41 protein-coding genes, 1 tRNA gene, 2 rRNA genes and 1 riboswitch (1 of these 45 running past the window's edge) are annotated in these 57671 nt (G+C 62.0%); of the genes, 19 read left to right on the top strand and 25 right to left on the bottom strand.

Annotation, left to right across the window (positions count from 1 at the left end):
- The 3 genes from dinF to H7A77_RS18890 form a co-directional block, all read right to left on the bottom strand.
- Nucleotides 1-561, bottom strand: partial view of an MATE family efflux transporter DinF gene (dinF, locus tag H7A77_RS18900; protein WP_182074506.1) — the 5' portion only. It extends 777 nt beyond the left edge of the window; only the first 561 of its 1338 coding nucleotides appear in the window; it begins with the start codon at nucleotides 559-561; the stop codon falls past the left edge of the window.
- Nucleotides 562-664: 103 nt separating this feature from the next.
- Nucleotides 665-1273, bottom strand: coding sequence for a transcriptional repressor LexA (lexA, locus tag H7A77_RS18895; protein WP_025160136.1), 609 nt, complete (start codon nucleotides 1271-1273; stop codon nucleotides 665-667).
- 102 nt (nucleotides 1274-1375) lie between these two features.
- Complete coding sequence (locus H7A77_RS18890; protein ID WP_033651215.1) at nucleotides 1376-1744, bottom strand: diacylglycerol kinase; 369 nt, start codon at nucleotides 1742-1744, stop codon at nucleotides 1376-1378.
- Nucleotides 1745-1892: 148 nt separating this feature from the next.
- Here H7A77_RS18890 and plsB point away from each other — a divergent pair, with 148 nt between their 5' ends.
- Nucleotides 1893-4358: a glycerol-3-phosphate 1-O-acyltransferase PlsB gene (gene plsB / locus H7A77_RS18885; RefSeq protein WP_182074505.1), complete on the top strand. Its 2466-nt coding sequence runs from the start codon at nucleotides 1893-1895 to the stop codon at nucleotides 4356-4358.
- A gap of 66 nt (nucleotides 4359-4424) precedes the next feature.
- On the opposite strand, the gene ubiA is transcribed toward plsB, so the two are convergent.
- Nucleotides 4425-5297 carry a 4-hydroxybenzoate octaprenyltransferase gene (gene ubiA, locus H7A77_RS18880; RefSeq protein WP_025304455.1) on the bottom strand — a complete coding sequence of 291 codons (873 nt, stop codon included), beginning with the start codon at nucleotides 5295-5297 and terminating at the stop codon, nucleotides 4425-4427.
- A gap of 17 nt (nucleotides 5298-5314) precedes the next feature.
- Nucleotides 5315-5830: a chorismate lyase gene (ubiC, locus tag H7A77_RS18875; RefSeq protein WP_072626871.1), complete on the bottom strand. Its 516-nt coding sequence runs from the start codon at nucleotides 5828-5830 to the stop codon at nucleotides 5315-5317.
- 392 nt (nucleotides 5831-6222) lie between these two features.
- Here ubiC and H7A77_RS18870 point away from each other — a divergent pair, with 392 nt between their 5' ends.
- Genes H7A77_RS18870 through H7A77_RS18860 form a run of 3 tightly spaced genes read left to right on the top strand, consistent with a single transcriptional unit; the run spans nucleotide 6223 to nucleotide 9636 of the window.
- A complete protein-coding gene (locus H7A77_RS18870) occupies nucleotides 6223-7605 on the top strand; it encodes an MFS transporter (protein WP_033651213.1) in 1383 nt (460 codons plus the stop codon).
- A 24-nt stretch (nucleotides 7606-7629) separates the two neighbouring features.
- Nucleotides 7630-8631: a LacI family DNA-binding transcriptional regulator gene (locus H7A77_RS18865; protein ID WP_033644401.1), complete on the top strand. Its 1002-nt coding sequence runs from the start codon at nucleotides 7630-7632 to the stop codon at nucleotides 8629-8631.
- 21 nt (nucleotides 8632-8652) lie between these two features.
- Nucleotides 8653-9636, top strand: a complete 984-nt coding sequence (locus H7A77_RS18860) for a nucleoside hydrolase (RefSeq protein WP_042785468.1) — start codon at nucleotides 8653-8655, stop codon at nucleotides 9634-9636.
- Between the two features lie 55 nt (nucleotides 9637-9691).
- On the opposite strand, the gene malM is transcribed toward H7A77_RS18860, so the two are convergent.
- The 4 genes from malM to H7A77_RS25785 all read right to left on the bottom strand — a co-directional run bounded on the left by malM (nucleotide 9692) and on the right by H7A77_RS25785 (nucleotide 14090).
- Complete coding sequence (gene malM / locus H7A77_RS18855; protein ID WP_072626868.1) at nucleotides 9692-10597, bottom strand: maltose operon protein MalM; 906 nt, start codon at nucleotides 10595-10597, stop codon at nucleotides 9692-9694.
- A gap of 97 nt (nucleotides 10598-10694) precedes the next feature.
- On the bottom strand, nucleotides 10695-11984 hold the full coding sequence (locus tag H7A77_RS18850; protein WP_025304461.1) for a maltoporin: 1290 nt from the start codon (nucleotides 11982-11984) through the stop codon (nucleotides 10695-10697).
- Nucleotides 11985-12016: 32 nt separating this feature from the next.
- On the bottom strand, nucleotides 12017-13126 hold the full coding sequence (gene malK, locus H7A77_RS18845; RefSeq protein ID WP_016930284.1) for a maltose/maltodextrin ABC transporter ATP-binding protein MalK: 1110 nt from the start codon (nucleotides 13124-13126) through the stop codon (nucleotides 12017-12019).
- Nucleotides 13119-14090: an alpha-amylase family glycosyl hydrolase gene (locus tag H7A77_RS25785; RefSeq protein WP_182074504.1), complete on the bottom strand. Its 972-nt coding sequence runs from the start codon at nucleotides 14088-14090 to the stop codon at nucleotides 13119-13121. Before H7A77_RS25785 ends, malK begins: the two co-directional genes overlap by 8 nt.
- A gap of 358 nt (nucleotides 14091-14448) precedes the next feature.
- On the opposite strand from H7A77_RS25785, the gene malE reads away from it, so the two are divergent.
- Genes malE through malG form a run of 3 tightly spaced genes read left to right on the top strand, consistent with a single transcriptional unit; the run spans nucleotide 14449 to nucleotide 18200 of the window.
- On the top strand, nucleotides 14449-15642 hold the full coding sequence (gene malE / locus H7A77_RS18835) for a maltose/maltodextrin ABC transporter substrate-binding protein MalE (protein WP_182074503.1): 1194 nt from the start codon (nucleotides 14449-14451) through the stop codon (nucleotides 15640-15642).
- A 57-nt stretch (nucleotides 15643-15699) separates the two neighbouring features.
- Complete coding sequence (gene malF, locus H7A77_RS18830; protein WP_042785469.1) at nucleotides 15700-17277, top strand: maltose ABC transporter permease MalF; 1578 nt, start codon at nucleotides 15700-15702, stop codon at nucleotides 17275-17277.
- 11 nt (nucleotides 17278-17288) lie between these two features.
- The gene (malG, locus tag H7A77_RS18825) at nucleotides 17289-18200 is read left to right on the top strand and encodes a maltose ABC transporter permease MalG (RefSeq protein WP_182074502.1); all 912 of its coding nucleotides are present in this window, start codon (nucleotides 17289-17291) and stop codon (nucleotides 18198-18200) included.
- Between the two features lie 208 nt (nucleotides 18201-18408).
- Here malG and psiE read toward each other — a convergent pair whose 3' ends face one another.
- The gene (psiE, locus tag H7A77_RS18820) at nucleotides 18409-18816 is read right to left on the bottom strand and encodes a phosphate-starvation-inducible protein PsiE (protein WP_015379238.1); all 408 of its coding nucleotides are present in this window, start codon (nucleotides 18814-18816) and stop codon (nucleotides 18409-18411) included.
- Between the two features lie 225 nt (nucleotides 18817-19041).
- On the opposite strand from psiE, the gene H7A77_RS18815 reads away from it, so the two are divergent.
- Nucleotides 19042-20475 (top strand): capsule assembly Wzi family protein, encoded by a 1434-nt coding sequence (locus H7A77_RS18815; RefSeq protein WP_042785470.1) that lies wholly within the window; start codon nucleotides 19042-19044, stop codon nucleotides 20473-20475.
- Nucleotides 20476-20536: 61 nt separating this feature from the next.
- Here the strand turns inward: H7A77_RS18815 and pgi are convergent, their stop codons facing one another.
- Nucleotides 20537-22183, bottom strand: coding sequence for a glucose-6-phosphate isomerase (pgi, locus tag H7A77_RS18810; RefSeq protein WP_033651205.1), 1647 nt, complete (start codon nucleotides 22181-22183; stop codon nucleotides 20537-20539).
- Between the two features lie 229 nt (nucleotides 22184-22412).
- Between pgi and H7A77_RS18805 the strand changes: the two genes are divergently transcribed.
- The 5 genes from H7A77_RS18805 to H7A77_RS18785 all read left to right on the top strand — a co-directional run bounded on the left by H7A77_RS18805 (nucleotide 22413) and on the right by H7A77_RS18785 (nucleotide 33941).
- Nucleotides 22413-24221 carry a sodium:proton antiporter gene (locus tag H7A77_RS18805; protein WP_004936687.1) on the top strand — a complete coding sequence of 603 codons (1809 nt, stop codon included), beginning with the start codon at nucleotides 22413-22415 and terminating at the stop codon, nucleotides 24219-24221.
- A 52-nt stretch (nucleotides 24222-24273) separates the two neighbouring features.
- Nucleotides 24274-24468: riboswitch (Lysine riboswitch) on the top strand.
- A 107-nt stretch (nucleotides 24469-24575) separates the two neighbouring features.
- Complete coding sequence (lysC, locus tag H7A77_RS18800) at nucleotides 24576-25943, top strand: lysine-sensitive aspartokinase 3 (RefSeq protein ID WP_164106565.1); 1368 nt, start codon at nucleotides 24576-24578, stop codon at nucleotides 25941-25943.
- A gap of 143 nt (nucleotides 25944-26086) precedes the next feature.
- Nucleotides 26087-27004 carry a ketopantoate/pantoate/pantothenate transporter PanS gene (gene panS, locus H7A77_RS18795; protein WP_182074501.1) on the top strand — a complete coding sequence of 306 codons (918 nt, stop codon included), beginning with the start codon at nucleotides 26087-26089 and terminating at the stop codon, nucleotides 27002-27004.
- 385 nt (nucleotides 27005-27389) lie between these two features.
- Nucleotides 27390-29069 carry a ShlB/FhaC/HecB family hemolysin secretion/activation protein gene (locus tag H7A77_RS18790; RefSeq protein ID WP_033651202.1) on the top strand — a complete coding sequence of 560 codons (1680 nt, stop codon included), beginning with the start codon at nucleotides 27390-27392 and terminating at the stop codon, nucleotides 29067-29069.
- A gap of 45 nt (nucleotides 29070-29114) precedes the next feature.
- Nucleotides 29115-33941, top strand: coding sequence for a hemagglutinin repeat-containing protein (locus tag H7A77_RS18785; protein ID WP_182074500.1), 4827 nt, complete (start codon nucleotides 29115-29117; stop codon nucleotides 33939-33941).
- A gap of 48 nt (nucleotides 33942-33989) precedes the next feature.
- On the opposite strand, the gene H7A77_RS18780 is transcribed toward H7A77_RS18785, so the two are convergent.
- The 6 genes from H7A77_RS18780 to H7A77_RS18755 all read right to left on the bottom strand — a co-directional run bounded on the left by H7A77_RS18780 (nucleotide 33990) and on the right by H7A77_RS18755 (nucleotide 40371).
- Nucleotides 33990-35639: a Na/Pi cotransporter family protein gene (locus H7A77_RS18780; RefSeq protein ID WP_047573490.1), complete on the bottom strand. Its 1650-nt coding sequence runs from the start codon at nucleotides 35637-35639 to the stop codon at nucleotides 33990-33992.
- A gap of 207 nt (nucleotides 35640-35846) precedes the next feature.
- Complete coding sequence (locus H7A77_RS18775; RefSeq protein ID WP_042785475.1) at nucleotides 35847-36839, bottom strand: ABC transporter ATP-binding protein; 993 nt, start codon at nucleotides 36837-36839, stop codon at nucleotides 35847-35849.
- A gap of 4 nt (nucleotides 36840-36843) precedes the next feature.
- Entirely contained in the window at nucleotides 36844-37629 is a 786-nt protein-coding gene (locus tag H7A77_RS18770; RefSeq protein WP_033644383.1) for an ABC transporter permease, read from the bottom strand.
- A gap of 17 nt (nucleotides 37630-37646) precedes the next feature.
- A complete protein-coding gene (locus H7A77_RS18765; protein WP_033651199.1) occupies nucleotides 37647-38492 on the bottom strand; it encodes an ABC transporter permease subunit in 846 nt (281 codons plus the stop codon).
- Nucleotides 38489-39298, bottom strand: coding sequence for an alkaline phosphatase family protein (locus H7A77_RS18760; protein WP_016930299.1), 810 nt, complete (start codon nucleotides 39296-39298; stop codon nucleotides 38489-38491). Before H7A77_RS18760 ends, H7A77_RS18765 begins: the two co-directional genes overlap by 4 nt.
- A gap of 11 nt (nucleotides 39299-39309) precedes the next feature.
- Nucleotides 39310-40371, bottom strand: coding sequence for an ABC transporter substrate-binding protein (locus H7A77_RS18755; protein ID WP_033631954.1), 1062 nt, complete (start codon nucleotides 40369-40371; stop codon nucleotides 39310-39312).
- A 193-nt stretch (nucleotides 40372-40564) separates the two neighbouring features.
- Between H7A77_RS18755 and H7A77_RS18750 the strand changes: the two genes are divergently transcribed.
- Nucleotides 40565-41275: a UTRA domain-containing protein gene (locus H7A77_RS18750; RefSeq protein ID WP_042785476.1), complete on the top strand. Its 711-nt coding sequence runs from the start codon at nucleotides 40565-40567 to the stop codon at nucleotides 41273-41275.
- Nucleotides 41276-41313: 38 nt separating this feature from the next.
- On the opposite strand, the gene metH is transcribed toward H7A77_RS18750, so the two are convergent.
- Entirely contained in the window at nucleotides 41314-45009 is a 3696-nt protein-coding gene (gene metH / locus H7A77_RS18745) for a methionine synthase (RefSeq protein WP_182074499.1), read from the bottom strand.
- A 196-nt stretch (nucleotides 45010-45205) separates the two neighbouring features.
- Between metH and iclR the strand changes: the two genes are divergently transcribed.
- The 5 genes from iclR to H7A77_RS18720 all read left to right on the top strand — a co-directional run bounded on the left by iclR (nucleotide 45206) and on the right by H7A77_RS18720 (nucleotide 50771).
- Nucleotides 45206-46036: a glyoxylate bypass operon transcriptional repressor IclR gene (gene iclR, locus H7A77_RS18740; protein WP_004936648.1), complete on the top strand. Its 831-nt coding sequence runs from the start codon at nucleotides 45206-45208 to the stop codon at nucleotides 46034-46036.
- 252 nt (nucleotides 46037-46288) lie between these two features.
- Nucleotides 46289-46828: a gluconokinase gene (gene gntK, locus H7A77_RS18735; protein ID WP_004936645.1), complete on the top strand. Its 540-nt coding sequence runs from the start codon at nucleotides 46289-46291 to the stop codon at nucleotides 46826-46828.
- Nucleotides 46825-48162 (top strand): gluconate transporter, encoded by a 1338-nt coding sequence (gene gntU / locus H7A77_RS18730; protein ID WP_025304479.1) that lies wholly within the window; start codon nucleotides 46825-46827, stop codon nucleotides 48160-48162. The genes gntK and gntU overlap by 4 nt, the downstream gene beginning before the upstream one ends.
- Nucleotides 48163-48260: 98 nt before the next feature.
- Nucleotides 48261-50075, top strand: a complete 1815-nt coding sequence (gene edd / locus H7A77_RS18725) for a phosphogluconate dehydratase (protein ID WP_015379254.1) — start codon at nucleotides 48261-48263, stop codon at nucleotides 50073-50075.
- 54 nt (nucleotides 50076-50129) lie between these two features.
- On the top strand, nucleotides 50130-50771 hold the full coding sequence (locus H7A77_RS18720; RefSeq protein ID WP_025304481.1) for a bifunctional 4-hydroxy-2-oxoglutarate aldolase/2-dehydro-3-deoxy-phosphogluconate aldolase: 642 nt from the start codon (nucleotides 50130-50132) through the stop codon (nucleotides 50769-50771).
- Nucleotide 50772: 1 nt separating this feature from the next.
- Here H7A77_RS18720 and aceK read toward each other — a convergent pair whose 3' ends face one another.
- The 7 genes from aceK to rrf (H7A77_RS18685) form a co-directional block, all read right to left on the bottom strand.
- Nucleotides 50773-52527: a bifunctional isocitrate dehydrogenase kinase/phosphatase gene (gene aceK, locus H7A77_RS18715; protein WP_046687906.1), complete on the bottom strand. Its 1755-nt coding sequence runs from the start codon at nucleotides 52525-52527 to the stop codon at nucleotides 50773-50775.
- 69 nt (nucleotides 52528-52596) lie between these two features.
- Nucleotides 52597-53904 carry an isocitrate lyase gene (aceA, locus tag H7A77_RS18710; RefSeq protein ID WP_033639246.1) on the bottom strand — a complete coding sequence of 436 codons (1308 nt, stop codon included), beginning with the start codon at nucleotides 53902-53904 and terminating at the stop codon, nucleotides 52597-52599.
- Nucleotides 53905-53945: 41 nt separating this feature from the next.
- A complete protein-coding gene (gene aceB / locus H7A77_RS18705; RefSeq protein WP_182074498.1) occupies nucleotides 53946-55544 on the bottom strand; it encodes a malate synthase A in 1599 nt (532 codons plus the stop codon).
- Nucleotides 55545-55918: 374 nt separating this feature from the next.
- Entirely contained in the window at nucleotides 55919-56848 is a 930-nt protein-coding gene (gene metA / locus H7A77_RS18700; protein ID WP_033651194.1) for a homoserine O-succinyltransferase, read from the bottom strand.
- Nucleotides 56849-57302: 454 nt separating this feature from the next.
- A 5S ribosomal RNA gene (gene rrf / locus H7A77_RS18695) occupies nucleotides 57303-57418 on the bottom strand.
- A gap of 45 nt (nucleotides 57419-57463) precedes the next feature.
- Nucleotides 57464-57539, bottom strand: a tRNA-Thr gene (locus tag H7A77_RS18690).
- Nucleotides 57540-57553: 14 nt separating this feature from the next.
- Nucleotides 57554-57669: ribosomal RNA gene (gene rrf / locus H7A77_RS18685) — 5S ribosomal RNA — on the bottom strand.
- Between the last annotated feature and the right edge of the window lie 2 nt (nucleotides 57670-57671).

The following is a 57671-nucleotide window of genomic DNA, read 5'->3' as shown; positions in this document are numbered from 1 at the left end:
CAGGCCCATCACCAGCCAAATATCCAGCACGATGTTCAGCAGGTTGCCGACGATCAGCAGGATCACCGGCGCACGCACGTACTGCACGCCGAGCAGCCAGCCCAGCAGCACCAGGTTGGCCAGCGCCGCCGGCGCGCTCAACCAGCGGATCTCAAGAAAACGCCGCGCCTGCTCCAGCACCTCGCCATCGCCGCCGACGATCCGCAGCGCCAGTTCGATCAGCGGATAGCGCAACAGGACGATCGCCCCTCCGGCCAACAACGCCAGCAGCAGCGGTTGCATAAAGGCGCGCGCCAGCGCCTGCGGGTTCTTCGCTCCCAGCGCCTGCGCCGCGAGGCCGGTGGTGCTCATGCGCAGGAACAGCAGCAGCATGAACAGGAAGCTGGTCGCCACCGCGCCGATCGACACGCCTCCCAAATAGATCGGGCTGTCGAGGTGGCCGATCACCGCGGTGTCCACCAGCCCGAGCAGCGGCACGGTGATATTGGAGAAAATCATCGGCAGGGCGAGGCGCCACAGGGCTTTATCGGTGTCGCTGGTGAAGGCGGAAATCAGGCGCATGATGGGATGTTCCTGTGACAGAGTGACGAAGGGCGAAGTCAGAAACAAAAACGCCCCAAAACAGGGGCGATTGATACAGGGAGCGGCGGTAATGGCGCGGCGATTAAATCCAGTCGCCGTTGCGGATCACGCCGACCGCCAGCCCTTCGATCGTGAAATTCTGCTGGCGCAGATCGACCACGATCGGTTGGAATTCGTTGTTCTCCGGCAGCAGTTCAACCACGTTGCCGTGCTTTTTCAAGCGTTTGACCGTCACTTCGTCTTCGATGCGCGCGACCACGACCTGGCCGTTGCGCACGTCTTGCGTTTTGTGCACCGCCAGCAGATCGCCGTCCAGAATGCCGATGTCGCGCATCGACATGCCGTTCACCCGCAACAGGAAATCGGCGCTCGGTTTGAACAGGGATGGATCCACCTGGTAGTGCCCTTCGATGTGCTGCTGCGCCAGCAGCGGCTCGCCGGCGGCGACGCGGCCGATCAGCGGCAGCCCTTCTTCTTCTTCCATCAGCAGGCGGATACCGCGCGACGCGCCGGAGACGATTTCGATCACGCCTTTGCGTGCCAGCGCCTTCAGGTGCTCTTCGGCGGCGTTAGGCGAACGGAACCCCAGACGCATCGCGATCTCGGCACGCGTCGGCGGCATGCCCGTTTGCGAAATATGATCGCGAATCAGATCGTAGACCTCTTGCTGTCTGGTAGTTAGTGCTTTCATTCCGCCCCCTGTTTGTTTATACAGTCTTGCTGTGAGTATATACAGGTAAGCGCGGATTGGGAACCGAAGAATAAATAAAAATCAGTCAGTAGGCGCTTTGCGTCAGCCAAAATGCTGCCACAAGACCGTGCCCCAAACGAACAGCGCGAGTACGATCGCCAGCGACACCGCCGCCGATCCCATGTCCTTGGCCCGCCCGGACAGCTCATGGTGTTCGCTGCCGATGCGATCCACCACCGCCTCGATCGCGCTGTTCAGGATCTCGACGATCATCACCAGCGTCACCGATCCGATCAATAAAATGCGCGCTATCGCACCCACGTCCAGCCAGACAGCCAGTATGATAGCCAGGAGGGTCACCACCAGTTCCTGGCGGAACGCCGCCTCGTGTTGCCAGGCGGCGGAAAGCCCTTTATAAGAATAGCCGGCGGCCTTGATGATGCGGGTCAATCCGGTTGCTTGGTTTGCCATGTTTTCGTGCCTTTCTCAGAGGTCGGTCATAATAAAAAGAGTCTAGAACAGTCCGCGCTGACGGCTCTCGGTTTTCGAACACCACAGATCTGCTACCCGGTTTCTGGTATGCTTGCGGCGCATTGCTAACAAGAGGCTTCACGTTGTTATGTCAGGTTGGCGTAAAATTTATTATAAAATATTGAATTTACCACTTAAATTGTTGGTAAGAAGTAAGGTCATCCCTTCAGATCCGGTTACCGAGCTAGGGTTGGATCCCTCACGGCCGATTTTGTATGTTTTACCTTACAATTCCAAGGCGGATTTGCTGACGCTGCGCACCCAGTGCCTGGCGCAGGATCTGCCCGATCCGCTCAACGCGCTGGAGATCGACGGCACCGTGCTGCCGAGCTACGTGTTCATTCACGACGGCCCGCGCGTGTTCCGCTACTACACCCCGAAAGAAGAGTCGGTAAAGCTGTTCCACGACTACCTGGATCTGCATCGCAGCAATCCGGATCTCGACATTCAGATGCTGCCGGTTTCGGTCATGTTCGGCCGCTCGCCGGGCCGCGAAGGCCACGGCACGCCGCACTTGCGTCTGTTGAACGGCGTGCAAAAATTCTTCGCCGTGCTGTGGCTCGGCCGCGACAGCTTCGTGCGCTTCTCCAACACCGTTTCGCTGCGCCGCATGGCCACCGAACACGGCACGGATAAAACCATCGCGCAGAAACTGGCGCGCGTGGCGCGCATGCACTTCTCGCGTCAGCGCCTGGCCGCAGTAGGCCCAAGCCTGCCGGCCCGTCAGGATCTGTTCAACAAGCTGTTGGCGTCCAAAGCGATCGAAAAAGCGGTCGAGGACGAAGCGCGCAGCAAAAAGATCTCGCACGAGAAGGCCCAGCAGAACGCCATCGCGTTGATGGAAGAGATCGCCGCCGACTTCTCCTACGAAACCGTGCGCCTGTCCGATCGCGTGCTGAGCTGGACCTGGAACCGGCTGTATCAGGGCATCAACGTCACCAACGCCGAGCGCGTGCGCCAGCTGGCGCAGGACGGCCACGAGATCGTCTACGTGCCCTGCCACCGCAGCCACATGGACTATCTGCTGCTGTCCTACGTGCTGTATCACCAGGGCCTGGTGCCGCCGCACATCGCCGCGGGCATCAACCTCAACTTCTGGCCGGCCGGCCCGATCTTCCGTCGTCTGGGCGCGTTCTTCATCCGCCGCACCTTCAAGGGCAATAAGCTTTACTCGACGGTGTTCCGCGAATACCTCGGCGAGCTGTTCACCCGCGGTTACTCGGTGGAATACTTCGTGGAAGGCGGCCGTTCCCGCACCGGGCGTCTGCTGGAGCCGAAGACCGGCACCCTGTCGATGACCATCCAGGCGATGCTGCGCGGCGGCGCCCGTCCGATCACGCTGGTGCCGATCTACATCGGCTACGAGCATGTGATGGAAGTGGGCACCTACGCCAAAGAGCTGCGCGGCGCCACCAAGGAAAAAGAGAGCCTGTTGCAGATGCTGCGCGGCCTGCGCAAACTGCGCAATCTGGGCCAGGGTTACGTCAACTTCGGCGAACCACTGCCGTTGACCGCTTACCTCAACCAGCACGTGCCGCAGTGGCGCGAGTCGATCGATCCGATCGAAGCTCAGCGCCCAAGCTGGTTGACGCCGACGGTCAACGATCTCGCCGGCCAGATCATGGTGCGCATCAACAATGCCGCCGCGGCCAACGCCATGAACCTGTGTTCCACCGCGCTGCTGGCCTCGCGCCAGCGTTCGCTGACCCGCGAACAATTGCTCGAGCAGCTCGAGTGCTACCTGCAGCTGATGCGCAACGCGCCTTACGCGCATGACGTCACCGTACCGTCGCAGACGCCGGACGAGCTGCTGGATCACGCGCTGAACATGAACAAGTTCGAGGTGGAAAAGGACAACATCGGCGACATCATCATTCTGCCGCGCGAGCAGGCGGTGCTGATGACCTATTACCGCAACAACATCCACCACCTGCTGGTGTTGCCGTCGCTGATCGCCAGCATCGTCATGCATCATCGCCGGGTATCGCGCGCCGAACTGCTGCGCCAGATTGGCATGATTTACCCGATGCTGAAAGCCGAGCTGTTCCTGCATAACGACAAGGAGCAGCTGCCGGACGTGCTGCGGCCGATGATCGACGAGCTGATCCGCCAACAGCTTATCTGCGACAAAGGCGACGAGCTGGTGCTGAACCCGGCGCGCATTCGCCCGCTGCAGCTGCTGGCCGCCGGGGTGCGCGAAACCCTGCAACGCTACGCCATCACTATGTCGATCCTCAGCGCCAACCCGAGCATCAACCGCGGCGCGCTGGAGAAAGAGAGCCGCATCATGGCACAGCGTCTGTCGGTGCTGCACGGCATCAACGCGCCGGAGTTCTTCGACAAGGCGGTATTCTCTACCCTGGTAGCGACGCTGCGCGAAGAAGGCTACATCAACGACAGCGGCGATGCGATCCGCGAGCACACCCTCGAGGTGTACAACATGCTGAGCGATCTGATCACGCCGGAAATCAAGCTGACTATCGAAAGCGTCAACATGCCGGAAGAGACCAACGCTCTGCCGCAAACCGATGCGCACGAAGAGAAAGACGAGTGATTTCGCCCGGCGCGAAAACACAAAAGGCACCCCTTGGGGTGCCTTTTTTCTTGCTGCAGGAAACCGTTACGCCGGCAGATAGCTGAGCGCGATGCCGATAAACACCACCAGCCCAACATAATTGTTCTGCAGGAAGGCCTTGAAACAGGCCTCGCGCTCGCGCCCGGCGATCTGCTTCTGCTGGTGAATGAACAGCGCGCCCGCCAGCAACAGCGACCAGTAAAACGCGCCGCCGAGCTGCGCCAGATAACCGACCCACACCAGCAGCAGCAGCGTCGCGAACTGCAACAGCCCGACGATCAGCTTGTCATAACGCCCGAACAGGATGGCGGTGGACTTGATGCCTATTTTCAGATCATCGTCGCGATCGACCATCGCATATAGCGTATCGTAGGCCACCGTCCAGCAGATGTTCGCCAGCAGCAGCAGCCAGCAGCTGAGCGGCAGCGATTCGCTGACCGCCGCATAGCCCATCGGAATGCCCCAGCCGAACGCGGCGCCCAGCACGAACTGCGGCAGGTTGGTCACCCGCTTCATAAAAGGATACACCCAGGCCAGCGCCAGCGCCGCCAGCGACAGCCAGATGGTCATCGCATTCAGCGTCAACACCAGGCAGAACGAGATCAGCACCAGCACCACGAACAGCACCTTGGCCTCTTTCGCGCTCACCCGGCCGCTCGGCATCGGCCGCCCGGCGGTGCGCTTTACGTAGCCGTCCACCGCGCGATCGGCGTAATCATTCACCACGCAGCCGGCGGCGCGCATCAGGAACACGCCGAGCACGAACACCACCAGAATCGACAGCGGCGGCACGCCTTTCCCGGCCAGCCACAGCGCCCACAGCGTCGGCCACAACAGCAACAGCGTGCCGATCGGTTTATCAATGCGCATCAAATGGCTGTAAGCCCGCCATTTACTTTGAGTCACGCTTCCCTCCAACGTCTTGCTCTCCTCTCTTATGCGGGAACCGCTGAATACAGCGGCGAAGCCGGTAAAAACAGTTCGGTCAGCAGCAGCGGCTTGCCCGCCAGCCGCAGCCGTGAACGACGCGCCCACAGCGCGTCCTGCCGGCCGATATGGATATAGTCGCGGGTCAGATCGCCGCTGCTGAACAGATAGCGCCCGAGCGGCAGCGTGCCCAGATCCACCAACGCCTGATCGGGGCCGGTCAGCGTATGTTCCGGGATCACCGTGCGCCCCAGCAGCCAGGGCTGGTCGTCGCCCAGCAGCACCACTTCGCGCAGCCAGTAGCGCGGGCTGTCGGGCAGGTGGTTCACCTCGTCGCCCAGCGCCTCGCGCGTGACGAAGCATTCGCGCTGCGGTTCAACGCGCACCTGGGCGCAATGGCGTTCAAATCGGCGGGTCATGGAGCCTAACTCCATCAGCCAGTCGCTGACGGCGGCGGGCGCCGGAGGATCCTGTTCGGATAACCACTCCAGCGGCGGCAGGATGGAATCCCTGATGCCAGACATTGCTTTACTCCTCGCCTGAACCGCAGCCGGTACGGCGCGCCAGACGATACAAACTGTTAACAGGCCCCCATTGTAGCGCAGAAATGCGAAAGCGGCAGGCTGATTCGTGGCGAAAACGGCAGGCCTATCGGCCGGAAAAACCGGGGTTCTGTCATCTTTTTGCCATCCGCATTCTCTATCTTCATTTCCCGGCGCGCTGACGATTCTGTGATCGCCCGCAAAGTTTCAGCTTCCTCGCGTTGTGTTATCTACGCGCGTAGATACCCTGATACGGCAGCGTTGAATCGCCATGCGTCCGACATGATTTGTCGGCACACCTTTGTTGCCGGCACCAGGGAAACCATCTTTAACCGCGCCCCTCCAGGCGCAGAACAAAAGAGGATAGCACTGCCATGAGCGAAACAACGCTTGCCCCTTCACAGACCGCCGACGCCGCGCTGGCGGCCGATGAACGCCTGGCAACCAAAGAGGGGCGCAGCCAATTTTGGCGCGCCACCTTCTCCTGCTGGCTCGGCACCGCCATGGAATACGTCGACTTCGCGCTGTACGGCCTGGCGGCCGGCATGGTGTTCGGCGACGTGTTCTTCCCGGAAGCCACGCCGCTGGTGGCGCTGCTGGCCAGTTTCGCCACCTACTCCGTCGGCTTCGTCGCGCGGCCGATCGGCGCGCTGGTGTTCGGCTGGATCGGCGACCGCAAAGGCCGCCGCGTGGTGCTGATCACCACCGTGGCGCTGATGGGCCTCTCCACCACGCTGATCGGCCTGATCCCGTCCTATGCGCAAATCGGCGTCTGGGCGCCCGCCTGCCTGGTGATCCTGCGCTTCGCGCAGGGGTTCGGCGCCGGTGCGGAGCTGTCCGGCGGCGCGGTGATGCTGGCGGAATACGCGCCGGCCAAGCGGCGCGGGCTGGTGGCGTCGATCATCGCCATCGGCTCCAACAGCGGCACCCTGCTGGCGTCGCTGGTATGGCTGCTGGTGCTGCAGCTGGACAAGGAAGATCTGATGAGCTGGGGCTGGCGCATTCCGTTCCTCGCCAGCATTCTGATCGCCGGGGTGGCGCTGTACCTGCGCCGCCACGTGCGGGAAACGCCGGTGTTCGAACGCGAGCTGCAGCAAAACCACCAGCGCATGCTGGACGCCGCCCAGGCCGCGCCGGATACGCGCAGCTACCTGCAACGTACCAAAGCGTTCTGGGTGATGCTCGGCCTGCGCATCGGCGAAAACGGCCCCTCCTACCTGTGCCAGGGCTTTATCGTCGGCTATGTCGCCAAGGTGCTGATGGTCGATAAATCGGTGCCGGCGCTGGCGGTGTTGATCGCCTCGCTGTGCGGGTTCCTAGTGATCCCGCTGGCCGGCTGGCTGTCCGATCGCTTCGGCCGCCGCATTACCTACCGCTGGTTCTGCCTGCTGCTGGTGCTGTACGCCTTCCCGGCGTTCTGGCTGCTCGACAGCCGTGAACCGGCTATCGTCATCTCGGTGATCGTGGTCGGCATGTGCATCGCGTCGCTGGGGATCTTCGGCGTTCAGGCGGCCTACGGCGTCGAACTGTTCGGCGTGAAGAATCGCTACTCCAAGATGGCGTTCGCCAAAGAGCTCGGCTCGATCCTCTCGGGCGGCACCGCGCCGCTGATCGCCACCGCGCTGCTGTCCGGTTTCGGTCACTGGTGGCCTGTCGCCTGCTATTTTGTTGTAATGGCGGCCATCGGCTTAATCACCACCTTCTTTGCTCCCGAAACCCGCGGCCGCGATCTCAACCTGCCGCAGGACGCCGCGTAGCGAGAAGGCGAACAGGATCCCAATTTGGATAATCACTCCGCGCGACGCGTTACCCGCGCCGACGTGGCCCGCGTAGCGGGCACCTCCGTCGCCGTGGTCAGCTATGTGATCAACAACGGCCCGCGCCCGGTGGCGGAAGCCACCCGGCTGCGCGTGCTGGCGGCGATCGAGCAGACCGGCTACCGGCCGAACGACATCGCGCGGGCATTGGCCTCCGGCAGCACGCAAACCTACGGGCTGGTGGTGCCGGATATTTCCAACCCGTTCTTCGCCACGCTGGCGCGGGCGCTGCAGCAGGAGGCCTTCAGCCGCGGCCGCGTGCTGCTGCTGGGCGACGCCGGCGATGACCGGCAGCGCGAGTATGAGCTGATCAATAACCTGCTGCGTCGCCAGGTCGACGGCCTGCTGTACACCAGCGTCGATCGCCATCCGTGGTTCGAGCTGATCCGCGCCTCCGGCACGCCCTGCGTAATGATAGACACCATCGACAGCCAGGCCGGCGTCTGCGCCATCCGCGTCGACGAGCGCGACGCCGCCTGCCAGGCGACCCGCCATCTGCTGCAGCACGGCTATCGCGACATCGGCATTTTTATCGGTCCGCTAACCATGCTCAACGCGCAGGATCGCCTGAACGGTTGGCGCGATGCGCTGCTGGAGGCGGGCATTGCGCCGCGCGACGAGTGGATTTTCGAGGCGCCTTACACCCGCCAGGGCGGCTACCAGGCCACCCAGCGCATGGTGCAAGGCCCGCGCCCGCGCGCCGTTTTCACCTCCAACGAGCAGCAGGCGCTCGGCTGCCTGTCGGCGCTGGCGGAGCATGGGTTGCGCGCGCCGGACGATCTGGCGCTGATCTGTTTTAACGGCACGCAGCAATCCGAATTCAGCGTGCCGCCGCTCAGCGCGGTCGAGCAGCCGATCGACGCCATGGCCAAGCGGGCCATCGCCATGCTGGCCGCCGGCGCCGCGCCCGCCGAGCTGCATGAATTCGCTTTTCAACTGCGCATCCGCCGCTCGTGCGGCTGTTAGCGGTTTTTCAGGACACCTTCTATGCGTTTGATCATTGATTGCGATCCCGGCAACGGCGTTCCCGGTGCCAACGTCGACGACGGCCTGGCGCTGGCCCTGGCGCTGGCGGCCAAACCGCAGCTGCAGCTGGAACTGATCAGCATCGTGGCCGGCAACACCCCGCGCGAAGTGGGCTTCGCCGTCGCCAGCGAGCTGCTGGCGCAAAGCGGCTACCAGGTGCCGGTCGCCCTCGGCGCGGCGCGCGCCCTGAGCGAGCCGCCGGAGCCATGGCGCGCGCATCTGGACAGGCCGCTCGCCGATCCCAAGCTGGCGGCGCTGTGGCGCGACTTGCCCGCGCCCTCACTCGCCAACGCGCCCGCACCGGACGCCGCCATCGCCATCGGCGAGCTGATCTGCCGCCATCCCGGCGAGATAACGCTGGCGGCGATCGGCCCGCTGACCAACGTTGCGCACGCCATGCAGCTGTACCCGCAGATGGCGCAGGCGGTGAAAGAGATCGTGATCATGGGCGGCGTGTTCAACGTCGAGGGATACATCAAGGACACCAATTTCGGCCTGGATCCGGAAGCCGCGCGGCTGGTGCTGAACAGCGGCGCCGCTATCACGCTGGCGCCGCTGGACGTCACCACCCAGACCATGCTGACCCAGGCGGATCTGGCCGCACTGACGCAGCCGGATACGCCGCTGTGCCGCTATTTGCGCGCCACCACGCAGCCGTGGATCGATTATTCGCGCCATACGCGGCGCCTGCCGGGCTGCTGGATCCATGATGCGCTGGTGATCGCCTGGCTGCTGGCACCGCAGCTGGTCACGACCGAAATGTTCCATGTGGATGTGGCGCTGGAAGGGGCGCTGACGCGCGGCAGCTCACGCCGTTGGCGGCCGGACAGCCTGCGCCTGACGGTAGGCATGCCGCCGCCGCAGGGCAAGCCGGTGCGCATCATGCAGCAGGTCGATAACGCCCGTCTGCTGGCGTTGATCGGCGCAACGCTGGCCCGCGGATGAAAAAAGGTGCGCCAAGGCGCACCAATCATCGAGCCAGCATCGGCAGCGTCGGGTGTTACCCCTTGCCTTTTACGCTGCTGATAAACGTTTTACGCGCAGTGGTCGAGCCCAGTTTCTCGGCCTCATTCATCAGTTTCAGCGCCTTGTCGATATCGCCCGCCTTCACCGCCTGCTTGATGCCGTTATTGAAGTAGCTTTCGGTATCGTTGAGCATCGGCTCCGCCGGTTTCTCCGGCGTCGGTGCAGGCGCCGCCACGGCGGCCGGTGCGGTTGATCCCACCACCACCGGCGCCACGGTCGGCGCAGGTTGCAGCATGCCGATCATCACGTTGCCGGTGCCCTGTTCCGCGGTCACCTTGAGCTTCAGCGTGCCGGTCGTCGCGTGGCCGGCGATCGGATCCGGGATATCCGGCACCGCGTTACCCACGCCCTGCGCGTAGGCCTTGGCCGGGTTAGTCAGCTGCGTGGTTTTCGCCAAATCCTGACGTGTGGTGTACACCAGCAGGTAAATCTGTTTTTGACCGAGCGCCGGCGTCAGTTTCAACGTGCCTTCGAGGCGATCGGAGGACATTGCTCCCGGCGGCTGGTAAGGGAAATAGCTGCTCGGGTAATACGCCGCCGGGCGCAGATGCTCGTCCAGCACCAGCACGCTCGGCGCGTACAGCGAATTGTTCTTGGCGAGGCTGCTCAGCGTCACTTCCAGCGAACCGCGATCGGCCGGCAGCGTATAGGCGGCGATCGCCCCCTGAATGTCGCCCTGATTGAGCTGCGGGCTAACGGCGTCGAGCTTCACTTCTTGCGACACCGGCGGTTGCAGCGGCTGCCACGGCAGGCTTTGCAGCGTGGTGGCGCTGATGGCCGGGGCGACGGAAACGTTGGCCGGCGTATCGGCGTTGGCCGCCAAAGGCGCGCCGACGGTCAGCGCCAGCGACAGGCAGAGTGACAGCAGATTCTTTTTCATCGTTATATCCTCTTTCAGCACCGCGGCGGATCAGGCAAGAGATCGGGCCGCGGCGAATGCGGTTGGGGGAGAGCCGGCGGCCCTCCCCGTCCTGTCGTTACCACCAAATTTCCATCTGGGCGCCGAAGGTGACTTCGTCATCCTTGCCGCGGCTGAAGGTATGCATGCTGGTGTCGTTGTAAGCGGTGCCGGCGTTATACCCGGTGTCATCGCCGGTGGCGTAGCCCCACTTCTCGTCCCACTTGGCGTAGGTGGCGAACAGGCGGATGGCCGGACGCGACCAAATGCTGTTGCCCGCCTGCCATTGCTGCGCCAGGGTCACTTTATACTGGCCGTTGCGATCGCCGGTGCGCTGAGATTTGACATTGTCGTAGCCGGCTTCCAGCAGGGTGCTCATGATCGGCGTCCATTTGTACATCGGACGCACGCCCACGGTGTACCAGGTGGTGCCGTTGTTGTTGTCGCGGTCGATGTCCTGGAACATGGCGACGTACATCAGCGCCCACTGATCGTTGAAGTCGATGGCGCCGTGATCCAGCACGCGGATCATCTTGCCGTTGTTATCGATGGTGGCGCCTTCGTTGCGGCCGTTGTTCTGCGAGGTCATCGAGTCGGTGGCGTACTGCAGCACGAATTTGTTGTAACCGTTCAGGATGCTTTGCGTGTGTTCGGCGGTGAACATCCAGCCGTCTTTGCTGGCCCCGTCGGCCAGGCGGTAGTTATCCTGCGCATTGGCGCGGCCGTAGTCCACGCCCAGCTCCAGGGTGCCGCCCGGGTTCAGCTCCAGCCCGGCCAAGCGCACGTCGAAGGTATCGTTGACGGTCGGACGCTGTTTCCATTCGTTATCCAGGTAGCCGTAAGAGCCGCCGGATTCCGAGTTGCGGGTCACGGCGGCGGACAGCTTGCCGAAGCCCAGATCGATGTTTTCCAGACCGGCGCCCGGGCCGGAGATATCCCAGTAGTAGAAGTCGATCATGTGAACGTCATGACGCTGATAGAAACGCTTACCGGCCCACAGCGTGGAGCCCGGCAGCCACTCGATCAGGTTTTTACCCTGCACGTTCACTTCGCGGAAGCCCGGCGTCACGTCTTCCCAGTCGGAGCGCTGCGAAACCGAATAGGCCAGGTTAGTGTCGAAATAGAAGCTCTTGTCGCCTTCTTTCCACACTTCCTGCCCCAGTTTCAGCTCGGCGTAGGTTTCGCACTCGTTGCCGAGACGGTATTTGCTCGCGGCGCCGGTGGCCTTGAAGCACTGTTGCTCACCGCCGCTGCCGGTCCAGCCGATGCCGGAACGGGCGTAACCGTGGAAATCCACGGCCAGCGCCTGAGTAGAGAGAACACCGGCGGCGACAGCCAGTGCCAGAGGAAGTTTGCGCAGAGTAGTCATCATTATTCTCCTGTTATACCGACTTTGATGCTTTAAACGCCCGGCTCCTGGTGCAGCCGTTTACATGCCGTACCGTCTTCACGGAACAGGTGGCAGCGGTGAGGCGGCAGGCCGATGGCGAATGTGGCACCTTCTTCTACCAGCACCACGTCATTCTGGCGGTACACCAGGTTTTGACGGATGGCCGGGATTTGGATATGGATTTGCGTCTCGTTGCCGAGCTGCTCCACCACCTGCACGTCGCCGGTAAGCCGCACTTCAGAGGCTTCGCCGGGCAGCAGATGTTCAGGGCGAATGCCCAGTGACAGGTTGGCGCCGGGTTGGACACCCGCGCCTTCCACCGGCAGCCAGACCAGCTGACGGTTGGGCAGTTCGACCTGCACCTGTCGCGGCTCCGCCGCGGTGACCTTGACCGGCAGGAAGTTCATCTTCGGTGAGCCGATAAACCCGGCGACGAAGCGGTTGGCCGGGTAGTGGTACAGTTCCAGCGGCTTGCCGACCTGCGCCACGCGACCGGCGTCGAGCACCACGATCTTGTCGGCCAGCGTCATCGCTTCGACCTGATCGTGGGTGACGTAAATCATGGTGCGCTGCAGGCGCTTGTGCAGACGGGAGATCTCGATGCGCATCTGCACCCGCAGCGCGGCGTCGAGGTTGGACAGCGGCTCGTCGAGCAGGAACACGTCCGGCTCGGCCACCAGCGTGCGACCGATCGCCACGCGCTGACGCTGCCCGCCGGACAGCGCCTTCGGCCGCCGATCGAGCAGGTGCGCCAACTGCAGCACCTCGGAGACCTGGTTCACCCGTTGATTGATTTCCGCTTTCTTGGCGCCGGCCAGCTTCAGGCCGAACGACATGTTGTCCGCCACCGACAGGTGCGGATACAGCGCGTAAGACTGGAACACCATGCCGATGCCGCGCTCGGAAGGCGGCACTTCATTCATGCGTTTCTCGCCGATCAGCAGGTCGCCGGAGGTGATGTCCTCCAGCCCGGCGATCATGCGCAGCAGCGTCGATTTGCCGCAGCCCGACGGCCCGACAAACACCACAAACTCGCCGTCTTCGATGGTCAGATTGACGTCTTTGGAAATCACGGCCTCACCGAAGGCCTTATAAACGCTGCGCAGTGTCACGCTAGCCATGCGTTACTCCCCTGCTTTCGCAGTTAACATGTCGTGTGAAAATGGCGGAGGCAAAGCCCGCCAAAACCCATTGATGACCCTCTTGCTGCGCGCCGTGCTGCCATGCCAACGGCAAGGTCGCCTCAGACGGCGCGGCCGCCTGAGTATAAGGCTGCAGGTTTATCAGCGCTTCAAGGCATTGATCCTGATGGGTAATAAGTAAGCGCACCACGCCATCGCGCTGGCTGACCGCGCTCAGCTCGCCGCGCTGGAAAAGCGGCGAACGGCGCAGAGCCAGCAGCGTCTGGCAGTAACGCAAGGTGGAGTGGCTGTCGTGCTGTTGGCGACTGATGGCCAACGCGCGGTGTTCGATCGCCACCTGCTGATACCAGCTGATCTCCCCGGCGGTGACCTGTTCGGGGGCTTCATGCCACGGCATCGGCGTTTGCGCGCCGCGCGGATCCTGCAGGCCGGCGGCGTGCGGCAGCCCCAGCTCCTCGCCCTGGTACAGGCAGATCGGCGCCGGCAACATCGCCAGCAGCGTCAAAAAGGCGGCGGCGGAACGCAGGTCGCCCTGCCCCCAGCGGCTGACCACCCGAGGCTGATCGGCGTCGCCGGTGCTCCACAGGCTGTCCGCCAACGTGGCGCGGCGGGCATGCAGCACCGCCACCAGCTTTTCCGCGCTGAACGGCATCACGTCGAGCGCCAGCGCGCCGTGGGCGAACCGCTGCGCGGCGGCGGCATGACGAACGCGATGGGCTTCGTCGGCGTACCACAGCGTCAGCCCTTCGCCCGTCACCGCCGTTTCGGCCTCCGGCGCCAGCGTCTGCGGCAGCAACAGACCGTCGATCGACAGCGCTTTCAGGTACGGCAGCGCCGCCAGCATGCCGTGCGCGTCGCCCACGCCGTCCCCGTTTCCGTCACGGAAACTGGCCGGATGGATCCGGTACAGGGTGGGCTGAGTGGCGATAGGCATTGACGACATAAATCCGGTATCCCTGCTGCGCGTGGCGTTGAAAATCAATGGGCCGATAGTGCGGGAGTCGCCGGAAAGGGTAATCATCCGTAACAGGATTTTTCATGGGGGAGGAGACGGGAGGATGAGAGAACGACCGCGGCGATGAGAAGTTCCGCGCTTAAGGCAAATCTGTGATCAAGCCGGCAAAAATCGCCCCCCTATTTTGTGCCTGACGCCACAGAATAGAGCGCAACGTTAACTGGATCACACTCCTCATCTCAGGGGCGTAGAGGGGGGGAGGATGAGAATATGTCGCGTTGTGACCCACTATGATCGCGAAACGTCTCTCCTTGATTTATGTGCCCACAAAAAGAAGGACTGGATTATGACTCGCAGCATTACCCTCGCCCGTACGCTGGCGCTCTCGGCACTGGCTACTCTGGTGCTCTCTTCTTCCGCCTTCGCCAAGATAGAGGAAGGCAAACTGGTTATCTGGATCAACGGCGACAAGGGCTATAACGGCCTGACCGAAGTCGGCAAGAAATTCGAAAAAGACACCGGCATCAAAGTCACCGTCGAGCATCCCGACAAGCTGGAAGAGAAATACCCGCAGGTGGCCGCCACCGGCGACGGCCCGGACATCATCCTCTGGGCCCACGATCGCTTCGGCGGCTATGCGCAGTCCGGCCTGCTGGCCGAAGTCCACCCGTCCAAAGCCTTCCAGGACAAGCTGTTCCCGTTCACCTGGGACGCCGTGCGCTATGACGGCAAGCTGATCGGCTACCCGATCGCCGTCGAAGCGCTGTCGCTGATTTACAATAAAGACCTGGTCAAACAGCCGCCGAAGACCTGGGAAGAGATCCCGGCGCTGGACAAACAGCTGCGCGCCAGCGGCAAAAGCGCCATCATGTGGAACCTGCAGGAACCCTACTTCACCTGGCCTATCATCGCCGCCGACGGCGGTTATGCCTTCAAGTATGAGAACGGCAAATACAACATCAAGGATGTCGGCGTCGCCAACGCCGGTTCGCAGGCCGGCCTGCAGTTCATCGTCGATCTGGTGAAAAACAAACACATCAACGCCGATACCGATTACTCGATCGCCGAAGCCGCGTTCAACAAAGGCCAGACCGCGATGACCATCAACGGCCCGTGGGCCTGGAACAACATCGAGCAGAGCAAATTCAACTACGGCGTGACGCTGCTGCCGACCTTCAAAGGCAAACCGTCCAAACCGTTCGTCGGCGTGCTGACCGCCGGCATCAACGCCGCCAGCCCGAATAAAGAACTGGCGACCGAGTTCCTCGAGAACTATCTGCTGACCAACGAAGGGCTGGCGGACGTCAACAAAGACAAACCGCTGGGCGCGGTGGCGCTGAAGTCCTACCAGGAAACGCTGGCCAAAGATCCGAAGATCGCCGCCACCATGCAGAACTCGCAAAACGGGGAGATCATGCCGAACATTCCGCAGATGAGCGCTTTCTGGTACGCCGAACGCAGCGCGGTGCTCAACGCCGTCAGCGGCCGCCAAACGGTGAAAGCCGCGTTGGACGATGTGCAGACCCGTATCACCAAGTAATGTCGTCGTGCGGGGCACCGTGGCGCCCCGCCGTTGCTTCACAGAAAGGAACGCCCTATGCAATTCGCTCACGCCGGGACGCCTGCGCGTAAAAAATCGAAGTGGTGGCAAAGCGACGCGCTGAAATGGCTGGTGGTCGGCCTGTTCAGCCTGGTGACCTGCTACCTGATTGTGTTGATGTATGCACAGGGTGAATACCTGTTCGCCATCCTGACGCTGATCCTGGTCAGCGCCGGGCTTTACGTCTTCGCCAACCGCCGCGCCTACGCCTGGCGCTATGTGTATCCCGGCGTCGCCGGCATGGGATTGTTCGTCCTGTTCCCGCTGATCTGCACCATCGCCATCGCCTTTACCAACTACAGCAGCACCAACCAGCTGACGTTTGAGCGCGCGCAATCGGTATTGATGCAGCGTCAGTTCCAAAGCGGCAAAACGTTCACCTTCGGCCTCTACCCGGCGGAAAACCAGCAGTGGCGCCTGCAGCTGACCTCGCCGGACAGTGAACAGCCGCTGATTTCCGAGCCTTTCCGCCTCGACGCGACGCCGCCGCTCCCCCTGAAATTGACGGCCCAGAGCGCCGCGCCGCAGGGCGAACCCGCCACGCTGCGGGTGATCACCCAGAACCGGCAGGCGCTGAGCCAACTGGTGGCGCAGCTGCCGGACGGCGATGAATTGCGCATGAGCTCCCTGCGCCAGTTCTCCGGCACCCGCCCGCTGTATGCGCTGGACCAAGACGGCAGCACGCTGACCAATAACCAGACTCAGGTGCGCTACCGGCCGAACGGCGACATCGGCTTCTATCAGGCGATCAACGCCGACGGCGGCTGGGCGCAGGAAACCCTGAGCCCAGGCTATACCGTCACCACCGGCTGGAAAAACTTCCTGCGGGTGCTGCAGGACGAGGGCATCAAAAAACCGTTCGTGTCGATCTTCATCTGGACCCTCGTGTTCTCGGTGATGACGGTGATCCTTACCGTGGCGGTCGGCATGGTGCTGGCCTGCGTGGTGCAGTGGGAGGCGCTGAAAGGCAAGGCTATCTACCGCGTGCTGCTGATCCTGCCCTATGCGGTACCGTCGTTCATCTCGATCCTGATCTTCAAAGGCTTGTTCAACCAGAGCTTCGGCGAGATCAACATGATGCTCAGCCACCTGTTCGGCATCAAACCGGCCTGGTTCAGCGATCCGCTCACCGCCAAGAGCATGATCCTGATCGTCAACACCTGGCTCGGCTACCCGTACATGATGATCCTGTGCATGGGGCTGCTGAAGGCAATCCCGGACGACCTGTATGAGGCCTCGGCGATGGACGGCGCCAACCCGTGGCAAAACTTCTTCCGCATCACCTTCCCGCTGCTGATCAAGCCGCTGACGCCGCTGATGATCGCCAGCTTCGCCTTCAACTTTAACAACTTCGTGCTGATCCAGCTGCTGACCAACGGCGGCCCGGACATGATCGGCACCACCACGCCGGCCGGCTATACCGATCTGCTGGTCAGCTACACCTACCGCATCGCCTTCGAAGGCGGCGGCGGGCAAGACTTCGGGCTGGCGGCCGCCATCGCCACGCTGATCTTCCTGTTGGTGGGCGCGCTGGCGATCCTGAATTTGAAAGCCAGCAAGATGAACTTCGATTAGGGAGAATAACGATGGCCATGGTTCAACCCAAATCCCAGCGCCTGCGCCTGTGGATGACCCACATTTTGATGCTGTGCTTTATCGCCCTGATCATGTTCCCGCTGCTGATGGTGGTGGCCATCTCGCTGCGCGCCGGCAACTTCGCCACCGGCAGCCTGATACCGGAAACCCTCTCCTGGGATCACTGGCGGCTGGCGCTCGGCTTCAGCGTCACCCACGCCGACGGCAGCGTCACCCACGCCGACGGCAGCGTGACGCCGCCGCCGTTCCCGGTGCTGCTGTGGCTGTGGAACTCAGTCAAGATCGCGGCGATCACCGCCATCGGCATCGTGACGCTGTCCACCACCTGCGCCTACGCCTTCGCCCGCATGCGTTTTCGCGGCAAGAGCACGCTGCTGAAAAGCATGCTGATCTTCCAGATGTTTCCAGCGGTGCTGTCGCTGGTGGCGCTGTACGCCTTGTTCGATCGCCTGGGCCAGTACATTCCGTTTATCGGCCTCAACACCCACGGCGGCGTAATCTTCGCCTATATGGGCGGCATCGCGCTGCATGTCTGGACCATCAAGGGCTATTTCGAAACCATCGACAATTCGCTGGAAGAGGCGGCGGCGCTGGACGGCGCCACGCCGTGGCAGGCGTTCCGGCTGGTGCTCCTGCCGCTGTCGGTGCCGATTCTGGCGGTGGTGTTCATTCTGTCGTTTATCGCCGCCATCACCGAGGTGCCGGTGGCGTCGCTTCTGCTGCGCGATGTGAACAGTTACACGCTGGCGGTGGGCATGCAGCAATATCTCAACCCGCAGAACTACCTGTGGGGCGATTTCGCCGCCGCCGCGGTGCTGTCGGCGATACCGATTACCGCCGTGTTCCTGCTGGCGCAGCGCTGGTTGGTGGGCGGCCTGACGGCCGGCGGCGTGAAGGGGTAATTTGTGCCACTGCAGTGCGTTTGATGTTTTTCCTTATCTTTTACCCTATGGATTTCAAGTTACAGCCAGGCGACCAGCTCGCTAAGCCCAGGCGCTTACTTCAGTAAGTAACTGGGGTTAGCGAGTGCAGTCAACAACGCTGTCGCTTGAAAGACGACGGGTAATGATATCCTGTGTCTTTGGCGGCCTTTGGCCGCCATTTTTATCGCTACTCCCGTTTCAGCCGATCGGTGTTGGCCAGATAGAGCGTCACCACCAGCACCAATATCGCCGCCGCGTAGATCAGGGTGTCGATGGGATTTTTGTGATCCACGATAATCAAACGAATAATCGCGGTAATGCCGATATAAATAAAATAGCGCAGCGGGAAATGATAACCCGACTCAAAATACTTGACGATCAAGGCGATAAATTCAAAGTACAGAAAATAAATCACGATGCCTTCAATCAACAGGTAAGAGGACGACTCTTCACTGTTGATAAATAACACCTTCGCCAGATGGATGGTTTCCTTAACCAGAAACACCACCAGAATTGCCGCCAGCAGCAACAGGCCCACGTTCAGCACTCGCTGCAGCCCTTTCGCTATCATTATCGAACGCGACGTTTTTGCCATAAAACCTCTCTCTGAATACCGCTTATATGATTCAACCTTGCCAATATAGGCATTGTCCTAAAAATTACGCCCTTCGCGAAAGCACTTTAAACCCCATTTAATTCATAAAGTTATAATAAGATGTTTCTGGCTTATAGATTTGTAGCAAATCGAAATGTCAACTATCATGGGTCACAGAGATCTTTACATAAAACCAATAACCTCGAATTAACAAGGGAATTCTTTATGCGCGCTAAACTTAACGGACTGGTCGCTGCGGGCCTGTTTACCTGTGCATTGTCCGGCCACGCCGCCGGCCTGGTAGCCCCTGACAACGATCTGCGTAACGATCTCGCCTGGTTGTCTGACCGCGGCGTCATCAACGTCAGCCTGTCCACCTGGCCGCTGAGTCAGGAAGAGATCAGTTCCGTTATCGCGCAGGCCAAACCGGTCACCAATACCGAGAAAAACGTCATCGACCGCGTGCAACGCCGCGTTGACGCCCTCAAAGCCAACATCCGCGTCAGCGGTTACGCCTCGACCGATAAACCCGGCACCCCGCAGGGCTTCGGCCAAAACGAGTACGCCGACGATCGCCTGACCATCGGCGCCGGCGCCAACGGCGAGTTCTGGGACGTGCGTCTGCAGGGCTCGGTGGAAGGCGACCAGCGCGTCAGCGACGGCTCCAAATTCAATATGAACGGCTCCTACGGCGCGGTGAAAATCTGGAACCAATGGCTCTCCTTCGGCGAGGTCTCCCAGTGGTGGGGCCCGGGTTACGACGGCAGCCTGATCCGCTCCGACGCCGCGCGCCCGGTCGCCGGCTTTATGCTGCAGCGCGCCGACCAATCGCCGTTTGAAACGCCGTGGCTGTCGTGGATCGGCCGCTGGCAATACCAGTTGTCCGCCGGTCAGCTGTCGCAGTACGCTGCCGTGCCGGATACCAAACTGATCGGCGGTCGCCTGACCATGATGCCGACCGATTTCCTGGAGCTGGGCGCTTCGCGCGTCATGATGTGGGGCGGTGATGGCCGTCCGCACTCCTGGCGTTCCTTCTGGGATGGCGTAACCGGCAACGACAATACCGGCGATCCGAAAAACGATCCGGGCAACCAGTTGGGCGGTTTTGACTTCAAACTCAAACTGCAGCCGCTAGTCGGCATGCCGGTCAGCCTTTATGGCCAAATCACCGGCGAAGATGAAGCCGGCATGTTGCCTTCGCATAATGCCTATATGTTGGGGCTTGAAGGCCATCCGGAATGGGGTCCGACCACCATCAACTGGCATATCGAAGGTTCTGATACCCGTTCTAACGGCAACGCCAACAACGTGATGTACAACCACTACATCTATCGGGGCGGTTACTACCAGCAAGGTTACCCGCTGGGCCATGCGATGGGCGGCGACGGCCAGATGCTGTCCGGTCGCGTCGAGCTGGTGCTGGACGACAGCCAGCGTTGGAGCACCCGCTTGGTATACGCCAAGGTGAATCCGAACAACCAAACCATCAACCGGGCATTCCCGCGTTCCGATACGCTGAAAGGCATTCAGCTCGGCTGGGGTTACACCTTCCCGTCACAGGTTAAGTTCGACACCAGCCTGTGGTACACCGACAGCGATCACAGCACCGCCGATGACGTGGGCGCCGGCGTCAGCTTCGAAGTGCCGATCAACCTGTAACTTTTCGCAGACGTAAAAAAACCCGCCGCGGCGGGTTTTTTTATTGGCTCAGATCAGGCGATTAGCGCCATTCCTTGAAGCGGTTGATCAGCGCATTGGTCGAGCTGTCGTGGCTGCTGATTTTCTCGCTGCCCGCCAGTTCCGGCAGGATGCGGTTGGCCAGCTGTTTGCCCAACTCCACGCCCCACTGATCGAAGGTGAAGATGTTCAGGATTGCGCCCTGGGTGAAGATCTTGTGCTCGTACAACGCAATCAGGCTGCCCAGGCTGAACGGGGTGATTTCACGCAGCAGGATCGAGTTGGTCGGACGGTTGCCTTCAAACACTTTGAACGGCGCCACGTGTTTGACCTGCTCAGGGGTTTTACCCTGCGCCGCGAACTCGGCTTCCACCACTTCCAGCGACTTGCCGAACGCCAACGCTTCGGTCTGGGCAAAGAAGTTGGACAGCAGTTTGGCGTGGTGATCGCCCAGCGGGTTATGGCTGATGGCCGGCGCGATGAAATCGCACGGCACCAGCTTGGTGCCCTGGTGGATCAGTTGGTAGAACGCGTGCTGACCGTTAGTGCCCGGCTCGCCCCAGATGATCGGGCCGGTCTGGTAATCCACCGGATTGCCGTTGCGATCGACGTACTTGCCGTTGGATTCCATGTTGCCCTGCTGGAAGTAAGCGGCAAAACGGTGCATGTACTGATCGTACGGCAGAATGGCTTCGGTTTCGGCGCCGAAGAAGTTGTTGTACCAAATACCGATCAGCGCCAGCAGCACCGGCAGGTTTTTCTCCGCCGGCGTTTCGGCGAAGTGCTTATCCATGGCGTGCGCGCCGCTCAGCAGCTGCTCGAAGTTGTCGTAACCGATGGACAACGCGATCGACAGACCGATCGCCGACCACAGCGAGTAACGGCCGCCGACCCAGTCCCAGAATTCGAACATGTTGTCGGTATCGATGCCGAACTCGGCCACCGCTTTGCCGTTGGTGGACAACGCAGCGAAATGCTTGGCCACGTGTTGTTGATCGACGGCGCTGCTCAGGAACCAGTCGCGCGCGCTGTGGGCGTTGGTCATGGTTTCCTGAGTGGTGAAGGTTTTGGACGCCACCAGGAACAGCGTGGTTTCCGGGTTCAGCGGCTGCAGCGTTTCGGCGATGTGGGTGCCGTCAACGTTGGAGACGAAGTGCATGTTCAGGTGGTTTTTATAAGGGCGCAGCGCTTCGGTCACCATGTAAGGGCCGAGATCCGAACCGCCGATGCCGATGTTCACCACGTCGGTGATCGGCTTGCCGGTGTAGCCTTTCCACTCGCCGCCGATGACGCGCGCGCAGAACTGTTTGATCTTGGCCAGCACCGCGTTCACTTCCGGCATCACGTCTTTGCCGTCGACCAGGATCGGGCTGTTGCTGCGGTTGCGCAGGGCAATGTGCAGCACCGCGCGATCTTCGGTGCGGTTGATCTTCTCACCGGCGAACATCGATTTGATGGCGCCTTGCAGATCGGTTTCTTTCGCCAACGCCTGCAGCTTCTCCAGGGTTTCCTGCGTGATGCGGTTCTTGGAATAGTCCACCAACATTTGATCGTTGAAGGTCGCGGAGAACCTGGAGAAACGATCGCTGTCCTCGGCGAACAGGTCGGCGATCCGTACGTCTTTCATCTGTGCATAATGTTGCTGCAGGGCTTGCCAAGCAGCGGTTTGACTAGGATTGATATTTTTCATAGCAACACTCTTAGGCTTGAGAATAAAAATGACGCGTTTGTCCGATTGTAGCCTGTTCGACTGTGATTATGATCGCTTTTCTTGCGATAGGCGCTAACTGTCAACGCATTGCCGCCTCGTTTCAGCTTTCACTCTATACTTTTGGCTAACGGCCTGTTATCGGGGTTGCCGAATTGTCATCAGGCTGTGTCATCGTCGCTTATTTCGTCATTTGAAAGGGATCTCGCTTATGGAATTATCCGCCCCACTCATGTTGGTGCTTATCGGCCTGGCGTCGCTGCTGGCGCAGTGGCTGGCCTGGCTGCTGCGCCTGCCGGCCATCTTGCCGCTGCTGCTGTTCGGCATCGTGCTCGGCCCGACGGTGCATCTGGTGCAGCCGGATCTGCTGTTTGGCGATCTGCTGTTTCCGCTGGTGTCGCTGTCGGTGGCGATCATCCTGTTCGAAGGGGCGCTGACGCTGCGTTTCGAGGAAATTCGCGGCCTTGGCGGCGTGGTGCGCAATCTGGTCACCGTCGGCATGCTGGTCACCTTTCTGGTCATCAGCCTCGCCAGCTGGTGGCTGCTGGATTTCCCGCCGGAGCTGGCGGCGTTGATCGGCGCGGTGACGGTGGTGACCGGGCCGACGGTGATCGCCCCGCTGATGCGCGTCGTGCGGCCGAACGCTAATATCAACCAGGTGCTGCGCTGGGAAGGGATCGTCATCGATCCGGTCGGCGCCATCTTCACCCTGCTGGTGTTCGAGTTCATCGTGCTGAAGCAGAATGCGGAATCCTATACCCACCTGTTTTGGACGCTGGGCGTGACCGCCGCCGTCGGCCTGATCGCCGGCGCGCTGTTCGGCTACCTGCTCGGCCTGGCGCTGCGCCGCGTCTGGCTGCCGCGCTACCTGCAGAACCTGGCGGTGCTGGCGATCATGCTGACCGCCTTCGGCGTTTCCAACGCCATCGCCGACGAATCCGGTTTGCTGACCGTCACGGTCATGGGTATCTGGCTGGCCAACATGCGCGACGTGGACACCAGCGATATTCTGGCGTTCAAAGAAGAGCTGTCGGCGATCCTGATCTCGGCGCTGTTTATCATTCTGGCGGCGCGGCTCGACATCCAGGCGCTGTGGAACATGGGCTGGCCGCTGCTGCTGCTGCTGCTGGCGGTGCAGTTCATCGCCAGGCCGCTGTGCATCGCGGTGTCGACCTGGCGCTCTTCCCTGCACTGGCGCGATCGGCTGCTGCTGTGCTGGATCGCCCCGCGCGGCATCGTCGCCGCGGCGGTCAGCTCGCTGTTCGCGCTGACGCTGCAGCGCAGTGGCTATCAGGGTGCCGACCGGCTGGTGACCGTGGTGTTCGCCATCATCATCGGCACCGTGGTGTTGCAAAGCCTGACCAGCGGCATGATGGCGCGCTGGCTGCGGGTGCAGCAGCAGAAACCGCGCGGCGTGCTGATCGTCGGCGCCAACAGCGTGGCGCGCATGCTGGCGCAGGCGCTGATCAAGCTGAACGTGCCGGTGATCGTCACCGACAGCAGCTGGGAATACTACCGTCAGGCGCGCATGGACGGCATTCCGGCCTACTATGGCCACGCCTACTCCGAACACGCCGAGAACTATCTCGATCTGAGCAATATCGCCCAGGTGCTGGCGCTGTCGCCCAATCGTCACCAAAACGCGCTGGCCGTCTATCACTTCGGCCACCTCTTCGGCGAGGATCACGTGTTCGCCATTCGTTCGGGGGCGCCGTTGAAAGGGCGCGGCGCCAGCGCGGAAAGTTCGCGTTTCCGCCGGCACGAAATTTTATTTAATCAGGAAGCCACCTACGGCCGTCTGAGCAGCCTGCTCGCCAGGGGGGCCACCATCAAAGCGACCAAATTGAACGAAAATTTCGGTTGGTTGGAGTATTTGGAAAAACATCAGGGCGTTATCCCGTTATTCAGCCAAAAGGAAGACGGTTCTCTGCAACCGATTGGCGCCGGTTCCACGCCTGCGATGCCCTGTACGCTTATCGCGCTGGTGCAAGATGAAAATCCCTCACCGTCTGTACGTTGACAGAATGACGATAACCGGCTATTCCTAACAGCCTACTTGCGCACCCGGTGCGCAAGCCAGAAGAGGCGCGTCGCCCAGGTAGAGTGTCAGAGGAGCCGTTTCTCCGTTGACGGCACCCGAGGGGGAGCGACGCCGAGGTAGGGTAATGGCCGGCCATTATCGTATCGACTACAGGGGCTGAATCCCCTGGGTTGTCACCAGGGGATCGCCCGCAGGGCGATCGACAAGGTGGGGCGCTTCTGGGTGTATCGTAGCCTGACCTCTACGCCTGCCCCCTGTTTACCGCTCTCCCCTTGTGCCAAGGCTATGGAATTACAGTGCCCCAAACGGGCATCCCTGACACGAGGTTTCTACATGAACCAAGCAGTACCCCAGAATTCCACCGTGGTAGCCAAGTTCGGCGGCACCAGCGTCGCCGACTTTGAAGCCATGAACCGCAGCGCCGACGTCGTGCTGGCCAACCCGCAGGTCCGCCTGGTGGTGTTGTCCGCCTCGGCGGGCGTCACCAACCTGTTGGTCGCCCTGGCCGAAGGTTGCGAGGCCGAGAAGCGCAACTACCAGCTTGATGAAATTCGTCGCATCCAGTACGCCATCCTCGATCGCCTCGCGGCACCTGCGGTGATCCGCGACGAGATAGACCGCCTGCTGGAAAACATCGCCATGCTGTCGGAGGCCGCGTCGCTGGCCACCTCGACGGCGTTGACCGACGAGCTGGTCAGCCATGGGGAGCTGATGTCCACCCTGCTGTTCGTTGAAATCCTGCGCGCCCGCAACGTGCAGGCCGAATGGTTCGACGTGCGTAAAGTGATGCGCACCGACGATCACTTCGGCCGCGCCGTGCCGGACAGCACCGCGCTCAGCGAACTGGCGCAGGCGCAGTTGCGGCCGCGTCTGCAAGAGGCGCTGGTGGTCACCCAGGGCTTTATCGGCAGCGAACCGAAAGGCCGCACCACCACGCTCGGCCGCGGCGGCAGCGACTATACCGCCGCGCTGCTCGGCGAGGCGCTCGGCGTCGGCCGGGTGGATATCTGGACCGACGTGCCGGGCATCTACACCACCGATCCGCGCGTGGTGCCGGCAGCCAAGCGCATCGATAAAATCGGTTTCGAAGAGGCGGCGGAAATGGCCACCTTCGGCGCCAAAGTGCTGCATCCGGCCACCCTGCTGCCGGCAGTGCGCAGCGATATTCCGGTGTTCGTCGGCTCCAGCAAGGATCCGGCGGCCGGCGGCACGCTGGTGTGCAACACCACCGAGAACCCGCCGCTGTTCCGCGCGCTGGCGCTGCGCCGCAAGCAAACGCTGCTGACGCTGCACAGCCTGAACATGTTGCACGCGCGCGGCTTCCTGGCCGAGGTGTTCAATATTCTGGCGCGCCACAATATCTCCGTCGATCTGATCACCACCTCGGAAGTCAGCATCGCGCTGACCATGGACACCACCGGCGCCACCTCCGTCGGCGGCAGCCTGCTGACCACCTCGCTGTTGACCGAGCTGTCGTCGCTGTGCCGGGTGGAGGTGGAAGAAAACCTGGCGCTGGTGGCAATCATCGGCAACCAGCTGTCGCGGGCCTGCGGCGTGGGCAAAGAGGTGTTCGGCGTGCTCGATCCGTTCAACATCCGCCTGATCTGCTACGGCGCCAGCAGCTATAACCTGTGCTTCCTGGTGCCGGGCGAAGAAGCCGAGCAGGTGGTGCGCACCCTGCACCACAACCTGTTCGAATAAGTCATTATCCCTGATTGCGGGCGCAGCATGCTGCGCCCCTGCGTCTAAAAAATCCGTTCAAAACCGGCAGGGGTTCAGCTTGTTGAACCCGCAAAAAAACACAACCACACCCACCGTTCTCAATCTGGCTAAGGAAAACCTGCATGCTGGCAATACTCACGCGCTTATTCCCCCTCTGGGCGATACTGCTGTCCGTCGCCGCCTATTACACGCCGAACACCTTTACCGGCATCGGCCCCTACGTCAGCCCGCTGCTGATGCTGATCATGTTCGCCATGGGCGTTACGCTGCGGCTCGACGACTTCAAACGCGTGCTGGCGCGCCCCGGCCCGGTGGCGGCAGGCATCTTCCTGCATTATCTGATCATGCCGCTGGCGGCCTGGATCCTGGCGATGCTGTTCCGCATGCCACCGGATCTGTCCGCCGGCATGGTGCTGGTGGGCAGCGTGGCCAGCGGCACCGCGTCCAACGTGATGATCTACCTGGCCAAGGGGGACGTGGCGCTGTCGGTGACCATCTCGGCGGTCTCGACGCTGGTGGGGGTGTTCGCCACGCCGCTGTTGACCCGCCTGTACGTCGATGCCGAAATCAGCGTCGATATCATGGGCATGCTGCTCAGCATCCTGCAGATCGTGGTGATCCCGATCGGCCTGGGCCTGATCGTCCACCATACCCTGACCCAAACGGTGAAGCGCATTGAGCCGCTGCTGCCGGCGCTGTCGATGGTGTGCATCCTGGCGATCATCAGCGCGGTGGTGGCGGGCAGCCAAAGCCACATCGCCTCGGTCGGCCTGGTGGTGATCGTCGCGGTGATCCTGCACAACGGCATCGGTCTGTTGAGCGGCTACTGGGGCGGCAAGCTGTTCGGCTTCGACGAATCCACCTGCCGCACGCTGGCGATTGAAGTCGGCATGCAGAACTCCGGGCTGGCGGCCACGCTGGGCAAAATCTACTTCTCGCCGCTGGCCGCGCTGCCGGGCGCGCTGTTCTCGGTCTGGCACAATCTCTCCGGCTCGCTGCTGGCGGGTTATTGGTCCGGACGCCCCATCAAGAAAAAATAAACCGCCTGCGGGGACGCAAACATTTGCGTCCCCGTTCTTCTCTGCGAAATTTCGTATTTCCCACTGGTCGGATTGTCATAATTCCCCCCATCCTCTATCATCCGTGAAAAATAAAAATTCAGATTCTTCCTATCCATGCCGATAATGTTGGCAAGGGGGAGAGACGCTCCACTTTTTTTAATTAATTAAGTCACCAGGGTTGCCCGCCAAAAAAGAAGCAGCCTAATTATTATTTAGATCTATACCCACCGTCTTATTTGCTGCGGCAAATCGAGATACCTCGCAATGTGCATGTCGCTCATTATTTCGGGCCGGCCGTCGGTCGCCCGTGGTTAACCTCATGGATTGGGCTGGCTGCCCCGGCAGCCTCTCATAATGGATTACAATGATAAAAAAAATCACCGCCTTGATGCTGCTGGTCAGCACGGCCCTTTCCGCTGAAACCCTGCCGGATTCCCACATGATGCGGGATATGTCGATGGGGGAATCACGCCGCGCGCTGCAAGACAGCACGCGTGAAGTCAACCAGCTGATTGAACAGCGCCGCTATCAGCAACTGAAGCAACAGCGCCTGCTGGCGGAACCGGAACCGGCCGCGCCCGCCCTGCCGCAATCCGCGCAGTGCCTGCCGATCGCCGGCGTTTACCTGCAAGGCATTACCCTGCTCTCGCCGGCCGATTTGTCGGCCCTGAGCGCGCTGCCGGAAAACTGCATCAGCAGCAACGATATCAATCGCCTGACCCGCGAATTAACGCGCCTTTATGTGCAAAAAGGCTATATCACCGCGCGCGTGCAAATTGTTCGCCCTAATTCGCAGGGGGAATTGGGGCTGAGCGTGACCGAAGGATTTATCGAGAAAATAGAAGGCGGCGATCGCTGGGTCAACAGCCGATTATTATTTCCTGGGCTGGAAGGCAAGCCGCTGAAATTAACCGAACTCGATCAAGGATTGGATCAGGCCAATCGTTTGCAATCGAATACCACCAAGCTGGATATATTACCCGGCCGCCAGGTTGGCGGTTCGGTCATTCGTTTGCGCAATCAGCACGCCAAGCCCTGGCTGATTACCGCCGGCACGGATAATTACGGCCAGAAAAGCACCGGCCAGTGGCTGGCGCGCGCCACCGCCACGCTGGACAGCCCGTTCGGCCTGTCGGACTTCGTCAGCCTGAACGCCAACAGCACGTTGGAAAACCCGGCTCACCGCTACAATCGCGCCTACACCCTGCTCTATTCGCTGCCGTACGGCGCGTTCACCTTCAGCGGGTTCGCCAGCTTCTCGTCCTATGAGAACCACCAGCAGCTGCCGCACAACGTGGTCAAACTGCACGGTCAGACTCAACAGTACGGGCTGCGCAGCGACTACGTGTTTTATCGCGACCACGATCAGATAGACAGCCTGAGCGGCCAGTTGACCTACAAGCGCATCGACAACTACTTCGAAAGCGTGCGTCTTGAGGTCAGCAGCCCAACGCTGACCCTGGCCGAGCTGAGCGCCAGCCACCTGCAAATTCTGCCCCATGGGGTATTCAGCGCCAACCTCAGCGTCGAGCAGGGCCTGCCCTGGCTGGGCGCCGATCGCCACCCGAGTTCGGTGCACCTCGACAGTCAATTCACCAAGGGCAAGCTGTTCGCCAACCTGAGCCAGCGCCTCAAGCTGGGTGACGCCACCTATCAGCTCAACAACCTGTTCTACGGCCAATACAGCCGCGACCCGCTGCCCGGCGTGGAGTGGCTTAGCCTTACCGATCGCAGCGCCGTGCGCGGCTTCAGCCGCAGCACCCAGTCCGGTGACAACGGCTGGTATCTGCAGAACACGCTGTCGCGCAGCTTCAATTTAGGCGCCGCCACGCTGACGCCGCGCCTTGGCGCCGACGTCGGCCGCATTCTGCCGCGTCAGGACAACTCGGGCTGGCGCAGCAGCGCCGGGGTGAGCAGCGGCGCCACGTTACGCTACCGGCAGGCGCTGGTCGATCTGGAGGTCAGCCGCGGCTGGATTTTGTCGAACCACGCCACGCCTGAAGATCCCGTTCAGGTGCTGGCGCGCTTTTCTTACACCTTTTAATCAGCAGTTTTGCAGGACCCCACGGCAATATACGGAGATACATGGATGAAAAATAATAACTTCAGACTTTCGGCGGCAGGCAAACTGGCCGCCGCGCTGGCGATAATTCTCGCCGCTTCCGCCGGCGCCTACGCCGGTGAGATCGTCGCGGCCAACGGCGCCAACGGCCCCGGCGTTTCCACCGCCGCCACCGGCGCCCAGGTGGTCGACATCGTCGCGCCGAACGGCAACGGGCTGTCGCATAACCAATATCAGGACTTCAACGTCAACCAGCCCGGCGCGGTGCTGAACAACTCCCGCGAGGCGGGGCTGTCGCAGTTGGCCGGCCAACTGGGCGCCAACCCCAATCTGGGCGGGCGCGAAGCCAGCGTGATCCTCAATGAAGTGATCGGCCGCAATCCGTCGCTGTTGCACGGCCAGCAAGAGATCTTCGGCATGGCGGCCGACTACGTGCTGGCCAACCCGAACGGCATCAGTTGCCAGGGCTGCGGGTTCATCAACACCAGCCGCTCCTCGCTGGTGGTCGGCAACCCGCTGGTGGAAAACGGCCTGCTGCAGGGTTACAGCACCCTGGGCAACCGCAACACCCTGAGCCTCAACGGCACCCTGAACGCCGGCGGCGTGCTGGATCTGATCGCGCCGAAGATAGACAGCCGCGGCGACGTCATCGTACAAGACTTCACCCACCGCAACGGCAAAGTGACGCCGGCGGCGATCAACGCCATCAGCGGCCTTAACCGCGTGGCGCGCGACGGCAAGGTGCTGGCCAGCGAGCAACCGACGACCGCGCTGGACAGCTACTACCTCGGCAGCATGCAGGCCGGGCGCATCAACATCATCAACACCGCGCAAGGCAGCGGCGTGAAGCTGGCCGGCAAGCTGACCGCCGGCGACGAGCTCAAGGTGAAGGCCTACGACATTCGTAGCGAAAGCCGCGTTGAAGATGCCGGCAGCAACCGCAACGGCGGCGACAACTACCAGAACTACCGCGGCGGCATCTACGTCAACGATCGCAGCAGCAGCCAGAAGCTGATCCGCACCGAGCTGAAAGGCAAGAACATCAGCCTGGTGGCGGATAACCACGCGCACCTCACCGCCACCGATATTCGCGGCGAAGACATTACCCTGCAGGGCGGCAAGCTGACGCTCGACGGCCAACAGCTGAAGCAAACCCAAGGTCACACCGACAACCGCTGGTTCTACTCCTGGCAATACGACGTCACCCGCGAGCGCGAGCAGCAGCAGCAGGCGGGCAGCACCGTCGCCGCCAGCGGCAACGCCAAACTCGTCAGCACACGGGAGGACGTGACGCTGCTGGGCGCCAACGTCAGCGCCGATCGGGCGCTGAGCGTCAAAGCGGCGCGCGACGTGCACCTCGCCGGGCTGGTGGAGAAGGATAAGTCCAGCGAACGCGGCTACCAGCGCAACCACACCTCCAGCCTGCGCACCGGCAGTTGGAGCAGCAGCGACGAAAGCGAAAGCCTGAAGGCCAGCGAACTGCGCAGCCAGGGCGAACTGACGTTGAAAGCCGGCCGCAATGTCGCAACCCAGGGTGCCAGGGTCCACGCCCAGCGCGATCTGACGATCGACGCAGACAACCAGATCCAGATCGGGGTGCAGAAAACCGCCAACGCCAAAGCGGTGCGCGATGACAAAACCTCCTGGGGCGGCATCGGCGGCGGCGACAACAAGAACAACAGCAACCGCCGCGAAGTCAGCCACGCTTCCGAACTGACCAGCGGCGGCACGCTGCGCCTGAACGGCCAGCAAGGCGTCACCATCACCGGCAGCAAGGCGCGCGGCCAGAAAGGTGGCGAAGTCACCGCCACCCACGGCGGCCTGCGCATCGACAACGCGCTGAGCACTACCGTGGACAAAATCGACGCGCGCACCGGCACCGTGTTCAACATCACCAGCAGCTCGCACAAGGCCGACAACAGCTACCAGAGCAGTACCGCCAGCGAACTGAAGTCCGACACCAACCTGAAGCTGGTCAGCCGTAAGGATACCGACGTGATCGGCAGCCAGGTCGCCAGCGGCGGCGAACTGGACGTCACCTCACAGACCGGCAACATCAACGTCAAGGCCGCCGAGCAGCAGCAGAACATCGACGAGCAGAAGACCGCGCTTACCGTCAACGGCTACGCCAAAGAAGCCGGCGACAAGCAATACCGCGCCGGTGTACGCATCGAACACACCCGCGACAGCGAGAAAACTACCCGCACCGAGAACCGCGGCGCCACCCTCAGCGGCGGCAGCGTGAAGCTCGAAGCGGATAAGGACGTGACCTTCAGCGGCTCCAAATTGGTCGCCAACAAAGGCGACGCCAGCGTCAGCGGCAATAAGGTTTCGTTCCTGGCGGCCGACGACAAAACCACCTCGAACACCGAGCAGACCAAGGTCGGTGGCGGTTTCTACTACACCGGCGGCATCGACAAGCTCGGCAGCGGCGTAGAGGCCGGTTACGAGAACAGCAAAACGCAGGCGCAGAGCAGCAAGGCCGTCACCTCCGGCAGCGACGTCAAAGGCAACCTGACTGTCAACGCCCGTGACAAATTGACCCAGCAAGGCGCGCAACACAGCGTCGGCGGCGCCTATCAAGAAAACGCCGCGGGCGTCGATCATCTGGCCGCCGCCGACACTACCAGCAGCACCACCACTAAAACCGACGTCGGCGTGAACATCGGCGCCAACGTCGATTACAGCGCCGTCACTCGTCCGGTCGAGCGTGCGGTCGGCAAGGCGGCCAAGCTGGACGCCACCGGCGTCATCAACGACATCGGCGGCATCGGCGCGCCTAACGTCGGCCTGGATATCGGCGCACAGGGCGGCAGCAGCGAAAAACGCAGCAGCAGCTCGCAGGCGGTGGTCAGCTCGGTGAAAGCCGGCAGCATCGACATCAACGCCAAAGGCGAAGTGCGCGATCAGGGCACGCAATATCAGGCGAGCAAAGGCGCGGTCACGCTGACGGCGGACAGCCACCGCAGCGAAGCCGCGACAAATAGCCAGGAAGAGCAGAGCCGCGATACCCGCGGCAGCGCCGGCGTGCGCGTCTACACCACCACCGGCAGCGATCTGACCGTGGACGCCAAGGGCGAAGGCGGCACCCAGCGCAGCAACAGCAGCGCCAGCCAGGCGGTGACCGGCTCGATCGACGCGGCCAACGGCATCAACGTCAACGTGAAAAAAGACGCGGTCTATCAGGGTACCGCGCTAAACGGCGGCAGCGGTAAAACCACCGTCGACGCCGGCGGCGATATCCGTCTTGATCAGGCCAGCGACAAACAGAGTGAGAACCACAGCGGCTTTAACGTCAAAGCCTCGGCGAAGGGCGGTTTCACCGCCGACAGTAAAAACTTCGGCGCCGGGTTCGGCGGCGGCACCCACAACAGCGAAAGCAGCAGCAGCACCGCGCAGGTCGGCAACGTCAGCGGCCAACAGGGTGTGGAGCTGAAGGCGGGCCGCGATCTGACGCTGCAGGGCACCGACGTCAAGAGCCGGGGCGACGTCACTCTGAGCGCGGGCAACCAGGTCGCGCTGCGGGCGGCGGAATCAACCCAAACGCGTAAGGAGAGCAAGCTGTCCGGCAATATCGATCTGGGCGCCGGCAGCAGCGACAGCAAGGAAAAAACCGGCGGCAGCCTCTCCGCCGGCGGCGCATTCGACATCGCCAAGGTGAATGAGTCCGCGATAGAACGCCAGGGCGCCACTATCGCCTCAGACGGCAATGTCACCCTGTCCGCCAATGGCAAAGGCGATGACGCGCTGCATCTGCAGGGCGCCAAAGTCAGCGGCGGCAGCGCCGCGCTCGAGGCGAAAAACGGCGGCATCCTGCTGGAGTCCGCCAAAAACGAGCAGCATAAAGACAACTGGAATCTGGGCATCAAAGCCAACGCCAGAGGCGGCCAAACGTTCAACAAGGACGCCGGCGGCAAGATCGATCCGAACACCGGCAAAGACACCCATACGCTGGGGGCCGGTCTGAAGGTCGGCGTGGAACAGCAGGATAAAACCACCCACGCCAACGCCGGCATCACTGCGGGCGACGTGGCGATCAACAGCGGCAAGGACACCCGTCTCGCCGGGGCGCGCGTCGATGCCGACAGCGTCCACGGCAAGGTGGGCGGCGATCTGCGCATTGAAAGCCGCAAAGACGTTGAGAAAGGCGTGAAGGTGGATGTGGATGCCGGCCTGAGCCACAGCAACGATCCGGGCAGCAGCGTCACCTCCAAGCTGTCGAAGGTGGGCACACCGCGCTACGCCGGTAAGGTGAAAGAGAAACTGGAGGCCGGAGTAAACAAAGTGGCCGACGCCACCACCGACAAGTACAACAGCGTGGCGCGTCGCCTCGATCCGCAGCAGGACACCACCGGCGCGGTCAGCTTCAGCAAGGCCGACGGCAAAGTCACGCTGCCGGCAACGCCGGCCGGTGAAAAACCGCAAGGCCCGCTGTGGGATCGCGGCGCACGCACCGTCGGCGGCGCGGTGAAAGACAGCATCACCGGTCCGGCCGGTCGCCAGGGGCACCTCAAGGTCAATGCCGACGTGGTGAACAACAACGCGGTTGGCGAGCAGTCGGCGATTACCGGCAAGAACGGCGTGGCGCTGCAGGTCGGCGGCCAAACCCAACTGACCGGCGGCGAGATCCGCAGCCAGCAGGGCAAGGTGGAACTGGGCGGCGGAAAGGTCAGCCAGCAGGACGTCAGCGGCCAGCGCTATCAGGGCGGCGGCCGCGTCGATGCGGCCGCCACGATCGGCGGGCTGTTAGGCGGCGCGGCGAAGCAAAGCGTCGGCGGCAACGTGCCGATCGCCAGCGGCCATGCGTCAACTCAGCAAGCGGACGCCAAAGCCGGGGTGTTCAGCGGCAAATAACTCGCCCCCCAACGCAACGCCCCCGGTTAAAACCGGGGGCGTTTTTTTTTACAGCGTGCTCGGGGTGTCTTCCCAGTCGCGATCGTCGTCCTTGGCATCCTGATCCAACACGTTGTAAGCCACGGCGCAGAACAGCGAGTTCAGGCGCTTCATGTCCCCCAACAATCCCAAATGCAACGAACTGGTCTCGATGCTCTGCACGTTTTGCTGGTGCAAACGATCGACGTGCGCGTGCGCGTAGCGGCGATCCAAAATGCGGAAGCGGTGCTTGGAACGGCGCAGGCGCTTGGCGCTGGTGACATCGCCGGACAGGAACACCGACAGCCCCAGACGCAGATTGCCGATCAGCCGTTCGTGCAGCCCGTCCAGCTCCGCCAACCCTTCCGCCGAGAAGGCGCGGCGCGCGGCGTGCGACTTGGCGCCCACGTCGCCGGCCATGCGCTCGATGATGTCGCCCGCCTGTTCCAGGTTGAGCGCCATTTCGATGATCTCCGCCCAGCGGCGCGAGTCTTCCTCGCCCAGATCTTCCTTCTGGATCTGCGCCAGATACAGCTTGATGGCGGTGTACAGCACGTCGACGTCATCGTCGAGGCGCCGCACCTCTTTATCGCCCCCCTGCTTACCGTGCAGCACCTCACGTTGCAGGATCATCATGTGTTCCACCACGTCGCCCATGCGCAGCGTTTCGCGCGCCGCGTTGGCCAACGCCAGCGTCGGCGTGTCCAGCGCGCTGGCGTCCAGATGGCGCGGCCGCATGCGCGGATCGTCGGCCGCTTCGTCGACGATCAGCCGTTCGCACAGCGTCGCCATCGGCCCGGCCAGCGGGATCATCACCAGGCAGCGGATCAGGTTGTAGAACACGTGGAAATAGATCACCAGCTCTTCGCTGCCGCCCGGCAGTTGGGCCATCAAATCCGCCAGATAGGAGACGAACGGCAGCACCAGTATGCAGCCCACCAGCTTGAACAGCAGGCTGCCGAGCGCCACGCGCCGCCCCGCGGCGTTCTGGCCGCTGGCGTTGATCATCGCCAGCAGGCCGCTGCCGAGGTTGGCGCCGATCACCAGACAGAGCGCCACCTTCAGCGAAATCACGCCGGATGCGGTCAGAGTGGCGGTCAGCAGTACCGCCGCCAGGCTGGAATAGCTGACGATAGCGAACAGCGCGCCGGTCAGGGCATCCAGCATCACGTCGCCGGTCAGCGACGAGAACAGCACTTTCACCCCGGCCGCCTGGGTGATCGGCGTGGCGGCGGCGACGATCAGCTCCAGCGCCAGCACGATCAGCCCAAGGCCGATCAGGACGCGTCCGATCTGGCCGATCCGCATCTGTTTGCGGCTGAGGAACAGGAAGACGCCGACCAGGATCAGCAGCGGCGACAGCCAGGAAAGATCGAAGGTCAGCACGCGCGCCATCAGCGCGGTGCCGACGTCGGCGCCCAGCATGATCACCAGCGCAGGCGCCAGCCCCACCAGCCCCTGCGCGACGAAAGAGGTCACCAGCAGCGCGGTGGCGTTGCTGCTTTGCACCAGCGCGGTCACGCCGATGCCGGAAACGAACGCCAGCGGTTTTTTCTCAACGCTGTCGCTCAACACGCGCCGCAGATTGGCGCCGTAAACCCGCATGATCCCGGTGCGCACGATGTGGGTGCCCCACACCAACAGCGCCACGGACGAAAGCAGGTGAAGAAGGGTCAGCACGGAAGATACGCTCCATTAACGCCCGGCCAAAGGAGGCTGATACCCGATGCTTGTCACGCGACGCAGAGAGGCGAGCCAAAGGATGACGGATACAGCGCGCGGTCCCGCCTGCCGGGCGTGGGTCTGGCAGGACAGCGGGCGGGCGGCAGACCGCAGAAGAGAAGGGTTAATGCGGCGGCGGGAAGGCCCCGGCGCCGCGCTGCGAAGTCATGCAACTTCCCGCAATACAACAGGTTCCAAGTGTAGCCCAATTTCCGCGCCGTCGGGCCGCAGGTCGGCCACCGAACGGTTGAGCACGTCAACCAGCAATTCTACCTCGCAAACCTGAATCCGATACCGTACCACATTCCCGAGCAAACTGTGACCCAGGATCACCCCGCCGATCCCCTGTCCGGCCGGCAACAGGCCGATCGACTCGGGGCGGATCGCCACCTTGCCGACATAGCTGCGCCCGGTCAAGCGGCCGGCCTGTTCGGCGCTCAGCAGGTTGTAGTTGCCGATAAACCCGGCGGCGAAGGCATCCGCCGGCTGGGTATACAGGGTTTCCGCATCGCCGCTCTGCACGATCTGCCCCTTGTTCATCAGCACGATGCGATCCGACAGGGTCAACGCCTCTTCCTGATCGTGGGTGACGAAGATCGCCGTCAGGTTCAGCTCGCGCTGAATGCGCCGGATCTGCTCGCGCAGGTGTTTGCGAATACGCGCATCCAGCGCCGACAGCGGTTCGTCGAGCAGCAGCAGACGCGGGCGAGTGACCAGCGATCGCGCCAACGCTACGCGCTGACACTGGCCGCCCGACAGCTGATGCGGATAGCGCTTCGCCAAATCGGTCAGCTCCACCAGCGCCAGCGCCTCCTGCACCCGCAGGCCGATCTGCCCGGCCGCCAGCTTCTGCATTTTCAGGCCGAAGGCCACGTTGCCTTCCACCGTCATATTGGGAAACAGCGCATAACTTTGAAACACCATGCCGATGCCGCGCTTTTGCGGCGCCAGCGGCACCAGATCCTGGCCCTGCAGCAAAATTTGCCCGCTGTCGACCGGGGTCAGGCCGGCCAGACAGCGCAGCAGCGTCGATTTGCCGCAGCCGCTAGGCCCCAGCAGGGTGACGAACTCCCCCTCTTCGGCGGTGAAATCGATATCCTGAAACACCTGGGTCTGGCCATAGTGTTTGTTCAGGCGGGTGACGTTGAGATAAGCCATCGGGTTAGCCCTTGTTTTTATTCAGCAGGTTCGCCAGCCAGGTGACGAGCAGCACCACGGCGAAATAGGAGATGACCAGCGCGCTGGTGAAGTGCCCGCTGCCGTTGCGCATATTGAACAGATAGACCTGCAGCGTTTCATACTGGCTGCCTACCAGCAGATTGGCGAACACGAACTCGCCGATCAGGAACGAAAACGACAGCAGCACGGCGATCGTTCCGCCCTTGCGCAGGTTCGGCAGCACCACCCACAGCGCCGCCTGCCAGGTGCTGGCGCCGAGCAGGTGCGCGGCGTCCATCAGATCGCGCAGGTTGATCGCCTGCATGTTGTTGCTGATGGCGCGGTAGATAAACGGCAGCGCGATGGTGAAATAGCAGCCCACCAAAATCCAGGGGGTGCCGAGCAGCGGCAGCGGATCGGCGGCGAACAGCTGCATCAGCCCCACCGCCGACACCACCGGCGGCACGGCAAACGGCAGCAGGATCAGCACGTTCATCACCGCGTCCAGCTTGGGGAAGTAGTAAGCGATCACAAACATCGCCGGCAGGATCACCACCACCGACAGCAGCAACGTGCCAAAGCAGATCAGCAGCGAGTGCCACAGCGCCAGCAAAAAGCGCGAATCGCTCCACAGCGCCGTCAGCCATTTCAGGGTAAAACCGTCCGGCAAAATGGTGGCGCCCCACTGGGTAGCCAGCGCGTAAACCAGCGTCGCCGCCAGCGGCAGCAGCAGAATCAACAGCAGCAGGCCGGTCACCGTGCGGTGGTACAGGCGTTCAACACGCGACATGAGCATTCTCCATCCGATTATGAGCGCGCATTGAGGTAACTCCTGCGCAGCATCCATTGGTGGATCACCGTGATAAACGCCATCATCGCCACCAGCAGCATCGCCAGCGCGCTGGCCAGGTTCGGATCGAGGGAGATGTCCCCCGCCACCAGCGCTGAGATGCGGATCGGGATCACGTTGAAGTTGCCGGTGGTCAGCGCGTACACCGTGGCGTAGGCGCCCAGCGCGTTGGCCAGCAGGATGACGAAGGTGCCCATCAGCGCCGGCGCCAACACCGGCAGGCCGATATGCCGCCAGTAGCGCCAGGGGCCGGCGCCGAGCAGCGCCGCCGACTCGCGCCAATCGGCGCGCAGCGCATCGAACGCCGGATACAGCAACAGCACGCCCAACGGGATCTGGAAGTAGGTATACAGCACGATCAGGCCGCTCTTGGAATAGAGGTTGAAGCTCTCCATCAAACCGTATTTGCGCAGCAGCAGCGTCAGGCAGCCGTTCAACCCCAACAGAATGACGAAGGCGAACGCCAGCGGCACCCCGGCGAAGTTGCTGGTCATGTTGGTGAACGACATCACGAAGTCATGAAAGCGGGTCTGGCCGAGCTGGCGAAGTGAGTAACTGCCCACTAATGCAATCAGCAAGCCGTAGACGCTCGACCACAGCGAGATTTCCAGCGAGAACTGAAAGGCCTGCAGGTAGAACGGCGACGTGAGGATATCGACATAGTTGCCCCATCCCCAGCCGCTGCTCTCGCTGAAAAAGCTGTGAACCGCGATCCACACCAGCGGGGCGATCTGAAACGCGCCGAACAGCACGATAAACGGCAGCAGGCACAGCGCGGCGATCCATTTGGTTTTGCTGTTCATCGCGCATCCTGCGCCAGCAGCGCCCGACAGCGCGGCTTGTCGTGCGGCGCCTGCAACAGATCGCAGATCGTGCCGCACAGCTCGGTTTGCTGCGGATCGGCGTCGTCCAGGCTGAAGCCCGCGCCGAACACGAACAGCGGCACCTGGCGCTCTTCCGGCAACACCCCGCCGTGGCTGCGATCGTCGTTCATGCCGTGGTCGGCGGTAACCAGCACCTGATAACCGGCCGCCAGCCACTCGGGCAGGTAGCGCGACAGCGAGCCGTCGGCGCGGCGCGCCGCGTTGCGGTACTGCGGCGAAGAGAGGCCGAAGCGGTGCCCGGCGTCGTCGATGTTCATCGGGTGGATCAGCAGGAAATCCGGCTGATGACGCTGGCGCAGGCTTTCGGCGTCGTCGAACAGATGGCTGTCGGGATAGCCGTCGTCGTAATAGAAATGGCCGTGCTGAATCGGCAGCTCGGGAGCGTCGGTGTGGCGGTCGCGCGCGGCGTCGAACGGCGTGCGGTTATACAATTCGCTGAACCAATGATACGCGGCGGCGGCGGTGGTCAGCCCGGCGGCGCGCGCGTAATGAAACACGCTTTGTTGATGAGAAAGGCGCGAGACGTGGTTGTGCACCACACCGCTCTCCACCGGCGTGACGCCGGTGAGGATGCATTCATACAGCGGCCGGGAGAGCGAGGGCAACTCGCTCTCCAGCAGGTACAACCGCCCGCGTCCCGCCGCGCATTCGGCCTGCAGATACCCCATGGCGTCATGCGCCACCCGGTAGTTGAGGCCGTCCAGCAGCACGAGGATCGTTTTCATGGTGCGTTAACTCACTGCTGCATAAACATAATGACGTTTTCCTGCCACAAACGCGGCAGCGCTTTGGCGCTCTGTTCCCAGGCCGCCGGATCGGCGATCGGGTGCGCGTTCTTGTACTGCTCGGCCGGCAGCAGCTTGGCCTTGACGTCGTCCGGCAGCGTCAGATGTTCGGCGCGGATCGGGCGGGCATAGCCGCGCGCCAGGTTGATCTGGCCGGCGTCGGAGAAGATGTATTCGCGCGCCAGCTTGGCGGCGTTCGGGTGCTTGGCGTATTTGTTGATGATGGTGGTGTAGCCGGAGGTGATCGAGCCGTCCGACGGGATCAGCACTTCAAAACGGGTTTTGTCGATCTGATCGCGATAGTTCAGGCCGTTGAAGTCCCACACCACGCCAACCTGCACTTCCCCTTTCTCCAACGATGCGATCACCGGGTTACTCAGGCTCAGGCGGCCGGCCTTGGCCAGCTTGCCGAAGAATTCCAGGCCCGGCTTGAGGTTTTTCTCGTTGCCGCCCATGGCGTAGGTCGCCGCCAGCACGCCGCTGGCCGCCTGCGACGCGGTGCCGACGTCGCCGATGGTGACCTGATAGCTGCCCTTGAGCAGATCGGCCCAGCTGTGCGGGATGTCTTTCACCTGCTGCTTGTTGATGATGAAGGCGATGGTGCCGGTGTAAGCCAGCGCCCAGTGCCCGTCTTTGTCTTTCGCCCACTCCGGCACCTGATCCCAGGTAGACGGTTTGTACGGCTGCGTTACGCCCTTCTGCACCGCCACCGGGCCGAAGGCCGCGCCGACGTCACCGATGTCCGCCGTGGCGTTGTTCTTTTCCGCATCGAATTTGGCGATCTCCTGCGCGGAGCTCATGTCGGTATCGACATGCTTCAGGCCGTACTTGCTCAACAGATCTTGCCAGGTGCCTTTCCAGTTGGCCCAGCTGTCCGGCATGCCGACGCTGTTGACTTCGCCTTCTTTCTTCGCGGCCTGCTCCAGCGCCGCCAGATCGGTATCCGCGGCCCAGCTCATCTGGCTGGATAACACGATGGCACTGGTTAACACAGAAGCGCACAAACGTTTCATAACTGATGCTCCAGGTGGTAGTGTGGGGATGGCTGGACTAGTCCAGCAAGGACCAAACCAATCTAACGGACGAATGTGATAATTATATGTCAGCTTAAAAAAGCGACAGTTTTATCACCCATTGCAACGGCGAAAACGCGACGCTGGTCTACCTTAAGGAAGGCCAAACGCACTGAAACGGGACACCCGCTGTATGAGTGAAGCACCGACGACCGTCGCCACCATCTGCCAAACGCTGAGCGCCCGCATCACCGCCGGCGAGTTCGCCGTGGACGGCAAGCTGCCCTCCGAACGCGCCCTGAGCGAGCAATTCGCCACCACCCGCATTACCTTGCAGGAGGCGCTCGGCCAGTTGGAGGCGCAGGGCGTCATCTACCGCCAGGTGCGGCGCGGCTGGTTCATCTCGCCGCCACGTTTGATCTACAACCCGCTGCAGCGCAGCCATTTTCACGCCATGGCGCAGCAGCAGGGGCGCGCCGCGCATACCGAAGCGATCGACAGCGCGGTCGTCACGCTCGACGCGCCGCTGGCCGGCCGCCTGGCGCTGCCTCCCGGCGCGCAGGCCTATCGCATTCGCCGGCTGCGCTACATCGACGGACGCGCGGTGCTGTACTGCGAGCACTACCTCAATCCGGCCTATTTCCCCGGCATTCTGGACGAAGATCTGACCCAGTCGCTGACCGCGCTGTACGCCGCGCGCTACGGCATTCACTACGGCCGGGTGCGTTTCGACATGCTGCCCACCCTGCTGCCGCAGCAGGCCGCCGCCATGCTGAAGGTGACCTACGGCAGCCCGGCGCTGTTCATTACGCGGGTGAATCGCGATCAGCACGACAGGGTGATCGATTGTGACCTGGAGTATTGGCGGTACGACGCGCTGCACATCGATGTGGAAGCGCTGTAAATGACAAGGGCGCATCGCTGCGCCCTTAAAGAGGAAAGTCAGTCGGCGTCGTAGCCGAGGTTTGGCGCCAGCCAGCGCTCGACCTCGCTCACGCTCATCCCTTTACGCGCCGCGTAGTCTTCCACCTGATCGCGCTGGATCTGCGCCACCGCGAAGTACTTGCTCTCGGGGTGGCTGAAGTACCAGCCGGACACCGCCGCCCCCGGCCACATGGCGAAGGACTCCGTCAGTTCCATACCGGTGTGGCGGTTGACGTCCAACAGCTGCCAGATGGTCGCTTTTTCGGTGTGCTCCGGGCAGGCCGGGTAGCCCGGCGCCGGCCGGATGCCCTGATAGTTTTCCCGGATCAGCTCCTCGTTGCTCAGGCTCTCGTCGGCGGCATAGCCCCAGTGCAGCTTGCGCACCTGTTCGTGCAGGTATTCGGCAAAAGCCTCCGCCAAACGATCCGCCAGCGCCTTGACCATGATTTTGTTGTAATCGTCGTGCTGCGCGTCGTACGCCGCCGCCAGCGCGTCTTCCTCCAGCCCGCCGGTCACCGCGAAGGCGCCGAAGTAGTCGGCTTTGCCGCTGCTTTTCGGCGCCACAAAGTCCGCCAGGCAGTAGTTCGGGAAGTCGGTTTTTTCCGTCTGTTGCCGCAGGTGGCGGCTCACCGCCAGCACCTCGTCACGCCGTTCGTCGCGGTATACCTCCACGTCGTCGCCGACGCGGTTGGCCGGGAACAGGCCGTAAACGCCGCGCGGGTTGAGGCTACGCTCGGCGGCCAACCGATCCAGCATCTGATTGGCGTCATGGAACAGGCGCTTGGCCTCTTCCCCCACCACCTCATCCTCGAGGATGCGCGGGTATTTGCCCGCCAGCGACCAGGTCATGAAGAACGGCGTCCAGTCGATATAGTGGCGCAGCGTCTCGATGCCGGCCGACACCGGAAACACGCCAAGCTGCCGCGGCGCCGGCGGCTGATAGTCGGCCCAGTCCAGCGCCATCGCGTTGGCGCGCGCCTTGTGCAAATCGACCGGCGGCGTGCGCGGCTTTTTGCGCGCGTGTTGAATGCGCACCGTTTCATACTCTTTGCGGGTGCGCGCCACAAACTCGTCGCGCTGGGTGGCGGACAGCAGCGCCGACACCACGCCCACGGTGCGCGAGGCGTTTTGCACGTAGGTGGTCGGGCCGCTGTAGTTCTGCTCGATTTTCACCGCGGTGTGCGCCTTGGAGGTGGTGGCGCCGCCGATCAGCAGCGGCAGCGTAAAGCCCTGGCGCTCCATCTCTTTGGCCACGTTGACCATCTCGTCGAGCGACGGCGTGATCAGCCCCGACAGGCCGATGATGTCGACATTCTCCTCGCGCGCGGTGCGCAGGATTTTCTCCGTCGGCACCATCACGCCAAGATCGACGATTTCATAGTTGTTGCACTGCAGCACCACGCCGACGATGTTCTTGCCGATGTCGTGCACGTCGCCTTTCACCGTCGCCAACAGGATTTTCCCCGCGGAGGTGCCCTGCTGCTTGCTGGCCTCGATGTACGGTTCCAGGTAGGCCACCGCCTGCTTCATCACGCGGGCGGATTTCACCACCTGCGGCAGGAACATCTTGCCCTCGCCGAACAGATCGCCGACCACGTTCATCCCGGCCATCAGCGGCCCTTCGATCACTTCGATCGGGCGTTCGGCCTGCTGCCGCGCTTCTTCGGTGTCCAGTTCGATAAACTCGGTGATGCCCTTCACCAGCGAGTATTCCAGCCGCTTCTCCACCGGCCAGCCGCGCCATTCCGCCTGCTGCACCGCCGCTTCGCCGTCTTTGCTGCCGCGGTACTTTTCCGCCAGTTCCAGCAGGCGTTCGGTGCCGTCCTCGCGACGGTTGAGGATCACGTCTTCTACCGCCTCGCGCAGCTCGCCAGGCAGATCGTCGTAAATCGCCAGCTGCCCGGCGTTGACGATGCCCATGTCCATGCCGTTGCGAATGGCGTGATACAGGAATACCGCGTGGATCGCTTCACGCACCGGATCGTTGCCGCGGAACGAGAACGACACGTTGGACACCCCGCCGGAGATCATCGCGTGCGGCAGGTGGGTTTTGATGTCGGCGCAGGCTTCGATAAAGTCGACGGCGTAGTTGTTGTGCTCGTCGATGCCGGTGGCGACGGCGAAGATGTTCGGGTCGAAAATGATGTCTTCCGGCGGGAAACCGACGCGTTCGGTCAAAATTTTATAGGCGCGGCGACAGATCTCAAACTTGCGCTCGCGGGTGTCCGCCTGGCCCACTTCGTCGAACGCCATCACCACCACCGCGGCGCCATAGCGGCGCACCAGCCTGGCGTGGTGGATAAAGGCCTCTTCGCCCTCCTTCATCGAGATCGAGTTGACGATACCCTTGCCCTGAATGCACTTCAGGCCTTTCTCGATAACGGACCACTTGGAGGAGTCGATCATGATCGGCACCCGGGCGATATCCGGCTCGCCGGCGATCAGGTTGAGGAAGCGCACCATCGCCGCTTCGGCGTCGAGCATCCCCTCATCCATGTTGATGTCGATGATCTGCGCGCCGCTCTCGACCTGCTGACGCGCCACGTCGAGCGCCTCATTGTATTTCTCTTCTTTGATCAAGCGTTTGAAACGCGCCGAACCGGTGACGTTGGTGCGCTCGCCGACGTTGACGAACAGGGTGTTGGCGTCGATGGTCAGCGGTTCCAGACCGGCCAGGCGGCAGGCGACCGGGATATCCGGCAGCCGGCGCGGCGGCACGCCCTCGACCGCCTTGGCCATCGCGGCGATATGTTCCGGCGTGGTGCCGCAGCAGCCGCCGATAATATTGAGGAAGCCGGCCTGCGCCCACTCCCCGACCTGGCGCGCCATCTCGGCCGCATCCAGATCGTACTCGCCGAAGGCGTTCGGCAAACCGGCGTTCGGGTGTGCGGTGACGTAGGTCTCCGAGATGCGCGCCAGCTCGGCGACGTACTGACGCAGCTCATCCGGCCCCAGGGCGCAGTTCAGGCCGAAGGTCAGCGGCTTGACGTGGCGCAGCGAATTGTAAAACGCTTCGGTGGTCTGGCCGGATAAGGTGCGGCCGGAGGCGTCGGTGATGGTGCCGGAAATCATGATCGGCAGTTCCACCCCCAGCGCTTCGAATTCGGTTTCCACCGCAAAAGCGGCGGCCTTGGCGTTCAGGGTGTCGAAGATGGTTTCGATCATGATCAGATCGACGCCGCCTTCCACCAGCGCGCGGGTCGATTCGCGGTAAGCCGCCACCAGTTCATCGAACGAGATGTTGCGGAACGCCGGATCGTTGACGTTCGGCGAGATGGACGCGGTGCGGTTGGTCGGTCCCAACACCCCGGCGACGTAGCGCGGTTTTTCCGGCGTGCGCGCCGTCCATTCGTCGGCGCAGGCGCGCGCCAGGCAGGCGGCCTGATAGTTAATCTCGGCGGACAGCGACTCCATATGGTAGTCGGCCATGGCGATGGAGGTGGAGTTGAAGGTATTGGTCTCAAGGATATCGGCGCCCGCCTCGAGATAGGCGTAATGAATGGCGGTGATCACTTCCGGCTTGGTCAGCACCAGCAGATCGTTATTGCCTTTCAGATCGCTGCGCCAGTCGGCGAAACGCTCACCGCGGAAATCGCGCTCATCCAGACGGTAGCTCTGGATCATGGTGCCCATGCCGCCGTCCAACACCAAAATGCGCTGCGCTAACTGGCGGCGCAGTTGTTCTACTCGATTCGTCACTGTAACCCCTTCCATTGCCATCCAGCCCATTGCTCAACTGCCGCAAAAACCAACGAGTCATCCTAGCACAGCTTGTAAGGACAAAGGGCCAGGCGACAATTGAGAGTTTTTCAGGTTGTGCGCCAACACCTCCGATGAGCTGACGGCGGCTTGCAATTCATCGACAAAAAACGAAAATGAATTCCATCATACGGAAAAAGGAATCTCATCCATGGCCACTCCTGCTCCCGCCAAGCGCGGCAAGAAGCCCCGCGCAGCAGCCCCCGCCGCCAGTGCGGCGACCGGTCAGGTACAATCGTTGACCCGTGGCCTGAAACTGTTGGAATACATTTCGGAAGCCCAGGGCAACGTGGCGCTGACCGATCTGGCCCAGCAGGCCGGCCTGCCGAACTCCACCACTCACCGCCTGCTCACCACCATGCAGCAGCAGGGATTCGTGCGCCAGGTCGGCGATCTCGGCCTGTGGACCATCGGCTCGCACGCCTTTGTGGTCGGCAGCAGCTTCCTGCAAAGCCGCAACCTGCTGGCGATGGTGCATCCGACGCTGCGCCGCCTGATGGAGGAGTCCGGCGAAACCGTCAACCTGGCGGTGCTGGATACCAGCGAGTACCAGGCGATCATCATCGATCAGGTGCAGTGCACGGCGCTGATGCGCATGTCGGCGCCGATTGGCGGCAAATTGCCGATGCACGCCTCCGGCGCCGGCAAAGCGTTCCTCGCCACCCTGCCGGACGATCAGGTGACCAAACTGCTGCACAAGAAAGGCATGCACACCTACACGCCGCATACCCTGACGCCGCACAACCTGAAAGAGGGGCTGGCGCAGATCCGCAAACAGGGCTTCTCCTTTGACGACGAAGAGCACGCGCTCGGCCTGCGCTGCGTGGCGGCCTGCATCTTCGACGAGCACCGCGAAGCCTTCGCCGCCATTTCCATCTCCGGCCCGGTGTCGCGCATCACCGACGATCGCGTGATCGAGCTGGGCGCGCTGGTGATCCACGCGGCGAAAGAGATCAGCCTGGCCTACGGCGGCGTGCGCTAATCCCGCTCATCCGAGGGGCGCCCCAGTGCGCCCCTGCTCCCCTGCCATGCTCTGTTGTCAGCATGTAACAGGCTGTCGGCATCCTGTTTAGCGCACAGGAAAAAAGCTTGAAGCCGATCACAGTTAACGATCCTCACGGCGAAAGCCCATTGCAACCGCTCAAACTTCCTTCGACAATGTTACCGATAACATGTTACCGGTAACAATCAAGCTGAATGAAGGTAACGTCACCCGGTGTTTTGGAGCCAAGCCATGACCAACAATCAAAATCGCATTTACGTCGTTATGGGCGTTTCCGGCAGCGGCAAGTCCGCCGTCGCCGCCGCCGCGGCCCGCCAACTCTCCGCCGGCTTCCTCGACGGCGACTTCCTGCACCCGCGCAGCAATATCCTGAAGATGGCCGCCGGGGAAGCGTTGAACGATGACGATCGCGCCCCGTGGCTGGCCGCGCTCAATGACGCCGCCTTCGCCATGCAGCGCACCAACAACGTGTCGATCATCGTCTGTTCGGCGTTGAAAAAGCAGTATCGCGACCGCCTGCGCGCCGGCAACGGCAACCTGTCATTCATCTATCTGCACGGTGAGTTCCCGGTGATCGAATCCCGTCTGGCGGCGCGCAACGGCCACTTCTTCAAGCCGCAGATGCTGGTCACCCAGTTCGCCGCGCTGGAGCAACCGGGCGCCGACGAGAACGACGTGATGGCGATCGACATCAATCAGCCGCTGGACGCGGTGATCGCCGATACCGTGCGCCATATCCAGAGCTTCCTGCCGCAGGACGTGTGCGCGTGAGTACCGTAACGCTGGTCGGTACCGCAGTCGGCTCGGTTTTACTGCTGTTATTCCTGGTGATGAAGGCGCGCATGCACGCCTTCGTCGCGCTGATGCTGGTGTCCATCGCCGCCGGCATTTTCTCCGGCATGCCGCTGGAACACATCGCCGACACTATGCAAAAAGGCATGGGCGACACGCTGGGCTTCCTGGCGATCGTGGTGGCGCTCGGGGCGATGTTCGGCAAGATCCTGCATGAGGTCGGCGCGCTCGACCAAATTGCGGCGCAATTGCTGAAACGATTCGGACAAAGCAAGGCGCACTACGCGCTCGGCATCGCCGGGCTGATCTGCGCGCTGCCGCTGTTCTTCGACGTGGCGGTGGTGCTGCTGATCGGCATCGTGTTCGCCGTGGCGCGCCGCACCGACGGCAATATCGTCAAACTGGCCATCCCGCTGTTCGCCGGCGTGGCCGCCGCCGCCTCCTTCCTGCTGCCGGGGCCGGTGCCAATGCTGCTGGCGTCGCAGATGAAGGCCGATTTCGGCTGGATGATCGCCATCGGCCTGGTGGCGGCGGTGATCGGCATGCTGATCGCCGGCCCGCTGTACGGCAGCTTTATCAGCCGTTTCGTCAACTGGCCGATGCCGCCGGAAGAGAATGAGCCGACGCTGACCAAGGGCAATCTGCCGTCGTTCGGCTTCAGCCTGGCGCTGGTGCTGTGCCCGCTGGTGTTGGTCGGCATGAAAACCATCGGCGCGCGGCTGGTCACCCCCGGCTCGCAGCTGCAGCAGTGGCTGGAGTTTATCGGCCACCCGTTCACCGCCATCCTGCTGGCCTGCCTGATCGTGATTTACGGTCTGGCGAAACCGCGCGGCATGAGCAACGAACAAACGCTGGCCATCTGCTCCGCCGCGGTGCAGCCGGCCGGGATCATCCTGCTGATGACCGGCGCCGGCGGGGTGTTCAAGCAGATCCTGGTGGATTCCGGCGTAGGGCCGGCGCTGGGTGACGCCATGATCGGCGCCGGCCTGCCGATCGCCGTGGCCGCCTTCGCGCTGTCCGCCATGGTGCGGGTGATTCAGGGCTCGGCCACCGTCGCCTGCCTGACCACCGTCGGTCTGGTGCTGCCGGTCACCAGTCAGCTCGGTCTGAACGGCGGGCAACTGGCCGCGCTGGCCATCTGCATCGCCGGCGGCTCCATCGTGCTGAGCCACGTCAACGACGCCGGCTTCTGGCTGTTCGGCAAATTCACCGGCGCCAACGAACTGCAAACGCTGAAAACCTGGACGGTGATGGAAACCATTCTGGGCAGCGTCGGCGGCGCCATCGGCATGATTGCGTTCACGATGTTTTAAATCCTAAATCGCCCCCGGCCTTGCACACCAGGGCTGCAAATCACCCCCGGGGGCACCGCCACAGGCGGCGACTATAACAACAGCAATGTGAGGAAGGCATGATTAATCCAACCTTGTCCCGTGTCACACAGCGCATCATCGACCGTTCCCAGGCCAGCCGCGCCGCCTATCTGGCGCGTATCGAGGCGGCCCGCTCCCAAACCGTCCACCGCGCGCAGCTCGCCTGCGGCAACCTGGCCCACGGCTTCGCCGCCTGTCAGCCCGATGACAAGGCGTCGCTGAAAAACATGGTGCGCAGCGATATCGCCATCATCACCGCTTACAATGACATGCTGTCGGCCCACCAGCCGTACGAACACTACCCGCAGCGGCTGAAGCAGGCGCTGAAGGCGGTCGGCGCCGTGGGCCAGGTGGCCGGCGGCGTGCCGGCGATGTGCGACGGGGTGACGCAGGGGCAGGACGGCATGGAGCTGTCGCTGATGAGCCGCGACGTGATCGCCATGTCGGCCGCCGTCGGCCTGTCGCACAATATGTTCGACGGCGCGCTGTTCCTCGGCATCTGCGACAAGATCGTGCCGGGGCTGGTGATGGCCGCCCTCTCCTTCGGCCACCTGCCCGCGCTGTTCGTGCCGGCCGGCCCGATGAGCAGCGGCCTGCCGAACAAGGAAAAAGTGCGCGTGCGCCAGCTGTACGCCGAGGGCAAGGCCGACCGTTTGGCGCTGCTGGAGGCCGAGGCGGCCTCTTATCACGGCATCGGCACCTGCACCTTCTACGGCACCGCCAACACCAACCAGATGGTGATGGAAGTGATGGGTCTGCATCTGCCGGGCGCCTCCTTCGTCCATCCGGACACGCCGCTGCGCGACGCGCTGAACGACGCCGCCGCGCGCCAGGTGACTCGACTGACCGATACCGCCGGCAACTACCTGCCGATCGGCCGCCTGGTGGACGAGAAAGTGGTGGTGAACGGCATCGTCTCGCTGCTGGCCACCGGCGGCTCCACCAACCTGACCATGCATCTGGTGGCGATGGCGCGGGCGGCGGGCATCATCATCACCTGGGACGATTTCTCGGAGCTGTCGGAGGCGGTGCCGCTGCTGTGCCGCATCTACCCGAACGGCCCGGCCGACATCAACCAATTCCAGGCCGCCGGCGGCGTGCCGCTGGTGGTGCGCGAACTGCTGCAACACGGCCTGCTGCACGAAGACGTGCACACCGTGGCCGGTTTCGGCCTGCGCCGCTACACCCAGGAACCGTGGCTGGACAACGGCCAATTGGTATGGCGCGAAGGCGTGGCCGGCTCGCTCGACGCCAGCGTGATCGCCAGCGTGGCCCAGCCGTTCGAACATCATGGCGGCACCAAAGTGATGGCCGGCAATCTGGGCCGCGCGGTGATGAAAACCTCGGCGGTGCCCGCCGATAACCAGATCATCGAAGCGCCGGCGGTGGTGTTCGACAGCCAGCACGATATCGTGCCGGCGTTCGAAGCCGGCAAGCTGGATCGCGATTGCGTGGTGGTGGTGCGCTTCCAGGGGCCGCAGGCCAACGGCATGCCGGAGCTGCATAAGCTGATGCCGCCGCTGGGCGTGTTGATGGATCGCGGCTTCAAAGTGGCGCTGGTGACCGACGGCCGCCTGTCCGGCGCCTCCGGCAAGGTGCCTTCCGCCATTCACGTCACCCCGGAAGCCTATACCGGCGGCCTGCTGGCGAAAGTGCGCGACGGCGATCCGATCCGCGTCAACGGCCGCAGCGGCGAGCTGCAGGTGCTGGTCGACGCTGACGAGTTGGCGCGGCGCACGCCTTGCCAACCCGATCTGAGCGCCGAACACATCGGCTGCGGCCGCGAGCTGTTCGGCGCGCTGCGCAGCCAGCTGTCAGGCGCCGAGCAGGGCGCCTGCTGCATCAAATTTTAATCGATAGCCTGGCCGCATCGCCGCCTGGCGGCGGCCACAGAGGAGAACGTCAGCATGAACAAGTGGACAACAAGCGCCGAGCAGATCCTGACGGCGGGGCCGGTGGTGCCGGTCATCGTGATCAACAAGCTGGAACATGCGGTGCCGCTGGCGAAAGCGCTGGTCGCCGGCGGCGTGCGGGTGCTGGAGGTGACGCTGCGCACCGCCTGCGCCATGGACGCCATTCGCGCCATCGCCCAAGAGGTGCCGGAAGCGATCATCGGCGCCGGTACGGTGATCAATCCGCAGCAGCTGCGGGAAGTGACCGAGGCCGGCGCGCAGTTCGCCATCAGCCCGGGGCTGACCGACGAGCTGCTCAAAGCCGCCACCGCCGGTTCCATTCCCCTTATACCGGGCATCAGCACCGTTTCCGAGCTGATGCAGGGCATGGATTACGGCCTGCGCGAATTTAAATTCTTCCCGGCGGAAGCCAACGGCGGCGTAAAAGCGCTGCAGGCGATCGGCGGCCCATTCCCGCAGGTGCGTTTCTGCCCGACCGGCGGCATCTCGCCGGACAATTACCGCAGCTATCTGGCGCTGAAAAGCGTGCTATGCATCGGCGGCTCCTGGCTGGTGCCGGCGGACGCGCTCGAAAGCGGCGACTACGCGCGCATTACCGAACTGGCGCGCGCCGCCGTCGCGGGCGCCCAGGCCTGATTTACATCGCAGCGGTGGCGGCCGGCAGCGCCGCCCCGCTGCGCTGGCTGAACCGCTGCTTCTTGCGATAAGCGAACACGTCTTCCACATGCCCCTCGCGGATGCGCTGCTGCAACCCGCGCCAATACTCCGCGGTAAACAGATCGCTGTGCAACTCTTCAAACACCTGCCGAATGCGCCGATCGCCGCACAGGAAGTGGCGGAACTCTTCCGGGAACACATCGTTGGGCGCGATGCTGTACCACGGCTCGCTGGCCAGCTCGTCCTCCGGATAACGCGGCGGCGGAATGTCGCGGAAGTTGACCTCGGTCATGTAGCAAATCTCGTCGTAGTCGTAGAACACCACACGCCCGTGGCGCGTCACGCCGAAGTTCTTGAACAGCATATCGCCGGGGAAAATATTGGCGGCGGCCAACTGCTTGATCGCATTGCCGTACTCTTCAATCGCATCGCGCATTTGCTGGTCGTTGGCCTGCTCCAGATACAGGTTCAGCGGCGTCATGCGCCGTTCCATATACAGATGTTTGATCACGATGCGATCGCCGAGATCTTCCAGCTTGCCCGGCACTTCACGCCGCAGCTCCGCCAATAGCTCAGGGCTGAGACGCGCCTTGTCGACGACGAAATTTTCGTACTCCTGAGTATCCGCCATGCGCCCGACGCGATCGTGCTCTTTCACCAGCTGATAGCAAGCCATCACCTGCGCCTGCGTCACCTCTTTCTGCGGGGCGAACTCATCCTTGATCACTTTAAACACCCGATCGAAGGACGGCAGGGTGAACACCAGCATCACCATGCCTTTCACGCCCGGCGCGATGATGAACTGCTCCTGTGAGTGCGCCATAAAGGTCAGGTATTCGCGATAGCATTCGGTTTTGCCGTGTTTTTGGCAGCCGATCGCCATGTACAGCTCGGCGGTGGTCTTGCCCGGCAGGATCTCGCGCAGCCACTCCACCATCGCCGCCGGCAGCGGTGCGTAGACCATGAAATAAGAGCGGGCGAAACCGAAGACGATGCTGGCCTCGGCCTTGCCGGTCAGGCAGGCGTCGATAAACAGCGCGCCCGATTCGCTGTGGTGAATCGGCAACAGGAACGGGTAAACGCCGTCGGCCAGGCGCAACTTGCCGACCAGCCAGGCGGCCTTGTTGCGATAGAACAGCTCGTTGGCGATCTGGAAGGTCGCCCCCGTCAGTTGCTGTGGGCTGAAGGCGCGTTGCAGCGCCTGATTGATGTAGCGAATGTCGCGTGTCAGATCCTCCCACGGCAACCGCAGCGGCAGATCGCTCAATACGCTGCGCAGCATCGCCGGCAGATCGCCATTGGGGGTAAAATCGCGCGCCAGCGGACGCGGAATGTCGCGAAAACGTCGTTCCGGCTGCGAACTGAAAACGAACAGCTTGTCCGGCGTCAGATCGCGATGCTTGAACAACCGGCAATAGACCGAGTTGAAGAAGCTTTCGGCGATCTCAAAACGCGGGTAGTCCGGCAGCAGATCGATATAGACCGCTTTGACCCGGCTGGGGAAGTCGGCGTCGAAATATTTCTGCCCGGTGATGCATTTAAGCTGCTCCACCACCAGACCGACGTGATGGTCGTACAGATGGATGCGCTTTTTCATCGCCTGCTGCACCGCCGGCCAATCCGCCTGCTCAAAGCGCTGCTGCGCGCCGGCGGTCACTTCCAGAAAGCGGCCGTACTGCGCATCGAAGCCCTGCAGGATCGTCTGTGCGATCAACAACTCCAGTTTTGCCGCCATCCTTACCCCCGCCAGAAAAAGAAGCCTGCGCATGCAGGCTCCGGGTGAAACGTCTTCAAGCTTGCCGCATCAGAACTGCTGTTCTTCCGTCGAACCGGTCAGCGCGGTGACCGAAGAGGCGCCGCCCTGAATGATGGTGGTGACTTTGTCGAAGTAGCCAGTGCCCACCTCTTGCTGGTGCGACGCGAAGGTGTAACCGCGCTCCACCGCGGCGAACTCCGCCTGCTGCACCTTCTCGACGTAGTGTTTCATCCCTTCGCCCTGCGCATAGGCGTGCGCCAGGTCGAACATGTTGAACCACATGCTGTGGATGCCCGCCAGCGTGATGAACTGATACTTGTAGCCCATGTCCGACAGCGCCTGCTGGAAACGGGCGATGGTCTGGTCGTCGAGGTTCTTCTTCCAGTTGAACGACGGCGAGCAGTTGTAGGCCAGCAGCTTGCCAGGGTATTTGGCGTGGATGGCGTCGGCGAAGCGCTGGGCGGCATCCAGATCCGGCGTTGAGGTTTCGCACCACACCATATCGGCGTAAGGGGCATAAGCCAGACCGCGGCTGATCGCCTGCTCGACGCCGGCATGGGTACGGAAGAAGCCTTCCGCCGTACGCTCGCCGGTGACGAAGGCGCTGTCATACGGATCGCAGTCAGAGGTCAGCAGGTCGGCCGCATCGGCGTCGGTACGGGCGATCACCAGCGTCGGCACGCCAAGCACATCGGCCGCCAGGCGCGCGGCGACCAGTTTCTGGATCGCTTCTTGCGTCGGCACCAGCACTTTGCCGCCCATATGGCCGCATTTCTTCACCGCCGCCAGCTGATCTTCGAAGTGCACCCCGGCGGCCCCGGCGGTAATCATCGCTTTCATCAGCTCAAAGGCGTTCAATACGCCGCCGAAGCCGGCTTCCGCATCAGCGACGATCGGCAGGAAATAATCGGTGTACCCTTTGCTGCCCGGCTCAATCTGGTTCGCCCATTGGATCTGATCGGCGCGGCGGAAGGTGTTGTTGATGCGCTCGACCACCTTCGGCACCGAGTCCACCGGATACAGCGATTGGTCAGGGTACATGGCCGCTGCGCTGTTGGCGTCGGCCGCCACTTGCCAACCGGACAAGTAGATGGCCTCGACGCCGGCTTTGGCCTGCTGCAGCGCCTGGCCGCCGGTCAGCGCGCCCAGGCAGTTCACGTAGCCTTTGCGCGCCTTGCCGTTCAGCAACGCCCACAGTTTGGCGGCGCCGTTTTGCGCCAGGGTGCATTCCGGGTTGACCGAACCGCGCAGATTGATCACGTCTTCGGCGCTGTAAGGGCGAGTGATGCCTTCCCAACGGGCCGATTTCCATTCCTGTTCCAGCTGCTGGATCTGTTGAGAGCGAGAGGTAGACATAATTTTTATCCTTTCAGTCATGTAGGGTTGATTGGGAAAGTTCAGGCCAGCAGCTCATAGCCGGGCAACGTCAGGAAATCGATTAATTCATCTTGCGTGGTGATGCGCTCCATCAGGCGCGCCGCCTCTTCGAACCGGCCGGCGTTAAAGCGCGCTTCCCCTACTTCTTCACGCACCACCAACATCTCTTCTTGCAACATCTGGCGGAACAGCGCCTTGGTGACCGGGCGCCCGTCGTTCAGGCTCTTCTCGTGGTGGATCCACTGCCAGATAGACGTACGGGAGATCTCCGCCGTCGCCGCATCTTCCATCAAACCGTAAATCGGCACGCAGCCGTTGCCGGAGATCCAGGCTTCGATGTACTGCACCGCCACGCGGATATTGGCGCGCATCCCCGCTTCGGTGCGTTCGCCGTCGCACGGTTCCAGCAGTTGCGCGGCGCTGATCGGCGCATCCTGCTCACGCAGCACGTCCAGCTGGTTTTGACGATCGCCCAATGCGTTGCCGAACACCTCCATCACCGTGTCCGCCAAGCCCGGGTGCGCCACCCAGGTGCCGTCGTGGCCATTGTTGGCTTCCAGCTCTTTGTCCGCCCGTACCTTGTTCAGCACCCAGGCGTTTTTTTCGGCGTCTTTGCTCGGGATAAACGCCGCCATGCCGCCCATGGCGAAGGCGCCGCGCTTATGACAGGTTTTGATCAACAGGCGCGAATAGGCGCTGAGGAAAGGTTTTTCCATGGTCACCGACTGACGGTCCGGCAGCACGCGATCGCCGTGGTTCTTCAGCGTTTTGATGTAGCTGAAGATGTAATCCCAGCGGCCGCAGTTCAGACCGACGATGTGATCGCGCAGGTGATACAGGATCTCGTCCATCTGGAACACCGCCGGCAGAGTTTCGATCAGCACGGTCGCCTTGATGGTGCCGCGCGGCAGATCGAAACGATCCTCGGTAAAGCTGAAGACATCGCTCCACCAGGCAGCTTCCTCCCAGGACTGGGTTTTCGGCAGGTAGAAATACGGGCCGCTGCCCTTGGCCAGCAGTTGGCGATAGTTGTGGTAGAAGTACAGCGCGAAATCGAACAGGCCGCCGGGGATGGCTTCATCACGCCACAAGACGTGCTTCTCCGGCAGGTGCAAGCCGCGCACGCGAGCGATCAACACCGCCGGATTCGGTTTCAGCTGGTAGATCTTGCCGGCTTCATTGGTGTAGGAGATGGTGCCGTTAACCGCATCGTGCAGGTTGATTTGACCGTCGATGACTTTGTCCCAGCTTGGCGCCAGCGAGTCTTCGAAGTCCGCCATAAACACTTTTACGTTGGCGTTCAACGCATTGATCACCATCTTGCGCTCGACCGGCCCGGTGATCTCTACCCGGCGATCGCGCAGGTCTTGCGGAATGCCGCGGATCTGCCAATTGCCTTCACGAATGGAATTGGTTTCCGAAATAAACCCAGGCAATTCGCCGCGATCGATATTTTGCTGCCAGCGGGCACGCGCCGCCAGCAGCTCATTGCGACGCGGCGTGAATTTCCCCACCAGTTCCGCCAGAAATTCAACCGCTTCATCCGTTAACACCTGGCGCTCCGCAGCGGAGAAACCCTGCGTAAACCTTAACTCCGTGCCTGCTATCTGTTGCGTCATGACCTTGCTCCTTCCCATCGTTGCGCCCGAGCGACCGGCGCATTTTCATCAGAAATCACTGTGGATCAGGGCGGATGAAACGATCCTAAACTGGTCAGATCTCATCCCGATAGCGTTAAGAATACCCAACAAAAAATAAAAATCAAAAACCATTTCCATTTTATTATTAAATATTTTATTAACACTTTATTATCAATTAGTTATGGAAAATAACATGGTCAACAGGTAAGGAAATCGGTTCCAATAGAATTGCAAGGACGAGCTAACGCGTTGTTAGGCAATGGTTTCTTTGGATAATTGACGGGTAAAAAGAGGATCGTGCAGAGGATGAGCAGTGCGGCGGCCTCGATTCAGCCGCCGGCAGGCAGAAAAGATCAGTCGAGAGTCGGATTCATATGGCGCAGATCGTAAGGCGTGATCTGGTAGACGTAATAGTTGAGCCAATTGGAAAACAGCAGGTGGCCATGGCTGCGCCAGGTGGCTTTCGGTGTCAGTGCGGGGTTGTCATCGGGGAAGTAGTTGAGCGGTACGGCAGGATCGAGGCCAGCTTCGTTGTCGCGACAATACTCTCCCGCCAGCGTCATTGTATCGTATTCCGGATGGCCGGTGACGAACGCCAGGCGCTTATCCCTGCTGGCGAACAGGTAGGCGCCAGCCTGCTCGGATTCGGCCAGGATGTCCAGGTCGGTATATTGGCGAATCACCTCGGTCGGGAAATCGGCATAGCGTGAATGCGGCGCCAGGAAGCTTTCGTCGAAGCCGCGCGTCAGCAACGCATGCTGCTGCAGCGTTTGGTGCGGATAAACGCCGGAGAGCTTCACTTCGCGCGTCATCTTGGGAATGCCGTACAGGATGTTCAACGCCGCCTGTACCGCCCAGCACACGAACAGCGTGGAGGTAACGTGGTGCTTAGCCCAGTCGATCACACGCTCGATCTGCGGCCAGTAGGCAACGTCGCAGAAATCGACCAGCCCCAGCGGCGCGCCGGTGACGATCAGGCCATCGAAGTTCTCGTTCTGGATATCCTCGAAGTCGCAGTAGAAGTTGTTCAGATGCTCGGCCGGCGTGTTCTTCGATTCGCGGCTGTCAATGCGCAGCAGCTGAATATCAATCTGCAGCGGCGAGTTGGAAAGCAGGCGCAGAAACTGGTTTTCCGTTTCGATCTTCTTTGGCATCAGGTTGAGGATCAGCACTTTCAGCGGCCTGATTTCCTGTGTTTTTGCCCGCGAGGATGTCATCACGAAGACATTCTCACCGCGCAAGAAATTGACCGCAGGTAACTCATCAGGAACACGAATCGGCATTGCTTAACCCTCACACATCCATTTATACGTTTAGACTTCTAGATGCCCGAAGATAGCGTTTTTTTCCGTCGATGTCGAGCGTTCAGCGGAAAGGTGAAAATGTTTCATTGCGCGAGCTGCGTCAGGATCTTGGCAGGGAGAATGAGAGGTACTGAAAGCAAAAAGGCCATCCTTTCGGATGGCCTCTTGGCTTATTTGATGCTTGGCAGTTTATGGCGGGCGTCCTGCCCGCCCCCCTTCGGGCCGTTGCTTCGCAACGTTCAAATCCGCTCCCGGCGGATTTGTCCTACACAATTCGTCTCATCCTGAGACTCTCCCCTGCGGGGCCGCCGCAAGCGGCGTTAAGGCCCGTTCCCGACGGGCCTTTCGCATGCCCATGCTCGAGCAGAACGCCAGATAACAGACAAAACAAAAAGCCCCATGCTTTCGCATGAGGCTTGTTGTTTTATTTGATGCTTGGCAGTGTCCTACTCTCGCATGGGGAGACCCCACACTACCATCGGCGCTACGGCGTTTCACTTCTGAGTTCGGCATGGGGTCAGGTGGGACCACCGCGCTATTGCCGCCAAGCAAATTCTTTTTTCTGCCGAACTTCTAAACCCACTTTAAATAAAGTGGTGCTGATACCCAGAGTCGAACTGGGGACCTCACCCTTACCAAGGGTGCGCTCTACCAACTGAGCCATATCAGCACGCTTAATTTGATGCCTGGCAGTGTCCTACTCTCGCATGGGGAGACCCCACACTACCATCGGCGCTACGGCGTTTCACTTCTGAGTTCGGCATGGGGTCAGGTGGGACCACCGCGCTATTGCCGCCAGGCA

It is taken from the genome of Serratia sp. ME47 (assembly GCF_903970925.1).
GTDB lineage: Bacteria > Pseudomonadota > Gammaproteobacteria > Enterobacterales > Enterobacteriaceae > Serratia > Serratia ureilytica.
This window is presented reverse-complemented; position numbering and strand designations above follow the sequence as displayed.

Excerpts from the sequence above, each read along its gene's own strand:
- lexA (WP_025160136.1), bottom strand. The coding sequence starts at position 1,273 with ATGAAAGCACTAACTACCAGACAGCAAGAGGTCTACGATCTGATTCGC.
- H7A77_RS18890 (WP_033651215.1), bottom strand. The coding sequence starts at position 1,744 with ATGGCAAACCAAGCAACCGGATTGACCCGCATCATCAAGGCCGCCGGC.
- plsB (WP_182074505.1), top strand. The coding sequence starts at position 1,893 with ATGTCAGGTTGGCGTAAAATTTATTATAAAATATTGAATTTACCACTT.
- ubiC (WP_072626871.1), bottom strand. The coding sequence starts at position 5,830 with ATGTCTGGCATCAGGGATTCCATCCTGCCGCCGCTGGAGTGGTTATCC.
- H7A77_RS18870 (WP_033651213.1), top strand. The coding sequence starts at position 6,223 with ATGAGCGAAACAACGCTTGCCCCTTCACAGACCGCCGACGCCGCGCTG.
- H7A77_RS18860 (WP_042785468.1), top strand. The coding sequence starts at position 8,653 with ATGCGTTTGATCATTGATTGCGATCCCGGCAACGGCGTTCCCGGTGCC.
- malM (WP_072626868.1), bottom strand. The coding sequence starts at position 10,597 with ATGAAAAAGAATCTGCTGTCACTCTGCCTGTCGCTGGCGCTGACCGTC.
- H7A77_RS18850 (WP_025304461.1), bottom strand. The coding sequence starts at position 11,984 with ATGACTACTCTGCGCAAACTTCCTCTGGCACTGGCTGTCGCCGCCGGT.
- malK (WP_016930284.1), bottom strand. The coding sequence starts at position 13,126 with ATGGCTAGCGTGACACTGCGCAGCGTTTATAAGGCCTTCGGTGAGGCC.
- H7A77_RS25785 (WP_182074504.1), bottom strand. The coding sequence starts at position 14,090 with ATGTCGTCAATGCCTATCGCCACTCAGCCCACCCTGTACCGGATCCAT.
- malE (WP_182074503.1), top strand. The coding sequence starts at position 14,449 with ATGACTCGCAGCATTACCCTCGCCCGTACGCTGGCGCTCTCGGCACTG.
- malF (WP_042785469.1), top strand. The coding sequence starts at position 15,700 with ATGCAATTCGCTCACGCCGGGACGCCTGCGCGTAAAAAATCGAAGTGG.
- malG (WP_182074502.1), top strand. The coding sequence starts at position 17,289 with ATGGCCATGGTTCAACCCAAATCCCAGCGCCTGCGCCTGTGGATGACC.
- psiE (WP_015379238.1), bottom strand. The coding sequence starts at position 18,816 with ATGGCAAAAACGTCGCGTTCGATAATGATAGCGAAAGGGCTGCAGCGA.
- H7A77_RS18815 (WP_042785470.1), top strand. The coding sequence starts at position 19,042 with ATGCGCGCTAAACTTAACGGACTGGTCGCTGCGGGCCTGTTTACCTGT.
- pgi (WP_033651205.1), bottom strand. The coding sequence starts at position 22,183 with ATGAAAAATATCAATCCTAGTCAAACCGCTGCTTGGCAAGCCCTGCAG.
- H7A77_RS18805 (WP_004936687.1), top strand. The coding sequence starts at position 22,413 with ATGGAATTATCCGCCCCACTCATGTTGGTGCTTATCGGCCTGGCGTCG.
- lysC (WP_164106565.1), top strand. The coding sequence starts at position 24,576 with ATGAACCAAGCAGTACCCCAGAATTCCACCGTGGTAGCCAAGTTCGGC.
- panS (WP_182074501.1), top strand. The coding sequence starts at position 26,087 with ATGCTGGCAATACTCACGCGCTTATTCCCCCTCTGGGCGATACTGCTG.
- H7A77_RS18790 (WP_033651202.1), top strand. The coding sequence starts at position 27,390 with ATGATAAAAAAAATCACCGCCTTGATGCTGCTGGTCAGCACGGCCCTT.
- H7A77_RS18785 (WP_182074500.1), top strand. The coding sequence starts at position 29,115 with ATGAAAAATAATAACTTCAGACTTTCGGCGGCAGGCAAACTGGCCGCC.
- H7A77_RS18775 (WP_042785475.1), bottom strand. The coding sequence starts at position 36,839 with ATGGCTTATCTCAACGTCACCCGCCTGAACAAACACTATGGCCAGACC.
- H7A77_RS18770 (WP_033644383.1), bottom strand. The coding sequence starts at position 37,629 with ATGTCGCGTGTTGAACGCCTGTACCACCGCACGGTGACCGGCCTGCTG.
- H7A77_RS18765 (WP_033651199.1), bottom strand. The coding sequence starts at position 38,492 with ATGAACAGCAAAACCAAATGGATCGCCGCGCTGTGCCTGCTGCCGTTT.
- H7A77_RS18760 (WP_016930299.1), bottom strand. The coding sequence starts at position 39,298 with ATGAAAACGATCCTCGTGCTGCTGGACGGCCTCAACTACCGGGTGGCG.
- H7A77_RS18755 (WP_033631954.1), bottom strand. The coding sequence starts at position 40,371 with ATGAAACGTTTGTGCGCTTCTGTGTTAACCAGTGCCATCGTGTTATCC.
- H7A77_RS18750 (WP_042785476.1), top strand. The coding sequence starts at position 40,565 with ATGAGTGAAGCACCGACGACCGTCGCCACCATCTGCCAAACGCTGAGC.
- metH (WP_182074499.1), bottom strand. The coding sequence starts at position 45,009 with ATGGAAGGGGTTACAGTGACGAATCGAGTAGAACAACTGCGCCGCCAG.
- iclR (WP_004936648.1), top strand. The coding sequence starts at position 45,206 with ATGGCCACTCCTGCTCCCGCCAAGCGCGGCAAGAAGCCCCGCGCAGCA.
- gntK (WP_004936645.1), top strand. The coding sequence starts at position 46,289 with ATGACCAACAATCAAAATCGCATTTACGTCGTTATGGGCGTTTCCGGC.
- edd (WP_015379254.1), top strand. The coding sequence starts at position 48,261 with ATGATTAATCCAACCTTGTCCCGTGTCACACAGCGCATCATCGACCGT.
- H7A77_RS18720 (WP_025304481.1), top strand. The coding sequence starts at position 50,130 with ATGAACAAGTGGACAACAAGCGCCGAGCAGATCCTGACGGCGGGGCCG.
- aceK (WP_046687906.1), bottom strand. The coding sequence starts at position 52,527 with ATGGCGGCAAAACTGGAGTTGTTGATCGCACAGACGATCCTGCAGGGC.
- aceA (WP_033639246.1), bottom strand. The coding sequence starts at position 53,904 with ATGTCTACCTCTCGCTCTCAACAGATCCAGCAGCTGGAACAGGAATGG.
- aceB (WP_182074498.1), bottom strand. The coding sequence starts at position 55,544 with ATGACGCAACAGATAGCAGGCACGGAGTTAAGGTTTACGCAGGGTTTC.
- metA (WP_033651194.1), bottom strand. The coding sequence starts at position 56,848 with ATGCCGATTCGTGTTCCTGATGAGTTACCTGCGGTCAATTTCTTGCGC.